The organism is Pseudomonas paraglycinae (assembly GCF_021601625.1).
Lineage (GTDB): Bacteria > Pseudomonadota > Gammaproteobacteria > Pseudomonadales > Pseudomonadaceae > Aquipseudomonas > Aquipseudomonas paraglycinae.
This window is the reverse complement of record NZ_BQHR01000010.1, coordinates 1-56938: the sequence shown is the minus strand read 5'-3', so window position 1 is coordinate 56938 and position 56938 is coordinate 1. Positions and strand designations below refer to the sequence as shown.

General features: G+C 60.6%; 53 protein-coding genes (1 of these 53 cut by a window edge). 38 read left to right on the top strand and 15 right to left on the bottom strand.

The window, feature by feature from the left end; translation table 11 throughout:
• A protein-coding gene (gene aspA, locus L6D82_RS16295; RefSeq protein WP_003229645.1) for an aspartate ammonia-lyase crosses the window boundary here: on the bottom strand, positions 1 to 665 show its beginning. 760 nt of this gene lie to the left of the window's left edge; the window shows 665 of its 1425 coding nt (coding positions 1-665); its start codon is at positions 663 to 665; its stop codon lies off the left edge, out of view.
• 180 nt (positions 666 to 845) lie between these two features.
• Here aspA and L6D82_RS16290 point away from each other — a divergent pair, with 180 nt between their 5' ends.
• On the top strand, positions 846 to 1757 hold the full coding sequence (locus L6D82_RS16290; RefSeq protein ID WP_085747952.1) for a LysR substrate-binding domain-containing protein: 912 nt from the start codon (positions 846 to 848) through the stop codon (positions 1755 to 1757).
• A gap of 57 nt (positions 1758 to 1814) precedes the next feature.
• Here the strand turns inward: L6D82_RS16290 and L6D82_RS16285 are convergent, their stop codons facing one another.
• Both L6D82_RS16285 and L6D82_RS16280 read right to left on the bottom strand, forming a co-directional pair.
• Positions 1815 to 2402, bottom strand: coding sequence for a zinc metalloprotease (locus L6D82_RS16285; protein ID WP_085747951.1), 588 nt, complete (start codon positions 2400 to 2402; stop codon positions 1815 to 1817).
• 34 nt (positions 2403 to 2436) lie between these two features.
• Entirely contained in the window at positions 2437 to 3042 is a 606-nt protein-coding gene (locus L6D82_RS16280) for a zinc metalloprotease (RefSeq protein ID WP_236190464.1), read from the bottom strand.
• Between the two features lie 493 nt (positions 3043 to 3535).
• Here L6D82_RS16280 and purE point away from each other — a divergent pair, with 493 nt between their 5' ends.
• The 4 genes from purE to L6D82_RS16260 all read left to right on the top strand — a co-directional run bounded on the left by purE (position 3536) and on the right by L6D82_RS16260 (position 6119).
• Positions 3536 to 4027: a 5-(carboxyamino)imidazole ribonucleotide mutase gene (gene purE / locus L6D82_RS16275; protein ID WP_007954291.1), complete on the top strand. Its 492-nt coding sequence runs from the start codon at positions 3536 to 3538 to the stop codon at positions 4025 to 4027.
• 10 nt (positions 4028 to 4037) lie between these two features.
• Entirely contained in the window at positions 4038 to 5120 is a 1083-nt protein-coding gene (locus L6D82_RS16270) for a 5-(carboxyamino)imidazole ribonucleotide synthase (protein ID WP_085747949.1), read from the top strand.
• A gap of 113 nt (positions 5121 to 5233) precedes the next feature.
• On the top strand, positions 5234 to 5479 hold the full coding sequence (locus L6D82_RS16265; protein ID WP_003229635.1) for a GlsB/YeaQ/YmgE family stress response membrane protein: 246 nt from the start codon (positions 5234 to 5236) through the stop codon (positions 5477 to 5479).
• Positions 5480 to 5582: 103 nt separating this feature from the next.
• Positions 5583 to 6119: a DUF3299 domain-containing protein gene (locus L6D82_RS16260; protein WP_236190462.1), complete on the top strand. Its 537-nt coding sequence runs from the start codon at positions 5583 to 5585 to the stop codon at positions 6117 to 6119.
• 48 nt (positions 6120 to 6167) lie between these two features.
• Here the strand turns inward: L6D82_RS16260 and L6D82_RS16255 are convergent, their stop codons facing one another.
• Complete coding sequence (locus L6D82_RS16255) at positions 6168 to 7067, bottom strand: D-hexose-6-phosphate mutarotase (RefSeq protein ID WP_236190460.1); 900 nt, start codon at positions 7065 to 7067, stop codon at positions 6168 to 6170.
• Between the two features lie 57 nt (positions 7068 to 7124).
• A complete protein-coding gene (locus L6D82_RS16250) occupies positions 7125 to 7529 on the bottom strand; it encodes an acyl-CoA thioesterase (protein WP_003229628.1) in 405 nt (134 codons plus the stop codon).
• 378 nt (positions 7530 to 7907) lie between these two features.
• On the opposite strand from L6D82_RS16250, the gene L6D82_RS16245 reads away from it, so the two are divergent.
• The 8 genes from L6D82_RS16245 (at position 7908) to L6D82_RS16210 (ending at position 18582) form a co-directional block, all read left to right on the top strand.
• Complete coding sequence (locus L6D82_RS16245) at positions 7908 to 9206, top strand: MFS transporter (RefSeq protein ID WP_102688434.1); 1299 nt, start codon at positions 7908 to 7910, stop codon at positions 9204 to 9206.
• 238 nt (positions 9207 to 9444) lie between these two features.
• A complete protein-coding gene (locus L6D82_RS16240) occupies positions 9445 to 10446 on the top strand; it encodes a phosphate ABC transporter substrate-binding protein PstS (protein ID WP_007954316.1) in 1002 nt (333 codons plus the stop codon).
• Between the two features lie 424 nt (positions 10447 to 10870).
• On the top strand, positions 10871 to 12904 hold the full coding sequence (locus tag L6D82_RS16235) for an ABC transporter permease subunit (protein WP_170844920.1): 2034 nt from the start codon (positions 10871 to 10873) through the stop codon (positions 12902 to 12904).
• A 16-nt stretch (positions 12905 to 12920) separates the two neighbouring features.
• Positions 12921 to 14591, top strand: a complete 1671-nt coding sequence (gene pstA / locus L6D82_RS16230) for a phosphate ABC transporter permease PstA (protein WP_085747944.1) — start codon at positions 12921 to 12923, stop codon at positions 14589 to 14591.
• A 100-nt stretch (positions 14592 to 14691) separates the two neighbouring features.
• Positions 14692 to 15525, top strand: a complete 834-nt coding sequence (gene pstB / locus L6D82_RS16225; protein WP_007954333.1) for a phosphate ABC transporter ATP-binding protein PstB — start codon at positions 14692 to 14694, stop codon at positions 15523 to 15525.
• Positions 15526 to 15649: 124 nt separating this feature from the next.
• A complete protein-coding gene (phoU, locus tag L6D82_RS16220) occupies positions 15650 to 16411 on the top strand; it encodes a phosphate signaling complex protein PhoU (protein ID WP_007954334.1) in 762 nt (253 codons plus the stop codon).
• Positions 16412 to 16588: 177 nt separating this feature from the next.
• The gene (locus L6D82_RS16215; protein WP_064379783.1) at positions 16589 to 17545 is read left to right on the top strand and encodes a response regulator; all 957 of its coding nucleotides are present in this window, start codon (positions 16589 to 16591) and stop codon (positions 17543 to 17545) included.
• A gap of 140 nt (positions 17546 to 17685) precedes the next feature.
• Positions 17686 to 18582, top strand: coding sequence for a peptidoglycan DD-metalloendopeptidase family protein (locus L6D82_RS16210; RefSeq protein WP_085747943.1), 897 nt, complete (start codon positions 17686 to 17688; stop codon positions 18580 to 18582).
• Between the two features lie 6 nt (positions 18583 to 18588).
• On the opposite strand, the gene L6D82_RS16205 is transcribed toward L6D82_RS16210, so the two are convergent.
• The 3 genes from L6D82_RS16205 to phoB form a co-directional block, all read right to left on the bottom strand.
• Positions 18589 to 19929, bottom strand: coding sequence for a hemolysin family protein (locus L6D82_RS16205; RefSeq protein ID WP_007954342.1), 1341 nt, complete (start codon positions 19927 to 19929; stop codon positions 18589 to 18591).
• Positions 19930 to 20040: 111 nt separating this feature from the next.
• Positions 20041 to 21327: a phosphate regulon sensor histidine kinase PhoR gene (gene phoR, locus L6D82_RS16200; protein WP_236190588.1), complete on the bottom strand. Its 1287-nt coding sequence runs from the start codon at positions 21325 to 21327 to the stop codon at positions 20041 to 20043.
• Positions 21328 to 21401: 74 nt separating this feature from the next.
• The gene (gene phoB / locus L6D82_RS16195) at positions 21402 to 22091 is read right to left on the bottom strand and encodes a phosphate regulon transcriptional regulator PhoB (protein WP_007896474.1); all 690 of its coding nucleotides are present in this window, start codon (positions 22089 to 22091) and stop codon (positions 21402 to 21404) included.
• Positions 22092 to 22242: 151 nt separating this feature from the next.
• Here phoB and L6D82_RS16190 point away from each other — a divergent pair, with 151 nt between their 5' ends.
• Positions 22243 to 22626, top strand: coding sequence for a COG4315 family predicted lipoprotein (locus L6D82_RS16190; protein ID WP_134021377.1), 384 nt, complete (start codon positions 22243 to 22245; stop codon positions 22624 to 22626).
• A gap of 51 nt (positions 22627 to 22677) precedes the next feature.
• On the opposite strand, the gene ubiA is transcribed toward L6D82_RS16190, so the two are convergent.
• Both ubiA and L6D82_RS16180 read right to left on the bottom strand, forming a co-directional pair.
• Positions 22678 to 23568, bottom strand: a complete 891-nt coding sequence (gene ubiA / locus L6D82_RS16185; protein ID WP_236190450.1) for a 4-hydroxybenzoate octaprenyltransferase — start codon at positions 23566 to 23568, stop codon at positions 22678 to 22680.
• Positions 23568 to 24119, bottom strand: a complete 552-nt coding sequence (locus L6D82_RS16180) for a chorismate--pyruvate lyase family protein (protein WP_085747941.1) — start codon at positions 24117 to 24119, stop codon at positions 23568 to 23570. Before L6D82_RS16180 ends, ubiA begins: the two co-directional genes overlap by 1 nt.
• Positions 24120 to 24318: 199 nt before the next feature.
• On the opposite strand from L6D82_RS16180, the gene L6D82_RS16175 reads away from it, so the two are divergent.
• From L6D82_RS16175 to L6D82_RS16165, 3 genes are all read left to right on the top strand, one after another.
• Entirely contained in the window at positions 24319 to 24486 is a 168-nt protein-coding gene (locus L6D82_RS16175; RefSeq protein ID WP_007954349.1) for a rubredoxin, read from the top strand.
• A 21-nt stretch (positions 24487 to 24507) separates the two neighbouring features.
• Positions 24508 to 25656, top strand: coding sequence for an NAD(P)/FAD-dependent oxidoreductase (locus L6D82_RS16170; RefSeq protein ID WP_102688430.1), 1149 nt, complete (start codon positions 24508 to 24510; stop codon positions 25654 to 25656).
• A 190-nt stretch (positions 25657 to 25846) separates the two neighbouring features.
• Positions 25847 to 26122 carry an HU family DNA-binding protein gene (locus L6D82_RS16165; RefSeq protein ID WP_003213368.1) on the top strand — a complete coding sequence of 92 codons (276 nt, stop codon included), beginning with the start codon at positions 25847 to 25849 and terminating at the stop codon, positions 26120 to 26122.
• Positions 26123 to 26221: 99 nt separating this feature from the next.
• Here L6D82_RS16165 and L6D82_RS16160 read toward each other — a convergent pair whose 3' ends face one another.
• The 5 genes from L6D82_RS16160 to tssI (L6D82_RS16140) all read right to left on the bottom strand — a co-directional run bounded on the left by L6D82_RS16160 (position 26222) and on the right by tssI (L6D82_RS16140) (position 32487).
• Positions 26222 to 27166 (bottom strand): phosphatidate cytidylyltransferase, encoded by a 945-nt coding sequence (locus tag L6D82_RS16160; RefSeq protein WP_085747939.1) that lies wholly within the window; start codon positions 27164 to 27166, stop codon positions 26222 to 26224.
• Positions 27163 to 27762: a lysophospholipid acyltransferase family protein gene (locus L6D82_RS16155; protein ID WP_085747938.1), complete on the bottom strand. Its 600-nt coding sequence runs from the start codon at positions 27760 to 27762 to the stop codon at positions 27163 to 27165. Before L6D82_RS16155 ends, L6D82_RS16160 begins: the two co-directional genes overlap by 4 nt.
• Entirely contained in the window at positions 27749 to 28381 is a 633-nt protein-coding gene (locus tag L6D82_RS16150) for a CDP-alcohol phosphatidyltransferase family protein (protein WP_085747937.1), read from the bottom strand. The genes L6D82_RS16155 and L6D82_RS16150 overlap by 14 nt, the downstream gene beginning before the upstream one ends.
• Before the next feature lie 82 nt (positions 28382 to 28463).
• Positions 28464 to 29135 (bottom strand): DUF2931 family protein, encoded by a 672-nt coding sequence (locus L6D82_RS16145; protein WP_236190448.1) that lies wholly within the window; start codon positions 29133 to 29135, stop codon positions 28464 to 28466.
• A gap of 10 nt (positions 29136 to 29145) precedes the next feature.
• A complete protein-coding gene (gene tssI / locus L6D82_RS16140) occupies positions 29146 to 32487 on the bottom strand; it encodes a type VI secretion system tip protein TssI/VgrG (protein ID WP_236190445.1) in 3342 nt (1113 codons plus the stop codon).
• Between the two features lie 715 nt (positions 32488 to 33202).
• Between tssI (L6D82_RS16140) and tssA the strand changes: the two genes are divergently transcribed.
• From tssA to tssI (L6D82_RS16035), 21 genes are all read left to right on the top strand, one after another.
• A complete protein-coding gene (tssA, locus tag L6D82_RS16135; RefSeq protein WP_102688427.1) occupies positions 33203 to 34765 on the top strand; it encodes a type VI secretion system protein TssA in 1563 nt (520 codons plus the stop codon).
• 32 nt (positions 34766 to 34797) lie between these two features.
• On the top strand, positions 34798 to 35301 hold the full coding sequence (gene tssB, locus L6D82_RS16130; protein WP_003229587.1) for a type VI secretion system contractile sheath small subunit: 504 nt from the start codon (positions 34798 to 34800) through the stop codon (positions 35299 to 35301).
• A 28-nt stretch (positions 35302 to 35329) separates the two neighbouring features.
• A complete protein-coding gene (gene tssC, locus L6D82_RS16125) occupies positions 35330 to 36805 on the top strand; it encodes a type VI secretion system contractile sheath large subunit (RefSeq protein WP_011336600.1) in 1476 nt (491 codons plus the stop codon).
• 9 nt (positions 36806 to 36814) lie between these two features.
• The gene (tssE, locus tag L6D82_RS16120; protein WP_064379801.1) at positions 36815 to 37222 is read left to right on the top strand and encodes a type VI secretion system baseplate subunit TssE; all 408 of its coding nucleotides are present in this window, start codon (positions 36815 to 36817) and stop codon (positions 37220 to 37222) included.
• 11 nt (positions 37223 to 37233) lie between these two features.
• Positions 37234 to 37758, top strand: a complete 525-nt coding sequence (locus L6D82_RS16115; protein ID WP_102718398.1) for a PAAR domain-containing protein — start codon at positions 37234 to 37236, stop codon at positions 37756 to 37758.
• Between the two features lie 11 nt (positions 37759 to 37769).
• Positions 37770 to 38756 carry a DUF6402 family protein gene (locus L6D82_RS16110; protein ID WP_085747933.1) on the top strand — a complete coding sequence of 329 codons (987 nt, stop codon included), beginning with the start codon at positions 37770 to 37772 and terminating at the stop codon, positions 38754 to 38756.
• Positions 38753 to 39139, top strand: coding sequence for a hypothetical protein (locus L6D82_RS16105; RefSeq protein ID WP_134021359.1), 387 nt, complete (start codon positions 38753 to 38755; stop codon positions 39137 to 39139). Before L6D82_RS16110 ends, L6D82_RS16105 begins: the two co-directional genes overlap by 4 nt.
• 264 nt (positions 39140 to 39403) lie before the next feature.
• On the top strand, positions 39404 to 39826 hold the full coding sequence (locus L6D82_RS16100; RefSeq protein ID WP_102688424.1) for a hypothetical protein: 423 nt from the start codon (positions 39404 to 39406) through the stop codon (positions 39824 to 39826).
• A 69-nt stretch (positions 39827 to 39895) separates the two neighbouring features.
• The gene (tssF, locus tag L6D82_RS16095) at positions 39896 to 41683 is read left to right on the top strand and encodes a type VI secretion system baseplate subunit TssF (RefSeq protein WP_011336593.1); all 1788 of its coding nucleotides are present in this window, start codon (positions 39896 to 39898) and stop codon (positions 41681 to 41683) included.
• Entirely contained in the window at positions 41647 to 42654 is a 1008-nt protein-coding gene (tssG, locus tag L6D82_RS16090) for a type VI secretion system baseplate subunit TssG (RefSeq protein ID WP_039765146.1), read from the top strand. The genes tssF and tssG overlap by 37 nt, the downstream gene beginning before the upstream one ends.
• Positions 42655 to 42665: 11 nt before the next feature.
• On the top strand, positions 42666 to 45323 hold the full coding sequence (tssH, locus tag L6D82_RS16085; protein WP_236190442.1) for a type VI secretion system ATPase TssH: 2658 nt from the start codon (positions 42666 to 42668) through the stop codon (positions 45321 to 45323).
• A gap of 10 nt (positions 45324 to 45333) precedes the next feature.
• The gene (locus L6D82_RS16080; RefSeq protein WP_102718401.1) at positions 45334 to 46860 is read left to right on the top strand and encodes a sigma-54 interaction domain-containing protein; all 1527 of its coding nucleotides are present in this window, start codon (positions 45334 to 45336) and stop codon (positions 46858 to 46860) included.
• Positions 46861 to 46953: 93 nt separating this feature from the next.
• The gene (locus tag L6D82_RS16075) at positions 46954 to 47094 is read left to right on the top strand and encodes a hypothetical protein (protein WP_003229566.1); all 141 of its coding nucleotides are present in this window, start codon (positions 46954 to 46956) and stop codon (positions 47092 to 47094) included.
• Positions 47095 to 47112: 18 nt separating this feature from the next.
• Positions 47113 to 48306, top strand: coding sequence for a type VI secretion system-associated FHA domain protein TagH (gene tagH, locus L6D82_RS16070; protein WP_236190439.1), 1194 nt, complete (start codon positions 47113 to 47115; stop codon positions 48304 to 48306).
• Between the two features lie 5 nt (positions 48307 to 48311).
• On the top strand, positions 48312 to 48812 hold the full coding sequence (gene tssJ, locus L6D82_RS16065; protein WP_011336587.1) for a type VI secretion system lipoprotein TssJ: 501 nt from the start codon (positions 48312 to 48314) through the stop codon (positions 48810 to 48812).
• Positions 48813 to 48814: 2 nt separating this feature from the next.
• Positions 48815 to 50146, top strand: coding sequence for a type VI secretion system baseplate subunit TssK (gene tssK, locus L6D82_RS16060; protein WP_039765155.1), 1332 nt, complete (start codon positions 48815 to 48817; stop codon positions 50144 to 50146).
• 5 nt (positions 50147 to 50151) lie between these two features.
• Positions 50152 to 51027: a type IVB secretion system protein IcmH/DotU gene (gene icmH, locus L6D82_RS16055; RefSeq protein WP_011336585.1), complete on the top strand. Its 876-nt coding sequence runs from the start codon at positions 50152 to 50154 to the stop codon at positions 51025 to 51027.
• A gap of 13 nt (positions 51028 to 51040) precedes the next feature.
• Entirely contained in the window at positions 51041 to 54580 is a 3540-nt protein-coding gene (gene tssM / locus L6D82_RS16050; protein WP_236190437.1) for a type VI secretion system membrane subunit TssM, read from the top strand.
• The gene (locus L6D82_RS16045) at positions 54580 to 55308 is read left to right on the top strand and encodes a PP2C family protein-serine/threonine phosphatase (protein WP_039765158.1); all 729 of its coding nucleotides are present in this window, start codon (positions 54580 to 54582) and stop codon (positions 55306 to 55308) included. The genes tssM and L6D82_RS16045 overlap by 1 nt, the downstream gene beginning before the upstream one ends.
• The gene (locus L6D82_RS16040; protein WP_236190434.1) at positions 55305 to 56306 is read left to right on the top strand and encodes a serine/threonine-protein kinase; all 1002 of its coding nucleotides are present in this window, start codon (positions 55305 to 55307) and stop codon (positions 56304 to 56306) included. The genes L6D82_RS16045 and L6D82_RS16040 overlap by 4 nt, the downstream gene beginning before the upstream one ends.
• Positions 56307 to 56334: 28 nt before the next feature.
• Positions 56335 to 56938, top strand: a 604-nt coding sequence (gene tssI / locus L6D82_RS16035; protein WP_236190416.1) for a type VI secretion system tip protein TssI/VgrG, incomplete at its 3' end; no start/stop codon positions are given.

Below are 56938 nucleotides of genomic sequence, written 5' to 3'. Positions count from 1 at the left end.
AGCGTCTTCAGACGGGCGAGGTCTTCACCCATGGTGGTGGCGAAAGCACGGAATTCCTGACCCAGGGTCATTGGTACGGCGTCTTGCAGCTGGGTACGACCCATCTTCAGGACGTGGTTGAATTCTTCACCCTTGGCTGCGAAAGCCTGAATCAGGCTGTCGAGGCTGGCCAGCAGCGCGTCGTGACCCAGCAGCAGACCCAGGCGGATCGCGGTCGGGTAGGCGTCGTTGGTCGACTGCGCCATGTTCACGTCGTCGTTCGGGTGCAGGTACTGGTATTCGCCTTTCTGGTGACCCATCGCTTCCAGCGCGATGTTGGCGATCACTTCGTTGGCGTTCATGTTGGTGGAGGTACCGGCGCCACCTTGAATCATGTCGACCACGAACTCTTCGTGGAAATCACCGCGGATCAGACGTGCACAGGCTTCGCTGATGGCAGCGTGCTTGGCTTCGCTCAGGTGACCCAGCTCACGGTTGGCGTCAGCAGCGGCCTGTTTGACCATCGCCAGACCGACAACCAGCTTCGGGTAGTGCGAAATCGGAACGCCCGAGAGGCGGAAGTTGTTCACCGCTCGCAGGGTCTGGATGCCGTAATACGCTTGAGCAGGGACTTCGAGGGCGCCAAGCAGGTCGTTTTCTGTGCGGAATGATGCAGCGGAGGACATGATAGAAATCATCTCGATATGGACCCGGTCTGTGCCGGAACGCTGCGAATGCTAGGCTTGTGGGAATTTTTGGGCCAATGCTGTTAAACACTGCCCTATGCACATTCGGCATAATGCCCGTGTGACGCCGCGTGCGCGGCAGACGTGTGACCTGTTTTGGTGCGTGTCCGGGAGGACGTGATGAATCTGGAAAGCAAATGGCTCGAGGACTTCAGTGCTCTGGCTGCCACCCGCAGCTTCTCGCAGGCGGCCGAACGGCGCTTCGTGACCCAGCCGGCTTTCAGTCGGCGGATCCGCAGCCTGGAAGCGGCGCTGGGCCTGACGCTGGTCAACCGCTCGCGCACGCCAATCGAGCTGACGGCGGCGGGGCAACTGTTCCTGGTGACCGCGCGCACCGTGGTCGAACAGCTCGGTGAAGTGCTGCGCCATCTTCATCATCTGGAAGGCGGGCAGGGCGAAGTGATCCAGGTCGCGGCGGCGCACTCGCTGGCGCTCGGTTTCTTTCCGCGCTGGATCGCGCAATTGCGCAACGAAGGCCTGAACATCGCTACCCGGCTGGTGGCGACCAACGTTGGCGACGCGGTGCACGCGCTGCGTGAAGGTGGCTGCGATCTGATGCTGGCGTTCTACGACCCGGACGCGGCGATGCAGATGGACCCGGAGATCTTCCCGTCGCTGCACCTGGGCCAGACCGAAATGCTTCCGGTATGTGCGGCGGATGCCAATGGCAAGCCGCTGTTCGATCTGGAAGGCGAGGGCAGTGTGCCGTTACTGGCGTACAGCGCCGGGGCGTTTCTCGGACGCTCCGTGAACGGCTTGCTGCGTCAGCGTCAGCTGCGCTTCACCACGATCTATGAAACCGCCATGGCCGACAGCCTGAAAAGCATGGCGCTGGAAGGCCTCGGCATTGCCTGGGTACCGCAGCTGAGCGTGCGGGCCGAGCTGGCGCGGGGCGAACTGGTGGTCTGCGGCGGCGCGCAGTGGCATGTGCCGCTGGAGATTCGTCTGTACAGATGCGCGCTGGTGCGCAAGGCCAATGTGCGGTTGTTGTGGCGCAAGTTGGAGGGCGGCGCGGCGAGTGGCAATAGCTGAGTGATGGAAGCAGAGGCGAACTTTGTTTTCGCCTCTGCCGAGTCTCCAGGCGAACGGTCAGCCTTTGCTGGCCAAATGATTTTGTATGTTTTCCCGGTTTTTCTGGCTGAAACTGTAACAAATGGATCTGAGTGGATGGGGTTGTGGGGTCATGTACGTTTCACACCACCAGCCGTTGTATTGAATTTCCGAATCTTCATGTCGGGCGCCCAGCAAGTGACCGACTTCATGACCCACAGTGATCCGGCTGCCGAGAGAAGAGATTGCAAAGTTTCCGGTATTGAGTGGAGGCCATAGCAGTGCAGCCCCCCCAGTCCTCTCATTCAGGTTTTCTTTAGTCAGCAGAACGACCTGATCCAGCGGGCCAGTCTCGAAGCCTTCGGCCTTGGCCAGCTCCAGGTATTGGCGGCCCAGTATTTCCCAACTTTTCAAGGTCCGTAGCGGGTCATCACCTTTGTAGTTGAACTGGCTGTAGGGTGCGCCCCTGCCAAAGACAACATTGAATTTTCGATCGATAAAGCTTTCCAGCTCTTTCACAAAAGGCTGGAAGTGCTCGGCGTAAATACTCGTGGTTGTCGTCGCCGGAATATCGTCGTGAACGACGGCGAAGATATTGATGTCTCGTTTCTTGTTAACAATGGTCATCTGTAATTCCTTTTTAAGTTCGGCATGCCTTGCCTCAGTCCCAGTCTTCCTCGGGACGCAGGGTCGATTGCACTGGGCCTGTTACAACTTTTGTGCTCAGGTACTTACGAATGTTTTCTCGATTTTTATCACTGAAACGGTCGGCGTTGCTTCGCAGTGGAGAGAACTCATCACTCGACATGACCGTTTCGCTCCACCATCCGTTGTAGAGAATTTCGGCGTCTTCATGTGTTGCACCGAACATGTGCCCTACTTCGTGAGCGGCCGTGCTGACTTTTTCTGTCGAGGCGATACCCACGTAACCTGGGAGTTCGGCAATTCCCCGTGTACGGCTGTTTATAGAGTTGCGCGTCAGTAACAGAAACTTGATCAAGCGCAGGTCAAGATTAGTGTTTCGATACTTGTCGACCTTGGTTTTCCAAGCGCTCAGCGAGGCACGTTCGTTCAAGTTTTGATACGGATGACTGCTCAGGTCCCTTGCTTCTGATGGTTCGATCAGGCGAATCAGCATTTTGCGGCCGGTAATGTACTCAATCTCCGCTGCAAGCCAGGAGAAGTGCCTTTTGTATAGATCTTCCTTAGTGTAGTCCGACAGGTCTTCGTGGATGAAAACTTGTAGTGCTATTGGTTCCTTTAGCATGTTTAAATCCTTTTAATGTTTGAGTTATTGCGGGTTTTAGCAATGCGCCCAGCTTGCGATGTATTGCAAGAGGTATAACGGTAGTGGGTATTTCTGGTTGATATTGATATTGCCGGTTGTGGTGATTGGCTGCGTCAGTAAGTTGTGGGTGATTGTTTATATACCATGCGCGATGAGTTATGACGCTCAGGAGTGTTTTGAATTTTATTACATGGATGCCGCAGTGAGTTAAGTGCGTTCCCGATATAACTTGATCGCTATGTATTTCGTTTGAACGGCAGAGGCGCTGTTCTTGATTTTCGAGTCAGTAAAATGAGTGGTTCGGTGCAGATGACAGATGGTCGCCACGGGGGCTGTTTATTGCTTTCTTTGCGGTATACTGCGCGGCCTTCGGCCGGTTCGTCCGGCCATTTTTCCTACAACAAGCCACGCATCCTGCGTGGCTTGTTGTTTTTGACGCGCCTGCGGGCGCCCAGAGAGAAGAGGCGCGACGATGAGTGCACTGGTTGGCGTGATCATGGGCTCCAAGTCCGATTGGTCCACCCTTAGCCACACCGCCGATATGCTGGAAAAGCTCGGCATCCCTTACGAGGTCAAGGTGGTTTCCGCCCACCGCACCCCGGATCTGCTGTTCCAGTACGCCGAAGAGGCTGAAGGCCGCGGCATCGAGGTGATCATCGCCGGTGCCGGTGGCGCAGCCCACCTGCCAGGCATGTGTGCGGCCAAGACCCACCTGCCGGTGCTGGGCGTTCCGGTCCAGTCGGCGATGCTCTCGGGCGTCGACTCGCTGCTGTCGATCGTGCAGATGCCGGCCGGTATTCCGGTTGCCACCCTGGCCATCGGCAAGGCCGGTGCGATCAACGCAGCCCTGCTGTCGGCGAGCATCCTGGGCGCCAAGCATCCACAATTCCACGCGGTACTGAAAACCTTCCGTGCCGAGCAGACAGACAGCGTCCTGGACAATCCAGACCCACGTATTGCCTGAGGTTGTTGAGATGAAGATCGGTGTAATCGGTGGCGGCCAGTTGGGTCGCATGTTGGCCCTGGCGGGCACCCCGCTGGGCATGAACTTCGCTTTCCTCGACCCTGCGCCGGACGCTTGCGCCGCCGCGTTGGGCGAACACCTGCGGGCCGATTACGGCGATCAGGATCACCTGCGCCAGTTGGCCGATGAAGTCGATCTGGTGACCTTCGAGTTCGAAAGCGTCCCGGCGGAAACCGTGGCGTTCCTTTCGCAATTCGTGCCGGTCTACCCGAGTGCCGAAGCCCTGCGCATCGCTCGCGACCGCTGGTTCGAAAAGAGCATGTTCAAGGACCTGGGGATTCCGACCCCGGCGTTCGCCGACATCCAGTCGCAAGCCGACCTGGACGCCGCCGTCGCTTCGATCGGCCTGCCTGCTGTGCTGAAAACCCGCACCCTGGGTTACGACGGCAAGGGTCAGAAAGTCCTGCGCAAGCCGGAAGACGTGGTCGGTACGTTCGCCGAGCTGGGCAGCGTGCCTTGCCTGCTGGAAGGCTTCGTGCCATTCACCGGCGAAGTGTCGCTGATCGCCGTGCGCGCCCGCGATGGCGAGACGAAGTTCTATCCACTGGTGCACAACACCCATGACAGCGGCATTCTCAAGCTGTCGGTTGCCAGTTCCGATCACCCGCTGCAGGCCCTGGCTGAAGACTACTCCAGCCGCGTCCTCAAGCAGTTGAACTACGTCGGCGTGATGGCGTTCGAGTTCTTTGAAGTCGACGGTGGCCTCAAGGCCAACGAAATTGCCCCGCGCGTGCACAACTCCGGGCACTGGACCACCGAAGGCGCCGAGTGCAGCCAGTTCGAAAACCACCTGCGGGCCGTTGCCGGTCTGCCGCTGGGTTCGACCGCCAAGGTCGGCGAGAGCGCGATGCTCAACTTCATCGGCGTTGTTCCGCCGGTCGAGAAGGTCATCGCCATCGACGATTGCCACCTGCATCACTACGGCAAGGCCTTCAAGGCCGGGCGCAAGGTCGGTCACGCCAACCTGCGCTGCAAGGACAAGGCGACCCTCGAGCAGCAGATCCTCAAGGTCGAAGCGCTGATCGCCGAGTAACGACAGTTTCATCCGGCAGCGGCGGAACCATTGCGGGGCCGCCGTTCTCTGATGGCAGGATGCGAAAGTCTGGCTAGGCTTCATCGCATATCTACCATTCAGAGGGAAATGCCATGGGAATTATCGGAACCATCTTTATCGGCCTCATCGTCGGCCTGCTGGCGCGGTTTCTGAAACCGGGCGATGACAGCATGGGCTGGATCATGACCATCCTGCTCGGTATCGGCGGTTCGCTGGCAGCCACTTACGGCGGCCAGGCCCTGGGCATCTATCAGGCGGGTCAGGGCGCCGGCTTCATCGGCGCGCTGGTTGGCGCGATCGTGCTGCTGGTGATCTACGGCCTGATCAAAAAGAACTGATTCAAAGCGACAAAGTCCTCTCCGCCAATCCGGCGGGGAGGGCTAAAATGCTCGGCGATTCAGCGTCCCCTCCCTTTTCGAGCATCCTTTACCGAGCACCTTCATGCGCCGTCTTCTGTTGACTCTCCTTTTGCTGGGCAGCGGTCTGGCCCACGCCGGCGAACTGCCGGAAACCGACTGGCTGGAACTGATGCCCAAGTCGGACCAGAAAGCCCTCGAGGCCATGCCTGAAATCGACCACAACTCCCCGGAAGCCACCGGCACCTTCACCCAGAAAGGCGGGATGAAGCAGGCCAGAGGTTTGCCGGCGGTGATGTATTCGACCAAGACCGTGGCGTCGATGAACGACAAGCACATCCGCATCGGCGGTTATCCGGTGCCGCTGGAATCCGACGCCAAGGGCCGCAGCACGCTGTTCTTCCTCGTGCCCTACCCGGGCGCGTGCATCCACGTACCACCACCGCCACCGAATCAACTGGTGCTGGTGCGTTATCCAAAAGGCTTGAAGCTGGATGACATCTATACGCCGCTGTGGGTGACCGGCACGCTGAAGATCGAGAAGGTCAGCAATGACCTGGCCGATGCGGCGTATGCGCTCGAGGCGGACAAGGTGCGGGTGGTGCAGGAATCGGATCTGTAATTCAGAGCGGCAAAAAAAATCGCAGCCTCAGGGCTGCGATTTTTGTTTTCAGAGTGGCTCGCTGCCAATACTGACACCCATTGTGTGACCGGCATCCGGCGCCAGAGTCATCACATCACTCATCACGTTCGCCGTCTCGATGCACAGCATGCGCTGCCAGCCGTCGTTATCCATATCGCTGAGCGCGGCGGCGCGGTCGATCCACGGGTTCCAGATCACCGCCGTGCGTGAACCGGTAGCGGTCAGCACGATGCGCCGTTCCCAGGCCGGATCGACAATGCTCAGTTGCGGCGGAACGTCGAGGTAGATACGGTCGGTTTCCCCGGCAAAACGCAGGTCACCTTGTTGGGTGTGGGTTTTCCAGTCATCCAGAGTCTCGATGTAATCGAGGCCATCCACACCTTCGACGCGAACGTTGCGCACATCGCTGACGGCGAAATAGCTGTGCAACGCCTGGCTGATGCTGACGCTGTCTGTACAACGGTTGTGGCTGGTCAGGCTGATGTGCAGTTGATCGTCGAGGCGCAGGGTCAGGGTCAGATCGACCTGATGCGGCCAGCCCGGAAAACCGCCTTCGGGGTAGGGCAGCTTGAACTCCACCTTCAGGCTTTCACCTTCGGTTTCGATACCGCCCAGTTCCCAATCCATCGCCCGGACAAACCCGTGGGCGGCGGCCGGTTCTTCGCTGACACGCATCACCTGCACGCTCTGCGGGTTGCGTTCGAACTTGCCGAACCACGGCCAGCACACCGGCACGCCGGCGCGGATGCTCTGGCCGGTCTTGAACATGGCCTTGTCGTTCAGCCAGATGATCGGCGGCTGGCCGTCCACCTGATAACTGAGGATGTGCGCGCCTTGCTGGGCCACCAGCACTTCGGCCTGACCGTGGCGGATGCGCCAGCAGTTCAGTTCATCCAGTTTCACGGCTTCAACGTTGGGCGTGTTCATGGGACAACTCTCGATCAGCAACTTGGACGACTATCGACCGTGAAACGGTCGCGAGGTTTAACGTGCGCGTGGCGGAACCGAACGGGTGCGGCCGCTGCCATCGATGGCAACGAACACAAACACCGCTTCGGTCACTTTACGCCACTCGCTGGACAGCGGGTCGTCGCTCCACACCTCGACCATCATCTGGATCGAGCTGCGGCCGATTTCCAGGGTCTGGGTATAAAAGGACAATTGCGCGCCGACAGCCACCGGCACCAGAAACGCCATGCGATCGATGGCGACGGTCGCAACACGGCCGCCGGCAACACGACTGGCCATGGCAGTGCCGGCCAGGTCCATCTGCGCCACCAGCCAGCCGCCGAAAATATCGCCGAAGCCGTTGGTTTCGCGGGGAAGCGCGGTGATTTGCAGGGCCAGGTCGCCTTGCGGGATCGGATCTTCTTGTTCGAGCTCTATCATGCCGGGGGTGCCTCTGACCCGTGACTCTTCGTTGGGTATTGCTGGTGGTAGCCGTCTTCGGGAAAAACGATTCAGCACCGAACATACTACGTTCGTCACGTTTTCCATCAGGCGCCTAAGGAGAAACTCTGCGAAACCGGCTAATCCCGAGCAAGGGTCGGGCCAACGACGTTTTCGCACAGCAACCCCTTACAAACCGGAGCAAGGTTGCGAGTATATCGGTCGGTAGACTCCGCGACGACCGTCCGGTTCTGATTTCGACCGGCAAATACGCGCCTCTATGTGCTTTTTCGAACAATTTGCTATGGTGCCGAACCTGCCCGAGCCACAGCCAGCGTTGTTGTGGCGGCAGATCCGACTATAAGAGAAGACCTTGCCATGACCACAGCGCCCTCGAGCCTCGCGCAGCCCGACCAACCCGCACGACCGTTGACCCGCAATGACTACAAGACTCTGTCGCTTTCGGCCCTGGGGGGCGCGCTGGAGTTCTACGATTTCATCATCTTCGTGTTCTTCGCCACCGTGGTCGGCAAATTGTTCTTCCCGGCCGACATGCCCGAGTGGCTGCGCCTGATGCAGACCTTCGGCATCTTCGCCGCCGGCTACCTCGCGCGGCCGCTGGGCGGGATCGTGATGGCGCACTTCGGCGACCTGCTGGGGCGCAAGAAGATGTTCACCCTGAGCATTTTCATGATGGCCGTGCCGACCCTGATCATGGGCCTGCTGCCGACCTACGCCCAGATCGGCATGTGGGCGCCGATTCTGCTGCTGTTGATGCGCGTCATTCAGGGCGCGGCGATTGGCGGCGAAGTGCCGGGGGCGTGGGTCTTCGTTTCCGAACACGTACCCGGCAAGCACATCGGCTACGCCTGCGGCACCCTGACCAGCGGCCTGACGGCGGGCATCCTCCTCGGTTCGCTGGTCGCCACCGCGATCAACAGCATTTATACGCCAACGGAAGTTTCGGATTACGCCTGGCGAATCCCGTTCCTGCTGGGTGGCGTTTTCGGTCTGTTCTCGGTCTACCTGCGCCGCTGGCTCCACGAAACTCCGGTGTTCGCCGAACTGCAACAGCGCAAGGCGCTGGCCGAAGAGGTGCCGTTGCGCGCCGTGCTGCGTGACCATCGCGGTGCAATCGCGGTGTCGATGCTGCTGACCTGGCTGCTGTCCGCCGGTATCGTTGTGGTGATCCTGATGACGCCGACCGTGTTGCAAACGGTCTATCACTTCTCGCCGACCACCGCGCTGCAATCCAACAGCCTGGCGATCGTGTTCCTGAGCCTGGGCTGCATCATTTCCGGTGCGCTGGCCGATCGCTTCGGTGCCGGTCGGGTGTTCGTGTTCGGTTGCCTGGGTTTGCTGGCCAGTTCCTGGACCTTCTATCACAGCCTCGCCGATCATCCGAACTGGCTGTTCCCGCTGTATGCGCTGACCGGTTTTCTGGTCGGCACCATCGGCGCGGTGCCTTATGTCATGGTGAAAGCGTTCCCGCCGGTGGTGCGCTTCAGCGGTCTGTCCTTCTCTTATAACGTCGCTTACGCGATCTTCGGTGGCCTGACGCCGATGGTGGTCAGCCTGCTGCTGAAAGAAAGCGCGATGGGGCCTGCCTACTATGTGGCGGTGCTGTGCGGGATGGGGATCCTGGTCGGCGCGTGGTTGTGGAGCAAAGGTCGCTAAGCCACCTCACACTGATCGTTCCCACGCTCCCGCGTGGGAATGCATCCTGTGACGCTCCGCGTCACGTCTTGAAGCGGACGCGGAGCGTCCATGGCGGCGTTCCCACGCAGAGCGTGGGAACGATCTGTCACGACATGCTGGCCTTTCATCCAATTGTCATATTTCAGCCATAGAGTGTTCACACGGCCTGCTGATACTTGGCCCCGACTTAACACACCCTATCTGCTAGGAGTAAGGCATGAAACTGAAGCGTTTGATGGCGGCAATGACTTTTGTCGCTGCTGGCGTTGCGACTGCCAACGCGGTTGCCGCTGTTGACCCTGCTATCCCGAGCTACACCAAGACCACTGGTGTGTCGGGCAACCTGTCCAGCGTCGGTTCCGATACCCTGGCCAACCTCATGACCCTCTGGGCTGAGAACTACAAAAAAGAATACCCGAACGTAAACATCCAGATTCAGGCCGCTGGCTCCGCCACCGCGCCACCTGCGCTGACTGAAGGCACCTCCAACCTGGGCCCGATGAGCCGCAAGATGAAGGACACCGAACTGGCTGCCTTCGAACAGAAATACGGCTACAAGCCAACCGCTATCCCGGTTGCCGTGGACGCCCTGGCTGTTTTCGTTCACAAGGACAACCCGATCCAGCACCTGACCATGGAACAGGTTGACGCGATCTTCTCGTCCACCCGTCTGTGCGGCGCCAAGACCGACGTGAAAACCTGGGGTGACCTGGGCGTGACCGGCGACCTGGCCAACAAGCCGGTTCAACTGTTCGGTCGCAACTCGGTATCCGGCACCTACGGCTACTTCAAAGAAGAAGCCCTGTGCAAAGGCGACTACAAGCCTAACGTCAACGAACAACCAGGCTCGGCTTCGGTCGTGCAGTCGATCAGCTCCTCGCTGAACGGCATCGGTTACTCGGGCATCGGCTACAAGACCGCCAGCGTGAAAACCGTTGCTCTGTCGAAGAAGGGCAGCACTGACTTCATCGAAGACACCGAAGAAAACGCCCTGAACGGCAAGTACCCGCTGTCGCGTTTCCTGTACGTGTACGTCAACAAAGCCCCGAACAAGCCTCTGGCCCCGCTGGAAGCCGAGTTCGTGAAACTGGTTCTGTCGAAACAGGGCCAGGAAGTGGTCGTGAAAGACGGCTACATCCCGCTGCCAGCCAAGGTCGCTGCAAAAGCACTGGCTGACCTGGGTCTGCAGGAAGGCGGCGCTGAAGTCGCAAAAAAGTAACAGACTGAGTCAGGGGTGAACCCCGCCTGACTCACGTGTGGGGCCCGGCCCGCAAGCGGCCCGGCCCCCACACTCCCCGAATTCTTCTATCCACTGCCAGTGCCCTGCTGGCGGCGGATTTGGTGCGTCACTGCATTGTCATCTTTCTGTCATACAGGATCGCTAGGGTGTGCGCATGAATGATCTGGCCAATTCCAAAATGACTACGAACCCTCCCAAGCGCATTGACTTCAATACGCCTGAGTTGCAACGCAAGCGCCGCATTCGCGCGCTCAAGGATCGCTTCACTCGCTGGTACGTCCTCGTCGGCGGTCTGGCGGTGCTGGCAGCCATCACCCTGATCTTCTTCTTCCTCGCCTACGTGGTCGCGCCGCTGTTCAAAGGTGCTGACCTGACTGCGAAAGATGCAATCACCCCGGCCTGGATGCAGGACGCCGGCAAGCCGCTGATGATTTCGCTCGAAGAGCAAAATCAGGTGGCCATGCGCGTTTCCGACAAGGGCCAGGCGCTGTTCTTCGACATCGACAGTGGCGCTGAATTGAAGCGCGTCGATCTGCCCTTGCCGGCAGGCGCCAGTGTGACCTCCATCGGCGAAGACCAGCCGGGCCATCCGCTGGTGGCCGTGGGCCTGTCCAACGGTCAGGCGCTGGTGTTCCGTCACACTTATAAAGTCAGCTACCCGGATGGCAAGAAGACCATCACTCCGGCCATCGAGTACCCGTACGGCGAGACACCGATCGCACTCAACGAAAGCGGCGGTGCGCTGGAGCATGTCAGCCTCAATGCCACCGATTCGACCCTGATGCTGGTCGGCTCCACCGGTTCGCAACTCAATGTGCTGTCGCTGACCAGCGAAGAAAACATGATGACCGGCGAAGTCACCAACGAGCAGAAGCGTATCGATCTGCCGCAGATGACTGAACCTGTGAAAAACATCTTCGTCGACCCGCGCCAGCAGTGGCTGTACGTGGTCAACGGGCGTGCGCAGGCCGACGTGTTCAGCCTGCGCGACAAGAGCCTCAACGGTCGCTACAAACTGCTGGAAAACGCTGACGCTGAAGTCACTGCGACCACGCAACTGGTCGGTGGTATCTCGCTGATCGTCGGTGACTCCAAGGGTGGCCTGGCCCAGTGGTTCATGGCCCGCGACACCGACGGCGAGCTGCGCCTGAAGCAGATCCGCACCTTCCAGATGGGCACCACGCCGATCGTTGAAATTTCCGCCGAAGAACGTCGCAAGGGCTTCCTGGCCCTGGATGCCAGCGGCAAGCTCGGCGTGTTCCACAGCACCGCGCACCGCACCTTGCTGGTCGATCAAGTGGTCGAAGGCCAGGGCCTGTTCGGCCTGTCGCCGCGCGCCAACCGCGTGATCGTCGAAGCCGGCGGCAAGCTGCAACCGCTGCTGCTCGACAACCCGCACCCGGAAGTTTCGTGGAGCGCGCTGTGGAGCAAGGTCTGGTACGAGAACTACGACGAGCCTAAATACGTCTGGCAATCGACTGCGGCCAACACCGATTTCGAACCGAAACTGAGCCTGTCGCCACTGACCTTCGGCACCCTGAAAGCCGCGTTCTACGCGATGCTGCTGGCTGCACCGCTGGCCGTCGCCGCGGCGATCTACACCGCGTACTTCATGGCCCCGGGCATGCGCCGCAAGGTCAAACCGGTGATCGAGCTGATGGAAGCGATGCCGACGGTGATCCTCGGCTTCTTCGCCGGCCTGTTCCTCGCACCGTATGTGGAAGGGCATCTGCCGGGCATCTTCAGCCTGCTGATGCTGCTGCCGATCGGCATCCTGATCGCCGGTTTCACCTTCAGCCGCCTGCCTGAGTCGATCCGCCTGAAAGTCCCGGACGGTTGGGAAAGTGCGCTGCTGATCCCGGTGATTCTGTTTGTGGGCTGGCTGTCGCTGTACATGAGCCCGTTCATGGAGAACTGGTTCTTCGGCGGTGACATGCGCATGTGGATCTCCCACGACCTGGGCATCACCTACGACCAGCGCAACGCCCTGGTGGTCGGTCTGGCCATGGGCTTTGCGGTGATTCCGAACATCTACTCGATCGCCGAAGACGCCGTGTTCAGCGTGCCGCGCGGCCTGACCCTGGGCTCGCTGGCCCTCGGTGCCACGCCGTGGCAGACCATGACTCGTGTAGTGATCCTGACCGCCAGCCCGGGCATCTTCTCGGCGCTGATGATCGGCATGGGCCGTGCGGTCGGCGAAACCATGATCGTGCTGATGGCCACCGGCAACACTCCGGTCATGGAAATGAATCTGTTCGAAGGCCTGCGCACCCTGGCCGCCAACGTCGCGGTGGAAATGCCGGAGTCGGAAGTCGGCGGCAGCCACTACCGCGTGCTGTTCCTCTCGGCGCTGGTGCTGCTGTTGTTCACCTTCGTCATGAACACCCTCGCGGAACTGATTCGTCAGCGTCTGCGCAAGAAATACTCGTCGCTTTAAGCAAAGGTAGAAGTCTGTGAAACAGAACTCCCTGAAAGGATGGTTCAAGAGCGGCGCCCCCGGCGTCTGGATCAGCGGCGGCGCGGTGTCCATCGCGGTCATCATGACCATTGGCCTGCTGGCGGTGATCGCCGTGCGCGGTCTGGGTCACTTCTGGCCGGCGGATCTGATCCACGCCAGCTATGACGTACCGGGCCAGGGCCAGCATCTGGTCGTGGGCGAGGTGGTGCAGAAAGAAGAAGTGCCGCGCGCCCGTCTGAAGAGCGCCGGCCTGCCGGTGCCGGACGAAGGTCCGGAATTCATGACTCGCGAGCTGATCAAGGTCGGCAACCGTGACCTGAACGGCAACGACTTCACCTGGATCGTCGGCGAGTGGCTGACCAACCAGACCACGCCGGTGGAACTGATGGCGCTGGAGCGTCGTGAGTGGGGCAACTTCTACGGCTACCTGGTCAACGTCAAACAGGACGGCAAGGTGATCGCCGAAGGCGAAGCCGCCTGGCCTGAACTGCAAGCGCGGATCGATCGCGTGAACAAACTTGCCGCCCAGCTCAAGACTCTGGAAAAAGTCGATATCGGCGCGATCAACGCCGGCCTCGAGCGCATCCGTCTGCACGGTCGCAAGCTGGAGCTGGAAGGCAAGCTCGACGCCACCGCGCAAGCGGACATGGAGTCCGAGCGCGCCGAGCTGAACGCCCGCTATCAGGACATCGAAGCCCGTCTGGCCGATCTGCACGCGCAGTTCAACCGTGACGCCTTGACCGCTCGTGATGCGAACGGCAAGGAAATCGAAATCGGCCTGGGCAAAGTGGTTCACGCCTACCAGCCGAACGCGATGGGTACGTTCACCAAGATCGGTTTCTACTTCAGCAAGGTCTGGGAATTCCTGTCCGACGACCCGCGTGAAGCGAACACCGAAGGCGGGATTTTCCCGGCGATCTTCGGCACCGTGATGATGACCCTGATCATGGCGATGATCGTGACCCCGTTCGGCGTGCTGGCGGCGGTGTACCTGCGTGAATACGCCAAGCAGAACACCCTGACCCGGGTGATCCGGATCGCGGTGAACAACCTGGCGGGTGTTCCGGCCATTGTTTACGGCGTATTTGGTCTGGGCTTCTTCGTCTACGTGCTGGGTGGTTCGCTCGACCGTCTGTTCTTCCCGGAAGCGCTGCCGGCACCGACCTTCGGTACGCCGGGTCTGCTCTGGGCTTCGTTGACTCTGGCGCTGCTGGCGGTGCCGGTGGTGATCGTGGCCACCGAAGAAGGTCTGGCGCGGATTCCTCGCACCGTGCGTGAGGGCTCGCTGGCTCTGGGCGCGACCAAGGCTGAAACCCTGTGGAAGATCGTTCTGCCGATGGCCAGCCCGGCCATGATGACCGGCATGATCCTCGCCGTGGCTCGCGCCGCCGGTGAAGTGGCGCCGCTGATGCTGGTGGGTGTGGTGAAACTGGCGCCGTCGCTGCCGGTGGACGGCAACTACCCGTACCTGCACCTGGATCAGAAGATCATGCACCTGGGCTTCCACATCTACGACGTCGGCTTCCAGAGCCCGAACGTCGAGGCTGCGCGGCCGCTGGTATATGCCACGGCGCTGTTGCTGGTACTGGTGATCGCCACCCTGAACCTGTCGGCGGTGTACATCCGTAACCACCTGCGCGAGAAGTACAAAGCTCTAGACAGCTAAAGCCATTAGCCACAAGCGGCAAGCTACAAGCTACAAGCCGCTTTTGCTCAAACTTGCAGCTTGCAGCTAGAAGCTTGCAGCTACGAACGGAGTGAGACCCATGCAGCACGAAACACATACCCACGGCATCAACATGTCTGCCCTGGGCCGCGACAAGCAGAGCCTGAACCTCGAGCAGGAAACCGTGGCCATCGAAGTGCCGGGCCTGAGCCTTTACTACGGCGAGAAACAGGCGCTGTTCGATGTCAGCATGAACATTCCGAAACAGCGTGTGACCGCCTTCATCGGCCCGTCCGGCTGCGGCAAGTCCACGCTGCTGCGCACCTTCAACCGCATGAACGACTTGGTGGACGGCTGCCGCGTCGAAGGCGCGATCAACCTGTATGGCAACAATATCTACCGCAAGGGCGAAGACGTGGCCGAGCTGCGTCGCCGGGTCGGCATGGTGTTCCAGAAGCCTAACCCGTTCCCGAAGACCATCTACGAGAACGTGGTCTACGGCCTGCGCATCCAGGGCATCAACAAGAAACGCATCCTCGACGAAGCCGTCGAGTGGGCACTGAAAGGCGCGGCACTTTGGGACGAAGTCAAAGACCGTCTGCATGACTCGGCCCTCGGACTGTCCGGCGGTCAGCAACAGCGTCTGGTGATCGCCCGGACCATCGCCGTGGAACCGGAAGTGCTGCTGCTCGACGAACCGTGCTCGGCCCTCGACCCGATCTCGACCCTGAAAGTCGAAGAGCTGATCTACGAACTCAAATCCAAGTTCACCATCGTCATCGTGACCCACAACATGCAGCAGGCGGCGCGGGTGTCCGACTACACGGCGTTCATGTACATGGGCAAACTGGTGGAATTCGGCGACACCGATACCCTGTTCACCAATCCGGCCAAGAAGCAGACCGAAGACTACATCACAGGGCGATACGGCTAGCCGTACAGCTGCAAGCGGCAAGCTTCAAGCGGCAAGTTAGAAGCGATGCGGCAGGGAACACCACATAACAGCTTGCAGCTCGTAGCTTGCAGCTCTTGGTTAAACGCTTTTTCGGAGCGAACGCATGATTTCCAAAGAAGGCCTCACTCATCACATTTCCGCGCAGTTCAACGCCGAACTGGAAGAAGTGCGCAGCCACCTGCTGGCCATGGGCGGGCTGGTCGAGAAGCAGGTCAACGACGCGGTCACCGCGCTGATCGAGGCCGACTCGGGCCTGGCCCAGCAAGTGCGCGAGATCGACGACCAGATCAACCAGATGGAACGCAACATCGACGAAGAATGCCTGCGCATTCTGGCCCGTCGTCAGCCGGCGGCCTCCGACCTGCGTCTGATCATCAGCATCTCCAAGTCGGTGATCGACCTTGAGCGCATCGGCGACGAAGCGACCAAGATCGCCCGTCGTGCGATCCAGTTGTGCGAAGAAGGCGAAGCGCCGCGCGGTTACGTCGAAGTGCGTCACATCGGCGACCAGGTGCGCAACATGGTGCGTGATGCGCTGGACGCCTTTGCCCGTTTCGACGCCGATCTGGCGTTGTCGGTGGCGCAGTACGACAAGATCATCGACCGCGAATACAAGACCGCCCTGCGCGAGCTGGCGACCTACATGATGGAAGACCCGCGCTCTATCTCGCGGGTCTTGAGCATTATCTGGGTGCTGCGTTCGCTGGAGCGGATCGGCGACCACGCGCGCAACATCTCGGAGCTTGTGATTTACCTGGTGCGCGGCACCGATGTGCGCCACATGGGCCTCAAGCGCATGAAGGAAGAAGTTGAAGGGACAAGTGGCGAAACCGCTAATGTTCCGGGCGATGCTGACGATAAGTAAGATTGCCTGAGAAAAGCGCCCGGCCCTTTGGCCGGGCGTTTTTGTTTCTGCTTTTCATGGGCAGAACCGAATTAAAAAGCAGCACCCGCGAACGAAAAGTCCCGGCGTGACTGAAGAGTTTTGGCAATGTGCCATCAGCCAGCGTTATGCTTGCCGGGATTTTAATAGGGGTGTTGGATGAGCAAGATCAGTGTGTTGGTCGTGGACGATGCATCGTTCATTCGTGACCTGGTGAAAAAGTGCCTGCGTAATTACTTCCCGGGGATCCGCACCGAGGACGCCATCAACGGCAAGAAGGCCCAGGCCATGCTGGCCAAGGAAGCGTTCGACCTGGTGCTGTGCGACTGGGAAATGCCGGAAATGTCCGGCCTCGAACTGCTGACCTGGTGCCGTGAGCAGGACAACCTCAAGACCATGCCATTCATCATGGTCACCAGCCGGGGCGACAAGGAAAACGTCGTGCAGGCGATCCAGGCCGGTGTTACCGGTTACGTCAGCAAGCCGTTCACCAACGAGCAACTGCTGACCAAGGTCAAGCAGGCCCTGAACAAGGTCGGCAAGCTCGACACCCTGATGAACAGCGCCCCGACCAAGATGAACTCGGCGTTCGGCAACGACTCTCTGAGCGCGTTGACCGGCGGCAAGGCTGCCGTGGTTGGTTCCGCACCGACGGCTGCGGCAGTGAATCCGTTTGCCAAGCCTGCCGCTGCGGCCCCGGCACCTGCCGCCGCGCCACAGCGTGGCCTACTCAACAGCCCGCCCGTGAAAGCCCCGGCAGCCTCCAGCGCTCCGGCCGGCGGTCGCGGTCAGGGTCAACTGCGCCTGCCAAGCGGCACCCAGCAATGCGTGATCAAGGCCCTGAGCATCAAGGAAGCGCTGCTGGTGGTGAAACGCACCGACACCCTGCCGCAGATCCTCGATAGCGCCGTGCTCGATCTGGAGCAGGGCGACAACGCCGAAATCGCCCGCCTCAACGGCTACCTGCACGCCGTCGTCGCCCACGAGCCGAAACCCGACAGCGACTGGCTGCAACTGACCTTCCGCTTCGTCGACCAGGACGCGCAGAAGCTCGACTACATCTCCCGCCTGATTGCTCGCGGTACGGCGCAGAAGCACTTCGTTCCGGGCGCATAATCTTCGTCGCCTGACATTGATCGTTCCCACGCAAAGCGTGGGGACGATCATTCACGCCATTTTGAAACATCTGTCGACTAGCCTGGTCTGCTTCAGCTGCTAGGCTCATTCCCAGGCCTTACTCGACAGAACTTTTGCCCATGCCCCTGCGCCTGCTGTTTTTCTGTGGTCTGTTCATGGCCTCCACCTCGACTGTGGCCATGACGATCTACAAATCCACCGATGCCAACGGAGTGGTTTCGTACAGCGACCGTCCGAGCAAAGGCTCCCAGGTGTTCGTGTTTCAGGACCGGATGGTCGAGCGCCTCGAGCGCCAGGTCTATCTCGACATCAAGAAGCAGAAGGGCGCGGACGTGGTGTTCGTGCGCAACGACCTGTACGCGCCAGTCGAGGTTGCACTGGCGTTTACCGGGATGAGCAACGTGCGTGGCGCACCGGCGCAAACGATCCGCCGGGTACTGCCGGCGCGCAGCAATACGCGGCTGGCGTTGCTGACGGCGGTGTCCGGTGGCAAGCCGCTGGTGTATACGCCGATGTTCCAGTATTCCCTCGGTGACCCTGCTGGCGCGGCTCAGGGCTATCGCTATCCGTTTCCGTGGCGAGGCGGTCCGTTCCGTCTCAGCCAGGGCGCCAATGGCGATTACAGCCACTTCGGGCCGAAGAACAAATACGCGATGGACATCGCCATGCCGGTCGGTACGCCGATCATTGCGGCGCGCGCCGGAGTGGTGGTGAAGACCGAAAATTCCCAGAACGGGCGCGGCACCGATCCGTCCGGCAATTTCGTGCGGATCCTGCACGACGACGGCACGATGGGCGTGTACCTGCATCTCAAGCAAGGGTCGGTGAGTGTGCGTGAGGGGCAGCGGGTGACGGTGGGCAGTCCGCTGGCGCTGTCCGGCAACACCGGCAACAGCAGCGGCCCGCACCTGCACTTTGTGGTGCAGCGCAATACCGGGATGGGGCTGGTGTCGATTCCGTATCAGTTCAACCAGCCGCTGGGGGCGTTGCCCAACTTTGCGTTGGGCAAGCAGTAAACCCCGTCAGTCGAGCATCAGCACCTTGGCCAGAATGATCTTCGGACCTTTCATCTTCTTGATGATGATCCGCAGGCCTTCGACTTCAAGCACTTCTTCCTCTTCCGGCACCCGTTTCAGGGTTTCGTAGATCAGCCCGGCGAGGGTTTCGGCTTCGATGTGATCGAGGTCGATCCCTAGCAGGCGCTCGACCTTGAACAACGGCGTATCGCCCCGTACCAACAGTTTGCCCGGCTGGTAGGCGAGGATGCCGCGCTCGGCCTTGCGGTGTTCGTCCTGGATATCGCCGACCAGCACTTCCAGCACGTCTTCCATGGTCAGGTAGCCGATGATGTTGCCGTCGGCTTCTTCAACCACAGCGAAGTGCGAGCCGCCCTTGCGGAACTGCTCCAGCAGCTGCGACAGCGGCATGTGCCGGGAAACGCGCTCCAGCGGGCGGGTCAGTTCGGCGAGGTTGAACGACTCGGGAATGTGATCCAGCGCCGCCAGTTCCAGCAGCAGGTCTTTGATATGCAGCAGGCCGACGAATTCTTTGCGCTCGCTGTCGTACACCGGATAACGGCTGAACTTGTGGCGACGGAACATCGCCAGGATCTCTTTCAGCGGGGCGTTGAATTCGAGGGTGATCAGGTCTTCCCGGGAGTTGGCCCAGTCGACTACTTCCAGCTCGCCCATTTCCACCGCCGAGGCCAGCACGCGCATGCCCTGGTCGCTCGGGTCCTGACCACGGCTGGAGTGCAGGATCAGTTTCAGTTCTTCACGGCTGTAATGGTGCTCGTGATGCGGACCGGGTTCACCTTGACCTGCGATGCGCAGGATGGTGTTGGCGCTGGCGTTGAGCAGGTAGATCGCCGGGTACATGGCCCAGTAGAACAGGTACAGCGGCACCGCCGTCCACAGCGACAGCAGCTCGGGTTTGCGGATCGCCCAGGATTTGGGTGCGAGCTCGCCGACCACGATGTGCAGGTACGAAATGATGAAGAACGCAGTGAAGAACGAGATGCCTTTGACGACTTCGGCCGATTGCACGCCAACCGCGCTCAGCAGCGGTTCGAGAATATGCGCGAACGCCGGCTCGCCGACCCAGCCCAGGCCCAGGGAGGCGAGGGTGATACCGAGCTGGCACGCCGAGAGGTACGCATCGAGCTGACTGTGTACCGTGCGCAGGATGTGCCCGCGCCAGCCGTGCTGCTCAGCGATGGCTTCGACCCGGGTCGAGCGCAGTTTGACCATGGCGAATTCCGCCGCAACGAAGAAGCCGTTGAGCAAAACCAGGATCAGAGCGAAAAGAATCATGCCGAAATCGGCGAATATGGTTGCGAGGGACAAGCCAGGGGAAGGGTCCATGATGGAGTTTTGCGGGTTCCGTGTGATTCGAAAGAAAGAAAAATCCGCACCTGAAAGGCAGGCGCAAGTCAGCCAATGTAGCGGCTGACCTGGCGATTGCCTAGTCCGGCATTACTCAGCGGCGCTGATGACCCGTGCCTGGGCGACCTGGGCCGGGGCGAAATGGCAGGTGAAGGTGCTGCCATGACCGGGCACGCTGCTGATCTCCATACGTGCGCGATGGCGCAGCAGTACGTGTTTGACGATGGCCAGACCCAGGCCCGTGCCGCCGGTGTTGGAGTTGCGGCTGGAGTCGACGCGGTAGAAACGTTCGGTCAGGCGCGGCAGGTGTTTGCTGTCGATGCCGATCCCGGAATCCTGCACGCTGAGGTGCGCGCCTTGATCGTCGCCCCACCAGCGGATGCGGATGTTGCCCTCGGCAGGGGTGTATTTGACGGCGTTGAACACCAGGTTGGAAAACGCACTGCGCAGTTCCGCCTCGCTGCCCTTGAGCAGAATGCTGGTGTCGGCTTCCAGGGTGATGAGCTGATTCTTTGAGCCGGACAACTGCTGCGCGTCGCTCTTGATCGACTGCAACAGTGTGTCGATGTGCACCGGCTGGTTGTCCGACGGGTAATCGGTGGCTTCCAGCTTGGCCAGCAACAGCAAGTCGTTGAGCAGGGTCTGCATGCGTCCGCCCTGTTGCTGCATCTGCTGCAGGGCACGGCTCCAGCGCGGGTTCACTTCCTCGACGTTGTCGAGCAGGGTTTCCAGGTAGCCGCAGATCACCGTCAGCGGGGTGCGCAGCTCATGGGAGACGTTGGCGATGAAGTCTTTGCGCATCTGTTCCAGCTGATGGATACGCGTGACGTCGCGCACCAGCATCAGGTGTTCGTTGTTGCCGTAGCGCGTGAGGTACAGCTGGATGCGTACGCGATCGTTGGTCGGCGAGGGGATTTCCAGCGGTTCGGCGTAGCTTTCCTGCTCGAAGTATTCCTTGAAGCGCGGATGACGGACCAGGTTGGTTACCGGTTGGCCGCTGTCCTGTGGCGTCTTGAGGCCGAGCAGGGTTTCGGCGGCGCGGTTCCACCATTCCAGGTTGCCGTCGCTGTCGAGCATGATCACCGCGTCTTTCAGCGCGGCGGTGGACTCCTGAACGCGGTCGATCACCGCTTGCAGGCGTCCGCGTACCCGTTGGTCGCGGCGTTGCAGGTGGTAGATGCTGTCGAACACCTCGCCCCACAGGCCATAGCCGTCGGGCGGTGCTTCATCGGGTTGGTGCAGGCGCAGCCATTCGTGCAGACGCAGCAGTTGCTTGAGCGTCCAGGCCAGGTACAGGCCCAGGCCCGCCGCCAGACTCCAGCCGTAGTAGCCGGTGATCAGGCCGATCACCAGGCAGCCGGTGACCAGCAACAGCATGTGGCGAATCAGGGTGCCATGCCAGTTTTGGTTCACGGAAAATGCGGTCCTTGTCTACGGGGCTGGCGCTCGGCTCAGGCTTTGGTGGAGAACCGGTAGCCGGTGCCGCGCACGGTTTGTACCAGATTTTCGTAGGCGTCGCCGAGGGCCTTGCGCAGGCGCCGGATGTGCACGTCGACGGTGCGCTCTTCAACATAGACGTTGCCGCCCCAGACCTGGTCCAGCAACTGGCCACGGGTGTAGGCGCGCTCCTGGTGGGTCATGAAGAATTGCAGCAGACGGTATTCGGTCGGGCCCATCTCGGCAGGTTTGCCGTCGATGGTCACGCGGTGGCTGATCGGGTCGAGCAGCAGGCCGCCGACTTCGATCGGCGCTTCGCCATCGGTCGGGCCGGCGCGACGCAGCACAGCCTTGAGGCGTGCCACCAGTTCGCGTGGGGAAAACGGTTTGGTGATGTAGTCGTCGGCGCCGACTTCCAGGCCCTGGATCTTGTTGTCCTCTTCGCCCTTGGCGGTGAGCATGATGATCGGAATGTCCCCGGTCAGCTCGTCACGCTTGAGGCGGCGGGCCAGCTCGATGCCGGAGGTGCCGGGCAGCATCCAGTCGAGCAGGATCAGGTCCGGTTTGCGGTCGACGATGATGGCGTGGGCCTGCTGCGAGTTCTCTGCCTCGAGGCAGTCATAGCCGGCCATTTCCAACGCAACGGCGATCATTTCGCGAATGGGCGCTTCGTCGTCGACGATCAGAATGCTCCTGCCAACCATGCCTTAATCCTCTTGTCATTTAACTGTCTTGCGCCGCATTAGATAACGGAATTATTGCAGTCGTGTGACAGTATTTTAGTCCGGCGGCGATTGTGCAAATCCTGAACTAAGCTCTAAGTCCGAATCCTGACAACCACAAGAGAAGGTTTCCATGACTCAAATGACTGCTTCCTTTAAGGCTTTGCTGATGGCTGCCGCCCTGACTCTGCCTGGACTGGCGATGGCGGCCGAGCCGGCCATGATGAAAGACGGAATGATGGTCGACCACAAGGGCATGACGCTTTACACGTTCGACAAGGACAGTGGCGGCAAGTCGATGTGCAACGGCGATTGCGCCAAGAACTGGCCGCCGTTGATGGCGCCGGCGGATGCCAAGGCTGAAGGTAAATGGACGGTCATCAAACGTGATGACGGCATGATGCAGTACGCCTACGACGGCAAACCGCTGTACACGTTCATGAAGGATGAGAAGCCGGGAGAAATGAAGGGCGATGGCATGAAGGACGTGTGGCACGTGGTTCACGAGCACAAATAAACGCAAATGCCCTGTGGGAGCGAGCAAACTCGCTCCCACAGGTTCTGTGGATCAACGCAACGCGTAATCCAGCACGATCCCGACAAAAATCGCCAGCCCGGCCCAGTGGTTGTGCAAAAACGCCTTGAAGCAGCGCATCCGGTCCCGGTCGCGGGTGTACCAGAATTCCCAGGCATAGCACCCGGCCGCCACCAGCAGGCCGAGGTGGAACCAGATCCCCAGCTCGAATTTCGACCCCGCCAGCAGCAGACAGCACAGCGACAGTACCTGCAAGGTCAGGATGATCACCCGGTCGGCATCGCCGAACAGGATCGCCGTGGATTTCACGCCGATCTTCAGGTCATCGTCGCGGTCGGTCATCGCGTAATAAGTGTCGTAACCCACAGTCCACAACAGGTTGGCGATCCACAGCAGCCAGGCCGTTGCCGGCAACTCACCGGTTTCGGCGGTGAACGCCATCGGCATCCCCCAAGAGAACGCCGCGCCTAATACCACTTGCGGATAGTAGGTGTAGCGCTTCATGAACGGATAGGTGAACGCCAGCGCCAGACCGCCGAGCGACAGCCAGATCGTCGCCGCGTTGGTGCACAGCACCAGCAGGAAACTCATGCCCATCAGCAGCGCGAAAAACACCAGCGCCTCTTTCGAGCTGATCTTGCCGGCAGCAATAGGTCGCTGCGCAGTGCGTTTGACGTGGCCGTCGACCTTGCGGTCGGCCCAGTCGTTGATCACGCAGCCGCCGGCACGGGTCAGCACCACGCCGAGGACGAAAATCACGATATTGGCCAGCGATGGCGAGCCTTTACCGGCAATCCACAGGGCCCAGAGCGTTGGCCACAGCAGCAGGTAAATGCCGATCGGCTTGTCCATCCGGGTCAGCTGGATGAAGTCCCAGGCGCGCGGGTTCAAGCGATTCAGGGATTTGAGCAGGCTTTGGTACATCAGCAGTTCTCCGGACGGGCGCGGACGGCTTCCCACATCGTAGGCAGGAAAATCTCCGCCACCAGTACGCTCAATGCGCCACGGTCGAAACGCGAACGCCGTCCCCACAGGCCGGCAGCCCGGGAACCTTCGGGCAACCAGTGTTCCGGGTAATGGCAGACTTCGATGGCGCGGCGCTGGAAGGCGTGATCGCAGAACAGCAGTTCGCCCAGCGAGCGGCTGCCCAGTTCATCCATGTGCAAGCCGTCGCCCTGCAAGGCACTGCGCGACGCCACGCTGCGGGCGAACACCCAGGCCTGGCCATGCCCGCGCAGATACACCTCGCGCACCCAGCCCTCGCTGCCTTCGGCCAGATCCAGCGCGGCGCATTCGTCGTCGCGCAGGGTCTGCCAGCCTTCGAACAGCGGCGTCACGCTGAAGCCGTCATCGGACAGGCGCGTCAGCCGGCGGGTCAGGGAGCCTTCGTCGAACAGCCAGTCGAGCGTGGATGTGTCGGGGAGGGGTGTCAGTTCGCTTTGCGGGCGCCACAGCGGAGCGTTTGTGTGTTGCACAATGAGTCATTATTGGCAGCAAATGAGGCGGCGAGCTTACCATGCTGCACCGCGAGTTTGATTGATCCGGGTCGCCGCTGCGCCGAACAGGCTTGCATCTGCCCGGCACGATCAGTACAAAACGCCCTGAGCCGGACGGCAGCGCTGCACCATCGACCGTCCGCGCCGGCTAAAGCCTGAACCCTGAGGAAGTACCTGAATGAAAAAGTGGCAATGTGTGGTCTGCGGCCTGATCTACAACGAAGCCGACGGCTGGCCGGATGACGGCATTGCGCCGGGCACCCTGTGGCAGGACGTGCCGGAAGACTGGCTGTGCCCGGACTGCGGCGTCGGCAAGATGGACTTCGAAATGATCGAAATCAACTGAGAAAACACTGAGGAGTAGGGCATGAGCGCACCTGTCGTAATCGTTGGCACCGGGCTTGCGGGTTACAACCTGGCCCGCGAGTTTCGCAAACTCGATGGCGAAACCCCGTTGCTGCTGATTACCGCCGATGACGGTCGCTCCTACTCCAAGCCGATGCTGTCCACCGGCTTCGGCAAGAACAAGGACGCCGACGGCCTGAGCATGGCCGAACCGGGTGCCATGGCCGAGCAGTTGAAGGCCGAAATCCGCACCCACACCCGCATCAGCGGCATCGATCCCGGCCACAAGCGTTTGTGGATCGGCGAGGAAGCAGTGAGCTATCGTGACCTGATCCTCGCCTGGGGCGCCGAAACCGTACGCGTGCCGATCGAAGGCGATGGCGGGGACCTGGTGTTCCCGATCAACGATCTCGAAGACTACGCACGCTTTCGCGCAGCAGCGGCCGGCAAGCGTCGGGTGTTGCTGCTCGGCGCCGGGCTGATCGGCTGCGAGTTCGCCAATGACCTGATTCTCGGTGGCTACGAGGTGCAACTGGTTGCACCGTGCGAACAGGTGATGCCGACCCTGCTGCATCCCGCGGCGGCGACTGCGGTGCAGGCCGGGCTGGAAAGCCTCGGTGCACGTTTCCACCTCGGCCCGGTGCTGACCCGTCTGCAAAAAGTCGCTGATGGGCTGGAAGCGCACCTGTCCGATGGCCAGGTTGTCCCGTGCGATGTGGTGGTCTCGGCCATCGGCCTGCGCCCGCGGATCGATCTGGCAGCGGCAGCCGGCATCCAGACCAATCGCGGCGTGGTTGTCGACCGTCACCTGCAAACCTCGCACGCCAACATTTACGCCCTGGGCGACTGCGCCGAGGTCGACGGGCTGAATCTTCTGTACGTCATGCCCCTCATGAGTTGTGCGCGAGCGCTGGCACAAACCCTGGCCGGCAACCCGACCGTGGTGAACTACGGACCGATGCCGATCACCGTGAAAACCCCGGTCTGCCCACTGGTGGTTTCCCCGCCGCCCCGGGGCCGCGAGGGCATCTGGACGGTCGAAGGGCAGGGCGCCGACGTCAAGGTGCTGTGCCACGATGCAGAAGGGCAATTGCTCGGTTACGCCCTGACCGGCGCGGCGGTGATGGAAAAACTCGCACTGAACAAACAGCTTCCGGCCTTGCTGGCGTAAATACCGGTCGTTCTGTCGGAATCACCCCGCTTTTGCCCCCACAAACGTCGCGGGGAGACTGGCGCCGCCCTTAACCGCGTGCCATCCTCACTCCCGTCTGCCGCAGAGTAGAGCCTGCGGCGCCTTGGGCGCTGTTCCAACGAGAACAGCACGGACATAACAACAAAAAACCGTCAAAGGGGCTTCACTAATGCGTAAACCAGAACTCGCCGCTGCAATCGCTGAAAAAGCGGATCTGACCAAAGAGCAGGCCAACCGCGTTCTCAACGCCGTTCTCGAAGAAATCACCGGCGCCCTGCACCGCAAGGACAGCGTCACGCTGGTGGGCTTCGGCACCTTCCTGCAACGCCACCGCGGTGCCCGCACCGGCAAAAACCCGCAAACCGGTGAACCGGTGAAGATCAAGGCCAGCAACACCGTTGCGTTCAAGCCAGGCAAATCGTTGAAAGACAGCGTCAATCCATAATCGCGGTAAACGCCCGGTCAGCCGGGCGCGCTGCATGAAAAATGGGCATACCGATTGCGGTCGGATGCCCATTTTTTGTGCTCGATGATTGGGGCCGGATCAGGCCGAGAAGAAGTACCGGGTCAGGTGAAAGAAGATCGGCGCGGCGAAACAGATCGAGTCCATGCGGTCGAGCATCCCGCCGTGGCCCTTGATCATCGTGCCCCAGTCCTTCGCGCTCAGGCTGCGTTTGATCGCCGACATGACCAGCCCGCCAAGGAAACCCATCACCACGATGACCAGCGACATCAGCAGCGACTGCCAGAAGCTGAACGGTGTCATCCAGAACATGCAGCCACCGATGAGCGTGGCCGACAGGCCGCCACCGACCAGCCCTTCGACGGTTTTCGACGGGCTCACCAGCGGTGCGACCTTGCGTTTGCCGAACAGCTTGCCGAACACGTACTGCAGCACATCGCTCATCTGCACCACGAATACCAGGTAGAACAGCAGCAGGGCGTTCTGACCCTGGAAACCCTTCAGGTCCAGCAACAGCAGCGCCGGCGCATGGCTGATGCAGTAGATGCAGATCATCACGCCCCACTGAATCTTCGCCGTGCGCTCCAGAAAGCCTTCGGTGTCCTGGCTCAACACGGCAATCGCCGGCAGCAGCAGGAATGCATACACCGGCACCAGCAGGGTGAACATCGAATACCAATGGGTGCCGATCAGCAGATATTGCAGCGGGATCAGGATGAAAAACGCCGAAAACAGCGCGTTATGGTCACCGCGTGCGGTCGGCGTGAGTGTTATGAACTCGCGCAGCGCAAACAGCGAAATGAAGCCGAACAGCACCACCGTCGCGTTGGGGCCGAGCAGCCAGGACACAAAGAAAATAATGACCATCCCCCACCAGGCATTCACGCGCTGGATGAGGTTTTCGATGGTCGCGATCGAGCTTTCGCTCTTCGCCCGCCGTGCCAGTACGCCGCCAATCAGCGAAGCCACCGCCAGCAACCCGGCGATTGCCGCGAAGAACCACAGGAACTTGGTTTCCAGACTCATTTCGACAACCTCACGATGGCGTCACGCGCCCGTTCCAGAAACGCCTGTTTCTCCTCGCCGGCGATTCGTTGCAGCGGGTCGCCGATGCGGATCGTACAGATGATCGGCAGCGGCACATGTTTGCCCTTGGGCATCGAGCGATGCAGGTTTTCCAGGTAGATCGGCACCAGATCGACGTCCGGAAAGGTTTCGGCAAGGCGGAAGATCCCGGACTTGAACTCCCCCGGCAGCGGCTGAGTGGAGCGCGTCCCTTCAGGAAAAATGATGATCGAATGACCGGCCCGCACCACATCGAAGATCGGCTCGAGCACGTTGGTACCCGGCGCAGGATTGCGCTCGATCAACACCGCATTCAGGCCTTTCTGCGAGATGTATGACAGAAAGCGGTTCTTGCCCCAGTAGTCGGCGGCCGCCACCGGTTTCACGTTCAACCGGGCTTCCGGCGGCAGTGCGGCGATGATCGCCAGGGTGTCCATGTGGCTGGTGTGGTTGGCGTAGTAGATGCGCTGGCGCGTGAGGTCCGGCGGGCTTTCCCAGCGGGCGGTCACGCCGATCAAGAAGCGCAGCACCGAAATCAGCGCATTACTGATCCACATGGGCCTTCCCCTTCAGTTGTCTGGCGATGGCCAGGGTGCGCGTCACGCAGGTCGCGACGGAGCCAAGGGCGATGATCACCAGCGCGATCAGCAAAGCGTAGTGGGTCGCGTAGTAAAGGGTTTCGAACACGTTCAACAGCAGCGCCACGGTCATCACCGCCATCCGGTGCTGCTTTGCCATCGGCCCCATGAAGCTCTGCGTGAGCCCTAGAGCGCCGCCGAACACACGAACATACGCTGTCAGCGCAGCGGCCAATGCTGCGAACCAGCCAAGATCGGACTGGCCGATGGCAAAACCCAAGCCGACGATCAGCAGGCTGTCCGCCACCCGATCCGGAAACTCGTTGTACAGGCTGCCAATGGCCGACTGCTTGCCGCCTTTGATCGCCACCATCCCGTCGAACAGATTGCACAGCAGCCGCAGTTGAATGCCGACGATACACAGGATCGAACCGGCCACGCCGTTATCGATGTACAGCGTCACCGCGCCGAACAGCGCGAAGAGCATGCTGATGACGGAGATCTGGTTGGGGGAAATGTCCCGCTTGACCAGTTCATCCGTGAAGCGTCTCGCCCAGCCCGCCGAGCGGGTCTTGATGGGCCGTCTGTTTTCATCCATTTGCCAATGTCCGTATCAGTGAGGAATTGCAGTGAGTTGTATTGTGGTCGCTGGCGGTAGACGGTGCCCGACAATCGAGTGGTCACCAGGAGTCGTAGGGGATGCCGTATTTTTCGATGTAGGCCTTGGATTCTTCATAGAGCTGCCTGTGTCTTCCGTTGGTCTTGCCACCGTAGGGACCTTTGGGATCGATCTTGCCCTGGACCCGCATGACTTCGGTCGACAAAAGACACTGGCCGCCCAGCCAGACCTTGGCGATGCCGCCTGGCGCGAGGCCGATGACCATCATATTTCGGTAATCCGTGATCCACTTGCCGTCTGCCCGACAGAAAACCCTCTCGCCCTTGAGCATGATCTGGCGAACTGAGTCCGGAATTTTTATGAAGGCTTTGTAAGTCTGTGGTTCGGCCATGGAATACCAGCGGACGAAGACCAGATAGGGCAGCGCGGCCCCCGTGACACGTCGACCTTTGCCTACCGGATGTTCCGGCCATCCTGGTGCCTGCCCACGGAAAGTGGCGGGTACGCCTTTACTGTACGGTCGCGGATAGGCAAATGCTGGAACTCCACCGGCTGTGTCCAGAAATACGCGTTTGTTGACGTCCACGACGTCGGCATTTTCGATCCAGGCCTCCATGTAGTCGGGTGTGAAAAACCTGAGCATCCAGCCGTCATAAGGCAGCAATCTTGTACCACCGGAAGTGCAGCCGCCCAGCAACACAATGAATATCAATGCAAAGCCAATCTTGAGCATGTACGAGTTCTCACGCATTAGGGTGCACCACACGAACAGACTGATCGGCGGGGCGGTTGATAAACAGGATGCTCAGCCCGGTTTCGTTGAGTCCCTTCGCAGCATTCCAGTTGGATGACAGATGAATGTAGCGTTGAGCGAGTAGCGCATGCTCGTTCAGGCTCAAATCGAGACTGCGGGATTCACCCAGCGCAAACATCATCAATTTTCGGGCGATACCCTTGAGCTCTCCCGGTAGCGCGTAACTCTGAGATTCTTGGTTAATCGTTTCGAACTCTACCCCGTGCCGGTTCGCCAGCTCCCGCATGATTCGCAGGTAAATCAGGGACAGGTCATTGCGCACAACTCGTTCGCTGTAGACCGCTGCGTAGACATTTTTTGATTTGCGCCGATCGCCCTTGACGTTGCTGGCCGTTTCCACCGCCCAGGTTTTGACTTGAAGCGTCAGCCCATAGAAATGCAGTTGGTCCTGAAGCCTGCCGAGTTCTTGCTCGGCCAACCGATAAGCGTTGGTCGACGACGAAGGGGTATTAAAGTCCACGTCGCGACTGCAGCGCGGCTTGCTCAGCAGTACCCGTTCGACAAGATTCGGTAAGTACCCGCCGCCCAAGTCGGAGTGGACGCCCGGCAACACAATGTCGGCGTTTCCGGCGCTGTTGAGCGAAAAGTTGTGGCGGCGTTCGTCCCGGGCAACCAGGTGCACAACTTTCTTTGCAATGTCCGGCGCCAGATACAGATTGACGCCGGGGTTGTTGGCGTCATGGACGCTGAAATCGCCGTCAGCCATGCTGCCTATGGCGGCAGCGGTGTCGAAGATGCCGATGAAGTTAATGCTGACATCGATGTTGGCCCGCCAGGAGAAGCTCTCAAGGAACAGTGACGAGTCCGCGGGAAGTAATTGCGCCAGCGGGCTTTGCTCGCCTTTCATCACTTCATTGGCGAAGTGTCTCGCAGCAGCGGCGCCGCGGCTGAAGCCGAAGATGTCGAACTGAACGGATTCCACCTTCAGGGTCGGGTTCGCCGACTCAAAAAGGCGAATCCCAGGAATGATGCTGGTCGGGCTTTGCTTGACTCTCGCCAGTACACCTTGTGCACCCGTGCCAGTCATTTGCGAAAAAACCGAGTCGTCCTTATCGGCACTCGTACCTATGCCCTCAAGATAGACCGGTATGTACGCGATGGTTTCCTCTTTCGCCAGTTGCCGCCCTTGGTCATCGCGATATAACTCATACAGCCTCGCCACATTGCTCGCATCATTCCCATAACTGTTATCCGGCACATTGCCCTGTCCGTCATACCCATGCATCTGGCAGAACTGTCGAATGTCCTCGGCTTCCTCCTCAAGATTCACATCCCGCGCATAGCAGCCCTTCACCTGTTCGCTGTTGAACAGATTGTTCCCCGTCCCATCGAAAAACACGCCGATCCGCAAGGTGATGCCAGCAGGTAACTCGTCTTCCAGTTCGACCTCTTCCTCCTCTTCTTCGAGTTCTCCTTCCTCCGCTGCTTGAGTGGAAGCAGTTGCTGGTCCTGCGGCCAAGGTACCCGCCATTGCGGCTTCTGGATGATCAGCGGCTCCGCTGGCGGACGTCTTTCCTCCCGCCACCATCTCGGTACTGCTGAAGATCCCGCCGCTGTCGATCACGATGTGGTGACCGCCCGCCTTCAGCGTGATGCTGGCGCCGGCATCCAGCACCACGCTGGCGCCGGCCTTGATCTGCACCTGCTGGCCCGCCTCGACGGTAATGATTTTCCCGGCCGTCGTCTGGCTGCTGCCCTGGATGCTTTCCCAACGATCGCGCCCGACCGCCAGCCGGCTGTCATGGAGAACCTGCCGCTCCATGTCGCGCTGGGCACGCAGGTAGACCAGTTCCAGTCCGGCGCGGTCTTCAATCGTAAATTCGCTGTAGCCGCCGGTGTCAGGCGAGCTGCGACTGCGCAGCACGGTTCGGGTCTTGTGCTCGGGCAGTTTGTAAGGCGCGGGCGTGACCTTGTTGATCACGCAGCCGGTAATCAGCGGCTTGTCGGGATCACCTTCCACGAAGGTCACCACCACTTCCGTCCCGATGCGGGGGAGGGTGACGACACCGAAACCGTTCCCGGCCCAGCTCGACGAGACCCGCACCCAGCAACTGCTGCGCTCACTGTTTAATTCGGTCCGGTCCCAGTGGAATTCGACTTTTACGCGACCGAACTCATCGCAGTAGATCTCTTCGCCTTTGGGGCCGGTCACCCGGGCGGTCTGGCTGACCAGTGGTAGCCTGCGTGCGGGAAGCGGCGGACGGAAAACTACCTCGGCCGGAATGGCGTGGAAGGTGTTGCGATAGCCTTGGGTAAAACCGTCCGCCGATTGAGTTTCGCTGCTAACCGACTCTTCGAGCACTTGCGGCTGCCGCCCGGTGTGGCTGATCCCGAGCAGCAGCCACAGATCGTTGCATTTCTGGCGAGGGTGTTCGGTCAGTTCAAGCAGATGGCCGCAGCGCAAGGTAGGTTGGTTGCTTTGACCCTCTGCCATTTCATAGTCTGCGCGATGGCGCTCCAGGGCCTGACGGGCCAGTTGCTTGCCACGCTTTTCGTTGGCCAGCGGCAACGGGTATTGGTAGTCCTCAAGCGTCGGGGTGAATTCGGCGCTGAAGCGGCTTTCGATTAAAAGCGTCGGTCGCCTCAGGTCATAGTCGCGTCGCGTGACCCGGCTTGTCCGGGTGGCGGCGCGCAAGGAAAACCTGCTGACTACTGGATATTCCGGGACCATCCCGCTATCCCGGCGATAGGGTGTGGCGCGCAATGTCGGGAGGAACACCGAGTCATCGGTGAACACCAGCAAATGGCCTTGCGCGGAGTGCTGGTGATGCCAGGCGATTCCGTCCTCGGCACACAAGCGCTGAATGAACTCGAAATCGCTTTCGTCGTATTGGGTGCAGTAATCCCGTGCTGCTAGGGGCTGGACATGGAAGGTGAACGCATCGGCGAGGATGCCGTGTCGCTTGAGTGTTTGCGTGATGATCTGCGGGACAGTCTGCCCCTGGTAAATCCGTTGATCGTGACTGAACTGCAAATAGTGGAGGCTCGGCACCAGTATCAGGCGATAGTGGGTCAGGCGTTTTCCCGACTCACCCGCCAACACATCGTCGATGCGTCCATGAATGCCTTCACCGTTCAGGCCGAACTGCAGGAAGGCAGGCTGACCGAGCAGGCCTTCCATATCGAAGTCGGGGTCTTCACTGACCAGTTCGACGTGGATGGCATAAAGGGTGCTGATGGTCTCGGTGCCTTCGAAGGCCAGCACCTTGAAGTCGTTGCGAACAGCGGGAATCTGCAGCGTAAAGCGCGCAGAACTGACAGCTCCAGACATACGCTTGTCCTTAAGCAGAGAGGGGAAGACGGCGTGATGTCGAAACCCTCCCTGGTCAGCGCACGCGAACATTGGCCGGCACGCTAACAAGGCGTTAAACAGATTTATGTAAGAAGGATCGCTTGTTTAAGTCGGAGCTTTCCGGGTTGTAAAACAACGTGGAAATTGTGGGAAATGGCTGTGAGAAACTGACGGCGAATGATTGGAATCCTGCGTAATAGTCTTATGCAGGCAAGGATCCAGGACTATTAAACATATAAATGCCATCAAATTGATGGCACTTTTAATGTTGTCTGTTGTCGCCAGTCATTTGTTAATAAATGGCGGTGTATTTTCGGAAGCGTCCTACTTCAAATTTTTTCGGGGTTTGTCATGCTTTCGCCGCTTACTTGTGGAACGAGCGTGCAGATGTTCTCGATGCCGCGCGCCGGCCGCTCTGGCCCAATGCTTTCGGAAGGGATAGGCTTAAAAGTGAAATATAAAGGGACATCAGGGAATCCCCTGTCACATATAGGGCGATCTCCTACAGCGCCCAATGAACAGTTCGTCTTGTTGTTTAATCGGATGCTTGCTAGTGGCCATCATAGTGATTACGATGCGCGCACTTGAAAGAGCAAACACTCAATTGGATGAGTCTTCCGACTGCTCTTCGATACTGTCCCGCGCCGCTGCAACTCCAATAGGCGCACGACCGTAATCCTAATAAAGGCCATGGATGTCCTACTCAAGCAAACTTTCCGCCCATTACCTCGAACTCGCTAAAGTCTCTGTTTCCAAAGAGAATTTTGCGGGCGAAGACGTTCGTTTCTCGAGCGAATTCGAGGCCCTGGAAAGCGAGCTGGCCAAAGCCTCGTCGATGCACGAAAGCGGGCAGATCGACTGGCTGAAAATTCGCGAAAACAGCGAAAACCTCCTGCGTACCCAATCCAAGGATTTGCGTGTCGGCGCCTGGCTGACCTGGTCGCTGTACCAGCGTGAATCCTTCCCCGGCCTGCTGGCCGGCCTCGGTTTTCTGCACCATTTGTCGGAAAACCACTGGGCCGAGATTCACCCGCTCAAACCCCGCACCCGGGCCGCCGCCATCGGCTGGCTGGTGCCGCGTCTTGAGCAGGTGATCACCGAGAACATCGCGATCAAGGAACAGCTGCCGATGTTCCGGCAGTTGTCCGAGCATCTGTCCGGTCTCGACGCCGCCTGCACCGAGCACCTGGGCGATGATGCGCCGCTGCTGCTGCCGCTTTCTCGCCGCCTGAAAACCATGATCCAGCGTGCCGCTGACAATCAGCCGGCACCCGGCGTGGTGGGTGCGGCGGTGGCGCAGGTCAAGCAGGCCGCCAGCCAGTTACTGGCTCCCGGTGCGCCGATTGACAACGAAAAAGAAGCCCACAAAGCCCTGCGCGCCCAGCAGGAAAGCGCCCGCCCGCTGTGCGCCTGGTGGCTCAAGCAGAAAGCCACCGACCTGCGCGCGCTGCGCCTCAACCGCACCTTGCTGTGGATGACGATCGATGCGGTGCCCGAGCGCAACGCCGAGCAGATTACCGTGCTGCGCGGGTTGCCGGTCGACAAGCTCAAGCAGTATCAGGACCGCTTCGATCAGGGCAAATATGCCGACCTGCTGGTGGAACTGGAGGCGAGCCTGGCGAAGGCGCCGTTCTGGTTCGATGGCCAGAGGATGGTCTGGGAATGTCTCCAGAACCTCAACGCCGAGCTGGCCATGCGCGAAGTGGAAATCCACTTCGCGCTTTTGATTCAGCGCCTGCCCGGCATCATCGAGCTGCGTTTCCATGACGGCGCGCCGTTCGCCGATCCGTCCACCCGGGCGTGGATCGCCGGCAACGTCATGCCGCACCTGCAAAGCGCCAGCGCGCCGCGCAAGGTCGAGACCGAGAACGTCGAAACCCAGCCAGCCTGGGAAAAGGCCTTGGAGGAAGTCCAGCCGATCCTGCGCAAGGAAGGCCTCAAGCCTGCCGTGCAGATCCTCAAGCAGGGTCTGCAATCGGCGCACGGCGGGCGCGAACGCTTCTTCTGGCAGTTCGCCCTCGCGCGGCTGTGCTTCCTGGCCAAGAAATACGAACTCGCCAAGAACCAGCTCGAAACCCTCGATCAGACATTACAGGACTCAGGCCTGCACGCCTGGGAGCCCGATCTTGCATTGGAAGTGCTGCACCTGCTGCACAGTTGCTGCGAGTTGTTACCGCAGAACCATGCCGTACGTGAACGCAAGGAAGAGATTTATCGCAGGCTGTGCCACCTCGACCTCGAAGTGGTACTCGAATAGGCCCCAGGGCCACAACCGCAAGGAGAAAAGCCATGGCCAAAGAAGGCTCGGTAGCCCCCAAGGAACGCATCAACGTCACCTTCAAACCCGCCACCGGCGGTGCTCAGGAAGAGATTGAACTGCCGCTGAAGCTGCTGGCAATCGGTGACTACACCCACCGCAAGGACGATCGCAAGATCGAGGATCGCAAGCCGATCAGCATCGACAAGATGACCTTCGACGAAGTGCTGGCCAAGCAAGAGCTGGGTCTGACGCTGAGCGTGCCGAACCGTCTGCAGGAAGATGGCGAGGCCGACGAGCTGGCTGTGCAACTGCGCGTCAACTCCATGAAGGACTTCAACCCGGCCAGCCTGGTCGAGCAAGTGCCTGAGCTGAAAAAACTGATGGAACTGCGCGACGCGCTGGTGGCCCTCAAAGGCCCGCTGGGTAACGCACCTGCGTTCCGTAAAGCCATCGAAGGCGTGCTCGCCGACGATGAATCCCGCGGTCGCGTACTCGGTGAGCTGGGCCTGAACGCCGCAGCTCCGGACGCTTGAGACTCCAGCAGCCAAGGAAGCCAACACAATGAGCACTAGCGCAGCACAACAGAACGCCGCAGAAAACGGCGAGTACAGCATTCTCGACAGCATCATCGCCGAAACCCGCCTGACGCCGGACGACGAAGCCTACGACATCGCCAAGCGCGGTGTGTCGGCGTTCATCGAAGAGCTGCTCAAGCCGCAGAACAACGGTGAGCCGGTCAAGAAAGCCATGGTTGACCGCATGATCGCCGAGATCGATGCCAAGCTCAGCCGTCAGATGGACGAAATCCTGCACCACCCGGACTTCCAGGCCCTGGAATCGTCGTGGCGTGGCCTGCAACTGCTGGTCGACCGCACCAACTTCCGCGAAAACATCAAGATCGAAATCCTCAACGTCTCCAAAGAAGACCTGCTGGACGATTTCGAAGACTCGCCGGAAGTCATGCAGTCCGGCCTGTACAAGCACATCTACACCGCTGAATACGGCCAGTTCGGTGGTCAGCCGGTTGGCGCGATCATTGCCAACTACTACATGTCCCCAAGCTCGCCGGACGTGAAGCTGATGCAGTACGTGTCCAGCGTAGCCTGCATGTCCCACGCACCGTTCATCGCCGCCGCCGGCCCGAAATTCTTCGGTCTGGAAAGCTTCACCGGTCTGCCGGACCTGAAGGATCTGAAAGATCACTTCGAAGGCCCGCAATTCGCCAAATGGCAGAGCTTCCGTACCTCCGAAGACTCCCGCTATGTCGGCCTGACCGTTCCGCGTTTCCTGCTGCGTAACCCGTACGACCCGGAAGAAAACCCGGTCAAGTCGTTCGTGTACAAGGAAAACGTTGCCAACAGCCACGAGCACTACCTGTGGGGCAACACCGCTTACGCGTTCGGCACCAAGCTGACCGACAGCTTCGCCAAGTTCCGCTGGTGCCCGAACATCATCGGCCCACAGAGCGGCGGCGCGGTTGAAGACCTGCCTCTGCACCACTTCGAAAGCATGGGCGAAATCGAAACCAAGATTCCTACCGAGGTTCTGGTTTCCGACCGTCGTGAATACGAACTGGCCGAGGAAGGCTTCATCTCCCTGACCATGCGCAAAGGCTCCGACAACGCGGCGTTCTTCTCCGCAAGCTCGGTGCAGAAGCCGAAGTTCTTCGGCATCAGCGCAGAAGGCAAGGCTGCAGAGCTGAACTACAAGCTCGGCACCCAACTGCCGTACATGATGATCGTCAACCGCCTGGCTCACTACCTGAAAGTGCTGCAGCGCGAGCAACTCGGTTCGTGGAAAGAGCGTACCGACCTCGAGCTGGAGCTGAACAAGTGGATCCGCCAGTACGTGGCCGACCAGGAAAACCCGAGCGCCGAAGTGCGTGGCCGTCGTCCGCTGCGCGCTGCGCAAGTGATCGTCAGCGACGTTGAAGGCGAGCCGGGCTGGTACCGCGTCAGCCTGAACGTGCGTCCGCACTTCAAGTACATGGGTGCCGATTTCACCCTGTCGCTGGTTGGCAAGCTGGACAAAGAGTAAGAGCGACTCATGGACGGATACGGCAGCCTTTTCGAGCGCCTCAACGGCGACGCGGAACAGCGCAAGGGCAAGAGCCTCGAGGCTTCGGCCATGGCGTCGGTGGCTGCCCATCTGGCCAAAATGCTCAGCACCCGGGCCGGCAGCGTGCAAACGCTGTCCGACTACGGGTTGCCCGATCTCAATGACATGCGCCTGAGCCTGCACGACTCCCTGAGTCAGGCCCGCCTGGCCATCGAAAGCTTCATCGAAGCCTACGAACCGCGCCTGAGCAACGTGCGTGTCATTTCCCTGCCGCGTGACCACGATCAGCTTCGCCTGGCCTTCAGCATCGAAGGCCTGCTGGAAGTCGAGGGTTTCAAGCGTCAGGTCAGTTTCGCCGCGCGCCTGGATGGCAGCGGTCAAGTGAAGGTCAACTAAGGAGAACCCCGATGTCTGGCAAACCTGCAGCACGCGTATCCGACCCCACCGCTTGCCCGCTCCCCGGCCACGGCACCAACCCGATTGCCGCCGGTTCCGGCGACGTGTTCTTCGACGGCCTCCCGGCCGCCCGCGAAGGCGATGCCTCCGCGTGTGGTGGTGCGATGGTCGGCGATCTGGCGACGACGGTTCTGATCAACGGCAAACCGGCCGCCACGGTCGGTTCGGTTGGATCTCATGGCAATAAAGTCACGGCTGGATCCGGGACGGTGATTATCGGCAATTCGCATTCGCCGGCGCCGTTTGTGCCGCCGTTGCCGGTGGAGATTCAGTGGCCGTTTAGTCAGCACTTTGTGGTTCGTAATCCTAGAACCGGCGCACCGGTTGCTGACCGGCCGTACACCTTGCGTACAGCCTCCGGTAAAGAGGTCAGGGGCGTTACTGATGCACAAGGTCGAACGAGGCCTATTGCTTCCCACCTCGCTGAAAGTGTCACGCTTATCGTCGAAGAACAGACTTCGCTCGTGATTGCTTAAGGGACTATCACATGCCGGCACCCACTCCTGTAACAGCTCAACTCACCCCTTCCTCTGACAAGAAGCCAGCGGAAGCGGCCGTCGATCATTTCCAGATCACAGATATTCCAGGTGTGATGAGAAAAATGGGCTGGAAGGAAAGCGCTCGAATCATGCAGCGTTGGTTCGACGGTGCGCCTTTCGTGATGTCCTCAAGTGAGAAGCGGGGACGTCTTGCCGTTGACAAGATCACCCAAGAAAAACTGTTTGATGATTTGGATTTTGAATGGCTTACCTCCTCCTCGCCCCACACAGGTGAAACCATCAAAGAGCTTATTGCGAAGGCCGCAAGCCCCAGTCAATACAATGAGCTTATTGGCCGTCAAAAGGGACTGACGCAATTAGCACCGGGGCTTTTGCAATTTATGACTTGCATGAGAACGCTTGGAGTTCTTGATGAGGCTAACCAGGACCTTGCTAGGGGTGCTCATGACTACAGTGCCCTGAGTGCAAGAATGCTGGAGTCTGCTACGCAATATAATTTTCGATCTATCGGGATTACCACTTCGGAAAAGAAGAATAACCCATTGGATGATGTGTACGGCACATTGGGTGGATTTGTTATTAAATTTGCAGTCACAAAATTCAGCACTACACCCAAGACGAAAAAAATGGCTGCTACATTAACGATTGAAGAAATTGGTTGTTATGTACGTGATACATATGAGTTTCTGAATGAAGATGGCAGCGACCAACTGCTTGGGTATTGGAATCACGACGGCGTTGTCAGGCCGAGCATTTTTGCATATTTAACTTCGCCAGAAACATATGAATCTGAGGGGAAGGTTTACTTCAAAGTGACCAACGATAGTTACAATAATTACCGCAGCAAGCTTGGCAAGGGTGGTGATTTGTTTGTGTACTCTACGGTCAAGAAAATTCCTGTATCCATTCATCATCGTTTTACCTCTGCAGATTTTGCAGAGTTTTCGCAACGATCAGCTAAGGCAATGCCATGAAAGCATCCCTTAGAAAGAGCTTTTTACTTTTTTCGTTGTGCGTGCTTGTGCCAGTTTTGGTTCTTTTGGGCTTGAAGGTGCTTAGCTCAAAGGCCGCGGAGCCTCTTTTCATTGACTGGAATGACTCAGGAAGCTGCTATATCGCAACGTATTCACCGAATTACAATTTTTTGGGTGTAGTGGCTGGTCGTGCGTTTAAGTACTTTAGCAGCCCGTATTTTTATCGCGTTTATACAAAAAATAACGATCTACTAAAAACATCAGAATGGTATCTCTGGCGGGATGAGGGGAGTCCCGGCATTGCACCCGAGTTTCGCGGAGAGATGATTGTTTATCCAGGCTCTGAAGGCTGGGAAAGTTGGATAGTTTCAGAGTGTCGTTGATGCCTGATTTAAAGGCGGCCTCGCTACCTGAGAAAGTTGGAGAGCGTTATTCATGCACGCAATGAGTTTGCAGGGGTATCTGGCCAGTGTTGCTGACAGTGATCTGTTTGGCTGCCTGGCCTTGTTGAGCTTTGTATTGCTCCTGACTGCCTCACATCGGGCGGCTCGAAATTCACGCCTTCACCGCGCACTAACGCTCTCGGTTTTGGCTGCTGTTGTAGCTATCCATGGCCTTGGATCGTGGTACGGAAATCTGAGACCAGCATGAGCAACTACTACCGTATCGCCATGTGCCTGTTTGTCCATGCCTTCGGATGTGTGGCCTACGTGTTTTTGAATAATGCAGTAGTACATGCCTACAAGCATCTGAACGGCGGGTTCACCACGCGTGGGGTCGCCATCGGTATTGCCAGCTACGCGATGTTTTACATTTTTCTCGGTGTCAATTTTATTGCTGCGCTGATTCCAAGCCTCGTTGCCAAACTGGTGATTCTGAGCCTTATGGTGGGCTTCATCCTGCTTTGGATGCTCCCCGACAACCCATTGAGAGCCTTGTTTTATGGCGTCGCTCAAGGTTGCGTCACCTTGCTGGCAATCCTCGCTTCTCAAGTCATCGAGTTGCGCTGGGTATTAAGAAACATCGCTGGACGCATCCAGCCGAACCAGCCTGAGAGTGCCATCCAATGATCAGGTCAGGTATCGAGCGTAATCCACAGGACAGTTATTCCATGAGTTCCACTACCAGGCAGGTAACCCGTGTCCTTTAACCACTACTACCAAAGCGAACTCACCGCACTGCGCCAGCTGGGTCGCCGTTTCGCCGAGCGTAGTCCGGCGTTGGCGCCGTTCCTGGGGCAGGCCGGGCGGGATCCGGATGTGGAGCGGTTGCTGGAAGGCTTTGCGTTTCTGACCGGGCGGCTGCGCCAGAAGCTCGATGACGAGTTGCCGGAGCTCAGCCATTCCCTGATGCAGTTGTTGTGGCCGAACTACATGCGGCCGCTGCCGGCGTTCAGCATTCTGCAGTTCGACCCGCTCAAGCGTTCCGGGCCGGCGCTGAAGGTCGAGCGTGACACGCCGATCGAAAGCGTGCCGATCGAAGACGTGCGTTGCCGCTTCCGCACCTGCTACCCGACCGAAGTCATGGCGCTGGATCTGGCCGCGCTGAACTACTCGGTGAAGGGCGATGGTTCGCTGCTCAGCCTGCGCCTGGAGATGAGTGCCGATGGCCACCTCGGCGAGCTGGAGCTGAGCAAGCTGCGCCTGCACTTTGCCGGCGAGCGCTACATCAGCCAGATGCTCTACCTGAGCCTGCTGCGCAACCTCGACGGCATCGAACTGATCCCGCTCGACGGCGCCGGCAAGCCGATCGATGGCGTGAGCGGCAAGCCGATGGCGTTCAAGATCCCGGGTGACCGGGTCAAGCCAGTGGGCTTCGCCGAAGAAGAAGCGTTGATCCCGTATCCGCTGAACACCTTCCGCGGGTATCGCTACCTGCAGGAATACTTCGCCTTCCAGGACAAGTTCCTGTTCGTCGATGTCCACGGTCTGGACATCCTCAAGGCGCTGCCGGAAGACACCCTCAAGCAGATGCGTGGCCTGGAATTGCGCTTCGACATCCGCAAGAGCGGCATCATGCGCATGCGTCCGACCCTGGATAACGTGAAGCTGTTCTGCACGCCGATCGTCAACCTGTTCAAGCACGACGCACTGCCGATCCGCCTCGACGGCAAACAGGACGAATACCTGCTGCTGCCGGCCGAATACGATCTGGAAAACTGCGGCGTGTTCTCGGTGGAGACCGTGACCGGCTGGAAACCCGGCGGCCTCGGTTATCAGGAATACGTGCCGTTCGAATCCTTCGAGCACGACCCAAGTTTCGACGTGCCCAACAGCCGTCCGCATTACAGCATCCGTCAGCGCTCGTCGCTGTTGCACGACGGCCTCGACACCTACCTGAGCTTCGGCATCCGCCACACCGAAGCCCATGAAACCCTGTCGATCGAGCTGGTCTGCACCAACCAGAACCTGCCGCGCAAACTCAAGCTCGGGCAGATCTGCATGGCCTGCGAAGAGACCCCGGAGTTCCTGAGTTTCCGCAACATCACCCCGGCCACTTCCAGTTTCGCGCCGCCGCTGAACCGTGACTTCCTGTGGAAGCTGATCAGCAACATGTCGCTTAACTATCTGTCGCTGGCCGACGTCAATGCACTGAAGGTGATTCTGGAAACCTACGACCTGCCGCGCTACTACGACCAGCACGCGGAGAAGGTCAGCAAACGCCTGCTCGGCGGCCTCAAGCACATCAAGCATCACCACGTGGACCGCTTGCACCGTGGTCTGCCGGTACGCGGTTTGCGCACCGAACTGACCATCGACCCGGAAGGGTATATCGGTGAGGGCGATCTGTTCGTCTTCGCCTCGGTTCTCAACGAGTTTTTCGCGCTTTACGCCAGTCTCAATTCATTCCATGAGCTGCGGGTAAAAAGCACACAGGGAGAGGTGTACCAATGGACACCACGTATGGGCCTGCAGCCCCTGCTTTAAGCGGGCTGACGAAGGTAATACGCGAGTACTCGCTGTTTCAGGCCGTGCTGCTGGTGATCGACCGGCTGCGCGATGCGCACCCGTACCTGAGCGAAGACGATTTGTACGACCAGCTGGAATTCCAGGCCAACCCGAGCCTCGGATTTCCGCGCAGCGACGTCGATCGCGTGGAGTTTTTCGAAGAGCACGGGCAGATGCGCGCGCGCCTGCGGTTCAACCTGATCGGTCTGGTCGGTTCCGGCTCGCCGCTGCCGGCGTTCTACGGCGAGCAAGCTTTGGGCGACAGCGAAGACGGCAACCCGACGCGCAATTTCCTCGACTTGTTCCACCATCGCCTGCAACGGCTGATGCTGCCGATCTGGCGCAAGTACCGCTATCGCGCGAGCTTCCAGAGCGGTGCGGTCGACCCGTTCTCGTCGCAGCTGTTCGCCCTGATCGGCCTCGGCGGCGACGAGATCCGCAAGGCCAAGGAACTGAACTGGAAACGCCTGTTGCCGTACCTCGGCCTGCTCAGCTTGCGGGCGCACTCGGCGGCGTTGATCGAAGCGGTGCTGCGTTACTACTTCAAGCACGAAGACCTGGTCATCGAGCAATGCATCGAGCGCCGCGTGGAAATCCTCGAAGAACAGCGCAACCGCCTCGGCTTCGCCAACAGCGTGCTGGGTGAAGACCTGGTGCTGGGCGAACGCGTGCGCGATCGCAGCGGCAAATTCCGCATTCACATCACCGAACTCGACTGGGAACGCTTCCACGAATTCCTGCCCATCGGTTTCGGTTACCAGCCGCTCTGCGCGCTGGTGCGGTTCACCTTGCGTGACCCGCTCGATTACGACATTCGCCTGGTGCTGCGTCCGGAAGAAATCCGCGAACTGCGCATTGGCGAGAAGAACGACTGTCGCCTGGGGTGGACCAGTTGGCTGGGCTGCGAGAAAGCAGACGGCGTGGTGACCCTGGGCAGCAAAATTCATTAAGGACGTGAGCCATGATCAACGTAGACCTGCAACAACTCATCCAGGCGCTGGACGCCGAAACCCGTCGCGATCTGGAGCGTTCGGCCGAGCGCTGCGTGGCCCGTGGCGGCAGCAAGATTCTGGTCGAAGACTTGCTGCTCGGCCTGCTGGAGCGCCCGAACGGTCTGCTCTCCCGCGCGCTGCAGGATGCCGATGTTGATGCCGGCGAGCTGAGCGCCGCCCTGCAATCGCGGGTCGAGCACAGCGCTTCGCGCAACCCGGTGTTCGCCCCGGAACTGGTGCAGTGGCTGCAGGACGCGCTGCTGGTGGCCAACCTTGAACTGGGCCAGACCTCGGTCGAAGACGCGGCGCTGATCCTCGCGCTGCTGCGCAACCCGATGCGCTACGCCGGCAGCCGCTACCAGCCGTTGCTGGCCAAACTGAACATCGATCGCCTGAAGGAATTTGCCCTGTCGCAACAGCCTCAGGCAGCGGCCAACGGCAAGCCGGCCGCCCCGGGCGAATCGCTGCTGGAGCGCTTCACCCACAACCTGACCCAACAGGCCCGCGACGGCAAACTCGACCCGGTGCTGTGCCGCGATGGCGCGATCCGCCAGATGGTCGACATCCTCGCCCGTCGCCGCAAGAACAACCCGATCGTGGTCGGTGAAGCCGGTGTCGGTAAAACCGCCATCGTCGAAGGCCTGGCCTCGCGCATCGCTGCCGGTGAAGTGCCGCAGGTGCTCAAGGGCGTCGAGCTGCTGTCGCTGGACATGGGCCTGTTGCAGGCCGGCGCCAGCGTCAAAGGTGAATTCGAACGTCGTCTGAAAGGCGTGATCGACGAGGTCAAAGCCTCGCCGAAGCCGATCATCCTGTTCATCGACGAAGCCCACACCCTGATCGGCGCGGGCGGCAACGCCGGCGGTTCCGACGCGGCCAACCTGCTGAAACCGGCACTGGCTCGGGGCGAACTGCGCACCATCGCCGCGACCACCTGGGCCGAGTACAAGAAATACTTCGAGAAAGACCCGGCGCTGGCCCGTCGTTTCCAGCCGGTTCAGCTGCACGAACCGACCGTGAGCGAAGCGGTGACCATCCTGCGTGGCCTGGCGCAGGTCTACGAGAAGAGCCACGGCATCTACCTGCGCGATGACGCGGTGGTTTCTGCAGCGGAACTGTCCGCCCGTTACCTCGCCGGACGCCAACTGCCGGACAAGGCTGTCGACGTGCTCGACACCGCCTGCGCCCGTGTTCGCATCAGCCTCGCTGCCGCCCCGGAAAGCCTGGAGCGCCTGCGTGGCGAACTGGCTGAAGGTGGCCGTCAGCGTCAGGCCCTGCGCCGCGATGCCGAAGCCGGTCTGCTGATCGACCACGAAGCGCTGGAGGCACTGGAAGCGCGTCTGGACGAAGCCGAAGCCGAAATGGTCGCACTGGAAACCCAGTGGACCGAGCAGAAACAACTGGCCGAGCGCCTGCTGGAACTGCGTCAGCAACTGGCCAAGGCCCGTGAAGCCGCTGCGGTCGAGCCGACAGTGACTGTTGAAGAAGACGCCGAAGGCACGGTGATCGAAACCGTTGCTGCCGAGGTTGAAGAAGGCCAAAGCGTCGAAGCGCTGGAAGCGCAACTCAACGAAACCCACAGCGCCCTGACCGCCGCTCAGGTCAAGGAGCGTCTGGTCAGCTTCGAAGTCTGCCCGCGTCTGGTGGCCGAAGTGATCAGCGCCTGGACCGGCGTGCCGCTGGCGCAACTGGCCCGCGAGCACAACGCCAAGGTCGCCAGCTTCGCCACCGACCTGCGCACCCGCATTCGGGGTCAGGAACAAGCCGTGCACGCCCTGGATCGCTCGATGCGCGCCACCGCTGCCGGCCTGAACAAGCCTGACGCACCGGTCGGCGTGTTCCTGCTGGTCGGCCCGAGCGGCGTCGGCAAGACCGAAACCGCACTGGCACTCTCCGACCTGCTGTACGGCGGCGACCGTTTCATCACCACCATCAACATGTCCGAGTTCCAGGAGAAACACACCGTTTCCCGCCTGATCGGTGCACCGCCAGGCTACGTCGGTTACGGCGAGGGCGGCATGCTCACCGAAGCCGTGCGCCAGAAGCCGTACTCGGTGGTGCTGCTCGATGAAGTCGAGAAGGCCGATCCGGACGTGCTCAATCTGTTCTACCAAATCTTCGACAAAGGCGTGGCCAACGACGGCGAAGGGCGCGAGATCGACTTCCGCAATACGTTGATCCTGATGACCTCGAACCTGGGCAGCGACAAGATCAGCGACCTCTGCGAAGACGGTGCGCGTCCGACCGCCGAAGTGCTGGAAGAAACCATTCGCCCGGTGCTCAGCAAACACTTCAAGCCGGCGCTGCTGGCGCGGATGAAAGTGGTGCCGTACTACCCGGTCGGCGGTCCGGTACTGCGCGAACTGATCGAAATCAAACTCGGTCGTCTGGGCGAGCGCCTGAACCGTCGCCAGCTGGACTTCACCTGGTGCCAGAACCTCGTCGATCACCTGTCCGAGCGTTGCACGCAAAGCGAAAGCGGTGCACGCCTGATCGACCACTTGCTCGACCAGCACGTACTGCCGCTGGTGGCCGACCGCTTGCTCGACGCCATGGCCACCGGTGAAAGCCTCAAGCGCGTGCATGCGACGCTTGACGGTGAAGCCAGCGTGACCTGCGAGTTCGCCTGAGGTGAGTGTGATGTTCACTCAAGTGCCGCAACCACTGCTCTATGCCGAAGCCTTGCTGGCGCAGTTCGCCAGCCTGTCGCGCGCGGCGGACGGTGCTGCGCTGCTGGGTGACTTCGTGCGCGGTCTGGCCGGGCTGAGCGGTTGCGAACTGACGCAGCTGTACTTGCTGGACGCCACGCACACGTCGCTGGGGATGAACGCCGAATGCCTCGACGGCGTGCTGCAACCGCGCAGCGCGGCGAGCCTGCCAGCGGATTACAACGGCGAGCAATTGTTGCAGTTCGCCCTGTGCCAGAACCGCGTGGTGAGCTTCGATGACCTGGGCGGCAGCCTGCACGAAACCAGCTTTCTGCCGGCATCGTCCACGCCGTGGCAGTCGCTGTTGTGCGTGCCGCTGGTCAATCAGCAGAAGGCTGTCGAAGGCCTGTTGCTGTGCGCCAGCCGTCGACATATCAACCTGCAAGGCTTCGCCGATTCTCTCGGCCAGCTCGGCTCGTTCGTGCTTGGCCAGCTGCATCTGCTGCAGCGTCTGCGCCAGCCAGTGGATGCGGCCGCGCCGGTCGTGCGCAGCCTGCCGAGTGCCAGTGGCTATGGCCTGATCGGCAAGAGCGCGGCGATGCGTCAGACCTATTCGCTGATCAGCAAAGTCCTGCACAGCCCGTACACCGTGCTGTTGCGTGGCGAGACCGGCACCGGCAAGGAAGTGGTCGCGCGGGCGATCCACGATTGCGGCCCGCGCCGGTCCCAGGCGTTCATCGTGCAGAACTGCGCGGCGTTCCCGGAAAACTTGCTGGAGAGCGAGCTGTTCGGCTATCGCAAAGGTGCGTTCACCGGTGCCGATCGCGACCGCGCCGGGCTGTTCGACGCGGCCAACGGCGGCACTCTGTTGCTCGATGAAATCGGCGATATGCCGCTGTCGCTGCAAGCCAAGTTGTTGCGCGTGTTGCAGGAAGGCGAGATCCGCCCGCTGGGTTCCAACGACACCCACAAGATCGACGTGCGCATCATCGCCGCGACGCACCGCGATCTGTCGGTGCTGGTCAGCGAAGGCAAATTCCGCGAAGACCTGTACTACCGTCTCGCGCAATTTCCGATCGAGTTGCCGGCCCTGCGTCAGCGCGAAGGCGACATCCTCGACCTGGCCAAACACTTCGCCGACAAGGCCTGCACCTTCCTGCAACGTGATCCGGTGCGCTGGTCGGACGCGGCGCTTGAACACCTGTCCGGCTACACCTTTCCCGGCAACGTGCGCGAACTCAAAGGCCTGGTCGAACGCGCAGTGTTGTTGTGCGAGGGCGGCGAGTTGCTGGCCGAGCATTTCTCGCTGCGCCTGGAATCGGCGCCGGCGTCGGAAGACCACTGCGGCCTCAATTTGCGCGAACGACTGGAAGCGGTCGAACGCAATCTGCTGCTCGATTGCCTGCGCAAGAACGACGGCAACCAGACGCTCGCCGCCCGGGAACTGGGCTTGCCGCGACGCACGCTGCTGTACCGGCTCGGTCGCTTGAACATCAATCTGGGTGATTTCGATGGGTAGGCGAAAGTCCGTCGGATTCACCTCGAAAACCTTTTTCAGCGCCGCCCGCAAGGGTCGGCGCTTTGTGCTTTGTCTACACCTGGAGACCCTCTGATGTCTGTTCGTCACTGGCACGCTGTCCTGCTGACCCTCGTCGTTCTATGCGGCCTCGGCGGTTGCAGCGGCAATTACAAATTCAACGATAACGATTACCGCCCGTTGGGTGATCCGCAGGCGGTCAATCGCGGCAAGTGACCGCAAGGAGCATCAAACATGGAATTGGTTTTCGAAATGCTGAACACCAAGCAGTTCGTGCCCACCGAGCTGTGCCAGCGGACCTTCAAACAGGCCGGTGGCGTGATCGGGCGGGGCGAGGACTGCGACTGGATCATCCCTGACCGCAAGCGTCACTTGTCCAATCACCACGCGATTGTCAGCTATCGCGAGGGCACGTTTTTCCTGACCGACACCAGCAGCAACGGTGTTCAGGACGGCGACAGCGGCGCACGCCTGCACAAGGGCGAACCGGTGCGCATCGAGCACGGCAGCACCTACGTGCTGGGCGACTTCGAGATTCGCGCGCGCCTGGTGCGCGACCCGGCGACGTTCGACGGTGAAGTCGGCCTGCCACGCGCCGCCGGCACCATCATTCCGGACGACGCGTTCCTCGACCTCGACCCGCTGAAGTCGCTGGAGCAGCAAGAGCGCGTGTACTCGGAATTCGAGGAAATGCTCGCGCCGGTTACCGATCCTGAAGACTCCCGTCAGCGCGCCGACTATGCGCGTATCGACATGGAAAGCCTGATGGTGCCGGAGCTGATCGTCGAGCCCAAGCCTGAGCCTGCACCGGCCCCGAAAGCGGTCGAGCGCCAGAGCGAAACCTTCTGGGACAAATTCGGCGCGGCCCTCGGCGTGAACGTGAAGAACCTCAGCCACGACGAGCGTGAAGCCCTCGCGCTGAACGCTGCACGTCTGCTGCGCCAGAGCATCGGCGGTCTGCAACAGAGCCTGCGCACCCGTTCCGAGCTGAAGAACGAACTGCGTCTGGCCCAGACCACCGTGCAAGGCACCAACAAGAATCCGCTGAAATTCGCCGTCGATCCGAGCGAAGCGCTGGACATCCTGTTGCAACCGCACAAGCCGGGCCATTTGCCGGCCGAGCAGGCGATCTCCCGGGCGTTCCGCGATTTGCAGGCGCATCAGGTGGCGCTGCTGACCGCCAGCCGCGCGGCGGTGCGCGGCACTCTGGAGCACTTCTCGCCGGAGCAGTTGACCCTGCGTTTCGAGCGCGACAACAAGCCGTTGCTCGCCACCGCTGGCGGGCGCTGGAGAGCGTTCAACCGTTACCACCATGCGCTGCGTCAGGACGACGACTGGAGCGAGCGCCTGCTGGCCCGCGATTTCGCCCAGGCCTACGAAGAACAGATCCGCCTGATCTCCACCCTCCACACCGACCACCAAGGATGATGCGCATGTCTCGCCGCTCGACCGCTTTTTTCAAGACGCTGACCGCGCTCACCCTGTTGGTGCTGCTCGCCGGTTGCTCGTCGCTGTCGCCGTATTCGAAAGTGACCAAAATCAACCTGAAGCTGACCGGCAGCGATCAGTTGAACCCGGACCTCAACGGTCGTCCGTCGCCGATCGTGGTGCGCCTGTTCGAACTCAAGCACCCGGTGACCTTCGAGAACGCCGATTTCTTCAGCCTCTACGAGCGCGCCAAGGAATCCCTCAACCCGGATCTGGTGGCCAGCGAAGAACTCGAACTGCGCCCGGGTGAAACCGTGGAGCTGAAACTCAGCGTGGAGGAGGGCAGCCGCTTCATCGGCATCCTCGCCGCGTACCGCGACCTGCCGGAAACCAAATGGCGCCACACGTTCCCGATCACGCCGCTGGAAGTCACCGAAGCCGATCTGACCCTGGATCAGGCCGGTATCCGCAAGACCAACGAAGTGCTCGCCAAGGCGGATGACTGATCATGAATACCCATAAAGTCATCTGGCAGGAAGGCATGCTGCTGCGTCCGCAGCACTTCCAGCACAACGACCGCTACTACGATCACCAGATGAAGACCCGCACCCGGTTGCTGGGCGGCTACACCTGGGGGTTCCTGAATCTGGAGATCGACCTGCAGTTCCTCAACATGGGCAAACTGGTAATCAGTGAAGCCTCGGGGATCCTGCCGGACGGCAGCCTGTTCGAACTCGGCGGCAACACCGAACCGCTGGCCCTGGACGTGCCGCCGAACACCGGCAACACGCCGATCTACCTGGCGCTGCCATTGGTCACCGGTAACCACATCGAGGCCCGTCGCCCGGAGCAGTCCGACGTTCTTGCGCGGTACACCGCGTATGACGCCGAAGTCGCCGACTCCAACGCCGGCGATGATTCCGCCAGCCAGGTCAGCTGCGGCCGTCCGGATTTCAAGCTGTTGCTCGGCGAGCAGCAGAGCGACCAGGCCTACGTGAAGCTGAAAATCTGCGACGTGCTCGACACCACACCGGACGGCGTGATCAGCCTCGATCCGGATTTCGTGCCGACCTACATTCAGGCCCACGCCTCCAGCTACCTGCTGTCGTGCCTGAAAGAAGTGATCAGCATGCTCGGTCACCGGGGCGACACCATTGCCGAGCGCATTCGTTCGAACGGCAAGGTCGGCGGCGCGGAAATCGGCGACTTCATGATGCTGCAACTGATCAACCGCACCGAACTGCTGCTGCGCCACTACCTCGGCCTGGAGCAGGTTCACCCGGAAGAGTTGTACCGCACGCTGCTGACGATGCTCGGCGATCTGGCGACCTTCTCCAGCGACAGCAAACGCCCGCGTCTGGACAGCCGTTACTCCCACGCCGACCAGGGCGCGAGCTTCCGCAAACTGATGGAGTCGATCCGTCAGGTACTGTCGATGGTGCTGGAACAGCACGCCATCGAACTGATCCTGCAAGCGCGTCAGTACGGGATCATCGTGTCGCCGCTGCACGACCACAAACTGCTGGGCTCGGCGTCGTTCGTGCTGGCAGCCAGTGCCAACTGCGACTCCGAAGAACTGCGCAATCGCTTGCCTGCGCACCTCAAGGTCGGCCCGGTGGAGCGTATCCGCCAACTGGTCAACCTGCACCTGCCGGGGATCAAGGTCAAACCGTTGCCGGTGGCCCCGCGGCAGATCGCGTTCCACTCCAACAAAACCTATTTCATCCTCGAACTCAGTTCCGAAGACCTGGCACAACTCGAGCGCTCCGGCGGCTTCGCGTTCCACGTGTCCGGCGAATTCGCCGAGCTTGAACTGAAATTCTGGGCCATCAGGAACTGACCGACATGATCAAGGACATGGAACACAACCAGGACGACAAAACCGTCCTGCTCGACCGTCAGGGCCATGGCCCGGCGGCGAGTCCGCTGACCGACTTCGCCGCGCCACCGCGCTTCGAACAACTGGAAGAACGGATGATCTACGCCGCGCGCCTGCGCCCGGCGGAAGCCTTCAACATCAGCCTCAATTCGCTGGTGGCGGCCTCGTCCGAACTACTGTCGGAAGTGGTGCGCCTCAAGCACAGTGAAACCCGCGAAGACCTCTACGCGCTCAACGAGCGCCTGACCGCCGGGCTCAAGCTGTTTGAAGTGCGCGCCCTGCACAACGGCGCCGAAAGCAGCCAGGTGATGGCCGCTCGTTACGTGCTCTGCACCGTGGTCGACGAAGCCGTCGTGACCACGCCGTGGGGCAACGAAAGCGAGTGGTCGCAGATGAGCCTGCTCAGCAGCTTCCACAACGAAACCTTCGGTGGCGAGAAGTTCTTCCAGCTGCTCGATCGGCTGTCGAAAAACCCGGTCAAGCACCTGCCGATGCTGGAACTGATGTACCTGTGCCTGTCCCTCGGTTTCGAGGGCAAGTACCGCGTGCAGGCGCGCGGCATGCTGGAACTCGAAGGCATCCGTGACGCCCTGTACCGGCAGATCCGTCAGTTGCGTGGCGACGTGCCGCGCGAATTGTCGCCGCAGTGGGAAGGCCTCAACGATCAGCGCCGCAACCTGGTGCGCATCGTGCCGGCGTGGATGGTGGTGCTGTTCACCTTCGTCTGCCTGGTGATGATGTATTCGGGCTTCGCCTGGGTCTTGGGCGAGCAGCGCGACACCGTTCTGCAACCATATCAGCCGCTTGATCCGGCCGCGGCCCAGCCGCAGTCGCAGCCGTAAACAGGGACGTGTGATGAAAAAGTTTTTCAAGAAAGTCGGCGCCTTCCTGCGCCAGACCTGGGTCTGGACCCTGCTGCTGGTGCTGTTCGTGGCGCTGCTGGTGTGGTTCGTCGGCCCGCTGTTGGCAGTGGATGACTACAAGTTCTGGGAAAGCGCGACTTCGCGTCTGCTGACCATCAGCGTGCTGTTCCTGATCTGGGGCCTGACCATGGTCTTCGTCAGCTGGCGCGCCGGTATCCGCAAGAAAGCCGTCGAAGAAACCGAAGACGGCCAGGACCGTATCCGCCGCGAAGAGTTGATCGACGAAGAGCAGAAAGAGTTGAAAGAGCGTTTCAAGGACGCCCTGAAAACCCTCAAGACTTCGAGCCTGTACCGCGGCCGCAGCGAGCGCTGGCGCAATGACTTGCCGTGGTACTTGCTGATCGGCCCGCAGGCCAGCGGCAAGACCAGCCTGCTGGACTTCTCCGGGCTGGAATTCCCGATCAACAAGATCGACCGCAAGCTGACCCGCGACACCCACGGCACCCGTCATTGCGACTGGTACTTCGCCGACCACGGTGTGTTGATCGACACCGCCGGCCGCTATCTGACCCAGCCGGATGCGGAAGTTGACGGCAGCGCCTGGACCACCTTGCTGGAGCTGCTGCGCAAGCGTCGTCGCGGTCGTCCGCTGAACGGCGTGCTGGTGACCATTCCGGTGGAAACCCTGACCGGTGGCAGCGAACAGGACATCGAAACCCTGGCCCGCCAGGTACGTGCGCGTCTGCAAGACGTCTATCAGAAGATGCACGTCGATGTTCCGGTGTATCTGGTGCTGAGCAAGGCCGACAAGCTGCTGGGCTTTGACGAGTTCTTCGACCAACTGACCCGCGAAGAAAGCGATCAGGTGCTGGGCACCAGTTTCCGCAAGGATCAGGTCGGCACCGACGTGACGGTGCTGCGCAACGAGTTCGAAGAGCTGCTGCGTCGCCTCAACAGCCAGGTGATCATGCGCATGCACTCCGAGCGCGACACCCAGCGCCGTGGCCGCATCCTCGACTTCCCGCACCAGATGGGCCAGATCGGCGAGCGTCTGTGCCTGCTGGTCGACATGGCGTTCACCGGCAACCGCTACCAGCGTGCGACGCAACTGCGTGGTTTCTACCTGACCAGCGCACCGCACCTGACTCAGGAAATGGATTCGACCACCGCCGGCATCGGCGCGAGCCTGGGCATGAGCGCCGGCGTGTTGCCGACATTGCGCAGCGGTCGTTCGCGTTTCATCCATCACTTGCTCAGCCGGGTGATTTTCCCCGAGGCCGATCTGGCCGGTCTGGACAAGCGCGAGCGCAGCCGCATCCACTGGGGGCAGCGTGCGTTGTACGTCGGCGCACTGGGTGCGCTGGTCCTGTTCGGCATGCTCTGGGCCGGTGGTTTCTCGGCCAACTACGAGCGTCTGGAAAACCTGCGCAATCTGGCGCAGAACTGGACGCAGCAACGCACGGCACTGTCGCCGCGCGATGACGCCATGGGTGCACTGAAAACCCTCGACACCAGCTACGCTGCCACCCAGGTGTTCCCGAAAAAAGGCGACGCGGCGTACCACGAACGGATGGGTCTGTATCAGGGCCAGGACGTCAATCCGGTGGTCAAGGAGGCTTACGAGCACGAGCTCGAAAAGCAACTGCTGCCGCGCGTTGCAACGATGCTTGAAGGCCAGATCCGCGCCAACATGAAGGACCGCGAAAAGCTGATCAACAGCCTGCGCGCGTACCTGATGCTGAACATGAAGGATCGTCGTGACGCGGCATGGCTCAAGGACTGGATCGCGGCGGACTGGTCGCAGCGCTACACCGGCAACACCGCGGTGCAGAACGGTCTGAACACGCACCTCGAGCGTCTGTTGCAGCAGCCGTTTATCTATCCGCTCAACGAGCAACTGGTGGCCCAGGCGCGTCAGATCCTGCGCAGCGAGTCGCTGGCGACCGTGGTTTACCGCATGCTCCGCGAGCAGGCGCGCAACCTGCCGGATTACCGTTTCAGCCAGCACCTCGGGCCGCAGGGCTCGCTGTTCATTGGCACTGAATACGTGATTCCGGGCTTCTACACCCAGACAGGCTATCAGCAGTATTTCTCGGTCCAAGGCGCATCGCTGGTGACCGACATCCTGCGCGACAACTGGGTGCTGGGCGAAGGCGCGGGCATCAGCGACATGGACTTGCGTCGCCTGATGGTCGAGCTGGAGCAACTGTACTTCCGCGACTATGCCAACTACTGGAGCGAGGCCGTTGGCCAGGTGGCGCTGCCGCCGATCAGCGATGCCGGTGAAGGCGCAGAGCAACTGGCGGGCCTGACCTCGGCCAACTCGCCGGTGCTGGCGCTGCTGACCGAAGTGCGTGAGAACACCCGCTTTCCGGCAGCTCCTGAACCGGTGGATGAAGCAGGTGACGCTGCCGATGCGCTGGCGGGGCAGAAGGGCAAACTGGGCAAGGTCGGCAAACTCGCTTCGGCGTTGACGGACAAGGCTGCGGCCATGAACGTGGCGAAGAACCTGCCGGACACCGCCAAGAAGTCCCTGCAACGTCGCTTCGAACCGCTGCACAAGTTGCTCGACGACAACAACGGTCCGGCCGCTGACCTGACCCCGGCCTTTACCGCGCTCAACGACCTGCAACTGCAACTGGCGGGCCTTGCCCGTTCCAGCACACCGGAGCAAGCCGCGTTCGAACTGGCCAAGACCCGCATGAGCGGCCAGCGTGATGCGCTGACCAATCTGCGCAATGCGTCCGGTCGTCTGCCGCGTCCGCTGAGCGTGTGGTTCAACGTGCTGGCCGAAGACTCGTGGCGCCTGGTGCTCAACGATGCCTACCAATACCTGAACGGCCGTTATCAGAACGAGCTGTACAGCGTGTATGGCAAAACCATCAGCAAGCGCTATCCGTTCAGCGCGTCGAGCACCAGCGACGTGGCGATCAGCGATTTCCGCGAGTTCTTCCGGGCTCAAGGCACCATCGACCGCTTCTTCGACAGCTACATGCGTCCGTTCGTCAGCGGTGATCCGGGCAACTACCGGATGCGCAGCATCGACGGTCGCAGCCTGCCGGTGTCCAAGGTCTTCCTCGACCAGATGGCGGCGGCCCTGAACATTCGCCAGAGCTTCTTCTCGATCAACCCGGCCGAGCCGACCGTGCAGTTCAAGCTTGAGCCGTACACCCTCGATCCGGCGGTCAGCCGTTCCGAGTTCAAGTTCGGTGACAAGACCATGGAATACCGCCACGGTCCGATCCTGCCCATGACCTTCAAGTGGCCGACCGATGCTGAAGACGGTCGCACCAGCCTGGTCATGGACAAGATGGCCGGGCGCCCGATCGGCATCGAGAAGAACTCCGGCCCGTGGTCGCTGTTCCGTCTGTTCGACCTGATGCAGACGGAGTACCTGACCGGTCGCGACGTGCTGGTGCTGAAAGCCGACGTGGGTGGCCTGCGCGCCAACTACCTGCTGACCAGCCAGCGCACGCCGAACCCGTTCGACATGGGCGTAATGCGTACCTTCCGTATGCCGGTGCAGCTCTGATGCTGGTGGCCAGTCCCTGGCGCAGCGCGGCGCGAACCGACCCGGGCAAGGTGCGGTCGCGCAACGAAGATGCCTTCCTCGACACCCCGCAGCATGGGCTGTGGGTGGTCGCGGACGGCATGGGCGGTCATCAGGGCGGCGACATCGCCAGCCAGTTGATCGTCGCCAGCCTGGCTGAACTGCCTCAGCACGAAGACTTCGACGAACGCCTCAAAGCCATCCGCCAGTGCCTGCACTGGCTGAACCGTCGCCTGGGGCAAGAGTTGACCGTCACCGCCGGGCGCCACGACAGCATCATGGGCAGCACCGTCGTGGCGCTGCTGGTGGAAGGCAATCGCGCGGCCTGCATCTGGGCCGGCGACAGCCGTTGCTACATGTGGCGCGGGCAGCGGTTGTATCAGCTGTCGAAGGATCACTCACTGCAACAGCAACTGATCGATGAGCAGCAGATGAGTGTCGAACAGGCGGCGGCGCACCCGGCAGCCCAGGCGTTGACCCGGGCGGTCGGCGCGGCGGAACAGTTGACCCTGGATGTGCTGGAACTCGAGGTCTATCCCGGTGATGTGTTCCTGCTGTGCAGCGATGGTTTGTATCAAGGCCTGAGCAGCGATGCCCTCGGCAACGCCCTCAGCCTGGCGGCGCCGCATGTGGCGCTGGAACGTCTGTTCGACGGCGCCCTGCGTGGCGCCGCCCGCGACAATCTGACGGCCGTGGTGATCCGCCAATGACTGAAATCGAATCCTCAGTCGATGACTTGCTGATGAGCGAGGAGCAGGCCAACAACCTGACCTATTTCGCTTTTGCAAAGCAGCACAACGCCGAACCCGCGCTGGCGCCAACCAAGGCCAGCGTCGGCGCACTGCCGGATGTTCTGGCAGGCCGCTACCACCTCGAGCGCCTGCTCGGGGCCGGTGGCATGGGAGCGGTTTACCGGGCCCGGGATCTGCTGCACGAACAGTTCGGCGATCCCGATCCTTACATTGCGCTGAAAATCCTCAGCGAAGAATTTGCCGAGTCGCCGGACGCCAGTGCCTTGCTCTACAGCGAGTTCGCCCTGACCCGACGCCTGCGCCACGACAACGTGCTGCGACCGCACACGTTCGAAGTGGACACCGATTGCCAGCGGGCCTTCATCACCATGGAACTCATGCGTGGCCTGACCCTGGACAAACTGCTCTGCGAGCGGCCGCTGGGCCTGCCGTGGAAAGAACTGCGCGACATCGCGCTGCCGCTGCTCGACGCGCTGGCTTACGCCCACCGTCGCGGCGTGCTGCACGGTGACATGAAACCGAGCAACGTCATGCTCAGCGAAGACGGCGTGCGCCTCTTTGACTTCGGTCTAGGACAAGCCGAGGAGGGCATCCTGCCCGGCCTGCCGCACCTGAGCCGCGAGCGTTTCAACGCCTGGACCCCGGGCTACGCCGCCCCCGAACTGCTTGAGGGCCAACCGCTGTCGGCCAGCGCGGACGTGTACGGCGTGGCCTGCGTGATCTATGAACTGGCGGGCGGCAAACACCCGTTCCGCCGCTTGCCCTCGACCCAGGCCCGTGACGAACACCTGGATCGCGAACTGCAAGCCCCGGCAAATCTGCCGACACACTGCTGGCCCGCGCTGCGCACCGCGCTGGCCTTTGACGCGGCAGAGCGCACCATCACTGCCGACCAATTGCGTGACGCCTTGGGCGCCACTTCGTCCTGGCTGCAGCGTTTGCGACTGCGGGCGTAACGGATGACATTCGAACAGGGAGCACTTTATGTTCAACCCAGCTAACGAAACGCACTTCAGCCTGACGGTCGAAGACTACGTGGGCGACCTGCAAGTCCTGTCGTTCACCGGCATCGAAGGCATCAGCCAGCCGTTCCGTTTCGACCTGGAACTGGTCAGCGAGAACCCGGATCTGGACCTGGAAAAACTCCTGCACAAACAGGCGTTCCTCGCCCTCGATCCGCAGGGCTCCGGCATCCACGGCCAGATCTACCGCGTGGCCCAGGGCGATGCCGGCAAGCGCCTGACCCGCTACAAGGTCTCGCTGGTGCCGCAGCTGCAATACCTGCATCACCGCACCAACCAGCGCATCTACCAGCAGATGTCGGCGCCGAAAATCATCGCGCTGATCCTCGACGAGCACGGCATCAAGGGCAACGCCTACAGCTTCCAGCTGAGCCAGACGTGCCCGGACCGCGACTACTGCGTGCAGTACGACGAAACCGATCTGCACTTCGTCCAGCGTCTGTGCGAAGAAGAAGGCATTCACTACCACTTCCAGCACAGCCAGAAAGGTCATCTGCTGGTGTTCGGCGATGACCAGACCGTGTTCCCGAATCTCGGCCAGCCGACGGCGTATGTGCAGGGCAGCG

Excerpts from the sequence above, each read along its gene's own strand:
- L6D82_RS16290 (WP_085747952.1), top strand. The coding sequence starts at position 846 with ATGAATCTGGAAAGCAAATGGCTCGAGGACTTCAGTGCTCTGGCTGCC.
- L6D82_RS16285 (WP_085747951.1), bottom strand. The coding sequence starts at position 2,402 with ATGACCATTGTTAACAAGAAACGAGACATCAATATCTTCGCCGTCGTT.
- L6D82_RS16280 (WP_236190464.1), bottom strand. The coding sequence starts at position 3,042 with ATGCTAAAGGAACCAATAGCACTACAAGTTTTCATCCACGAAGACCTG.
- purE (WP_007954291.1), top strand. The coding sequence starts at position 3,536 with ATGAGTGCACTGGTTGGCGTGATCATGGGCTCCAAGTCCGATTGGTCC.
- L6D82_RS16270 (WP_085747949.1), top strand. The coding sequence starts at position 4,038 with ATGAAGATCGGTGTAATCGGTGGCGGCCAGTTGGGTCGCATGTTGGCC.
- L6D82_RS16265 (WP_003229635.1), top strand. The coding sequence starts at position 5,234 with ATGGGAATTATCGGAACCATCTTTATCGGCCTCATCGTCGGCCTGCTG.
- L6D82_RS16260 (WP_236190462.1), top strand. The coding sequence starts at position 5,583 with ATGCGCCGTCTTCTGTTGACTCTCCTTTTGCTGGGCAGCGGTCTGGCC.
- L6D82_RS16255 (WP_236190460.1), bottom strand. The coding sequence starts at position 7,067 with ATGAACACGCCCAACGTTGAAGCCGTGAAACTGGATGAACTGAACTGC.
- L6D82_RS16250 (WP_003229628.1), bottom strand. The coding sequence starts at position 7,529 with ATGATAGAGCTCGAACAAGAAGATCCGATCCCGCAAGGCGACCTGGCC.
- L6D82_RS16245 (WP_102688434.1), top strand. The coding sequence starts at position 7,908 with ATGACCACAGCGCCCTCGAGCCTCGCGCAGCCCGACCAACCCGCACGA.
- L6D82_RS16240 (WP_007954316.1), top strand. The coding sequence starts at position 9,445 with ATGAAACTGAAGCGTTTGATGGCGGCAATGACTTTTGTCGCTGCTGGC.
- L6D82_RS16235 (WP_170844920.1), top strand. The coding sequence starts at position 10,871 with ATGCAGGACGCCGGCAAGCCGCTGATGATTTCGCTCGAAGAGCAAAAT.
- pstB (WP_007954333.1), top strand. The coding sequence starts at position 14,692 with ATGCAGCACGAAACACATACCCACGGCATCAACATGTCTGCCCTGGGC.
- phoU (WP_007954334.1), top strand. The coding sequence starts at position 15,650 with ATGATTTCCAAAGAAGGCCTCACTCATCACATTTCCGCGCAGTTCAAC.
- L6D82_RS16215 (WP_064379783.1), top strand. The coding sequence starts at position 16,589 with ATGAGCAAGATCAGTGTGTTGGTCGTGGACGATGCATCGTTCATTCGT.
- L6D82_RS16210 (WP_085747943.1), top strand. The coding sequence starts at position 17,686 with ATGCCCCTGCGCCTGCTGTTTTTCTGTGGTCTGTTCATGGCCTCCACC.
- L6D82_RS16205 (WP_007954342.1), bottom strand. The coding sequence starts at position 19,929 with ATGGACCCTTCCCCTGGCTTGTCCCTCGCAACCATATTCGCCGATTTC.
- phoR (WP_236190588.1), bottom strand. The coding sequence starts at position 21,327 with ATGCTGTTGCTGGTCACCGGCTGCCTGGTGATCGGCCTGATCACCGGC.
- phoB (WP_007896474.1), bottom strand. The coding sequence starts at position 22,091 with ATGGTTGGCAGGAGCATTCTGATCGTCGACGACGAAGCGCCCATTCGC.
- L6D82_RS16190 (WP_134021377.1), top strand. The coding sequence starts at position 22,243 with ATGACTCAAATGACTGCTTCCTTTAAGGCTTTGCTGATGGCTGCCGCC.
- ubiA (WP_236190450.1), bottom strand. The coding sequence starts at position 23,568 with ATGTACCAAAGCCTGCTCAAATCCCTGAATCGCTTGAACCCGCGCGCC.
- L6D82_RS16175 (WP_007954349.1), top strand. The coding sequence starts at position 24,319 with ATGAAAAAGTGGCAATGTGTGGTCTGCGGCCTGATCTACAACGAAGCC.
- L6D82_RS16170 (WP_102688430.1), top strand. The coding sequence starts at position 24,508 with ATGAGCGCACCTGTCGTAATCGTTGGCACCGGGCTTGCGGGTTACAAC.
- L6D82_RS16165 (WP_003213368.1), top strand. The coding sequence starts at position 25,847 with ATGCGTAAACCAGAACTCGCCGCTGCAATCGCTGAAAAAGCGGATCTG.
- L6D82_RS16160 (WP_085747939.1), bottom strand. The coding sequence starts at position 27,166 with ATGAGTCTGGAAACCAAGTTCCTGTGGTTCTTCGCGGCAATCGCCGGG.
- L6D82_RS16155 (WP_085747938.1), bottom strand. The coding sequence starts at position 27,762 with ATGTGGATCAGTAATGCGCTGATTTCGGTGCTGCGCTTCTTGATCGGC.
- L6D82_RS16150 (WP_085747937.1), bottom strand. The coding sequence starts at position 28,381 with ATGGATGAAAACAGACGGCCCATCAAGACCCGCTCGGCGGGCTGGGCG.
- L6D82_RS16145 (WP_236190448.1), bottom strand. The coding sequence starts at position 29,135 with ATGCTCAAGATTGGCTTTGCATTGATATTCATTGTGTTGCTGGGCGGC.
- tssI (WP_236190445.1), bottom strand. The coding sequence starts at position 32,487 with ATGTCTGGAGCTGTCAGTTCTGCGCGCTTTACGCTGCAGATTCCCGCT.
- tssA (WP_102688427.1), top strand. The coding sequence starts at position 33,203 with ATGTCCTACTCAAGCAAACTTTCCGCCCATTACCTCGAACTCGCTAAA.
- tssB (WP_003229587.1), top strand. The coding sequence starts at position 34,798 with ATGGCCAAAGAAGGCTCGGTAGCCCCCAAGGAACGCATCAACGTCACC.
- tssC (WP_011336600.1), top strand. The coding sequence starts at position 35,330 with ATGAGCACTAGCGCAGCACAACAGAACGCCGCAGAAAACGGCGAGTAC.
- tssE (WP_064379801.1), top strand. The coding sequence starts at position 36,815 with ATGGACGGATACGGCAGCCTTTTCGAGCGCCTCAACGGCGACGCGGAA.
- L6D82_RS16115 (WP_102718398.1), top strand. The coding sequence starts at position 37,234 with ATGTCTGGCAAACCTGCAGCACGCGTATCCGACCCCACCGCTTGCCCG.
- L6D82_RS16110 (WP_085747933.1), top strand. The coding sequence starts at position 37,770 with ATGCCGGCACCCACTCCTGTAACAGCTCAACTCACCCCTTCCTCTGAC.
- L6D82_RS16105 (WP_134021359.1), top strand. The coding sequence starts at position 38,753 with ATGAAAGCATCCCTTAGAAAGAGCTTTTTACTTTTTTCGTTGTGCGTG.
- L6D82_RS16100 (WP_102688424.1), top strand. The coding sequence starts at position 39,404 with ATGAGCAACTACTACCGTATCGCCATGTGCCTGTTTGTCCATGCCTTC.
- tssG (WP_039765146.1), top strand. The coding sequence starts at position 41,647 with ATGGACACCACGTATGGGCCTGCAGCCCCTGCTTTAAGCGGGCTGACG.
- tssH (WP_236190442.1), top strand. The coding sequence starts at position 42,666 with ATGATCAACGTAGACCTGCAACAACTCATCCAGGCGCTGGACGCCGAA.
- L6D82_RS16080 (WP_102718401.1), top strand. The coding sequence starts at position 45,334 with ATGTTCACTCAAGTGCCGCAACCACTGCTCTATGCCGAAGCCTTGCTG.
- L6D82_RS16075 (WP_003229566.1), top strand. The coding sequence starts at position 46,954 with ATGTCTGTTCGTCACTGGCACGCTGTCCTGCTGACCCTCGTCGTTCTA.
- tagH (WP_236190439.1), top strand. The coding sequence starts at position 47,113 with ATGGAATTGGTTTTCGAAATGCTGAACACCAAGCAGTTCGTGCCCACC.
- tssJ (WP_011336587.1), top strand. The coding sequence starts at position 48,312 with ATGTCTCGCCGCTCGACCGCTTTTTTCAAGACGCTGACCGCGCTCACC.
- tssK (WP_039765155.1), top strand. The coding sequence starts at position 48,815 with ATGAATACCCATAAAGTCATCTGGCAGGAAGGCATGCTGCTGCGTCCG.
- icmH (WP_011336585.1), top strand. The coding sequence starts at position 50,152 with ATGATCAAGGACATGGAACACAACCAGGACGACAAAACCGTCCTGCTC.
- tssM (WP_236190437.1), top strand. The coding sequence starts at position 51,041 with ATGAAAAAGTTTTTCAAGAAAGTCGGCGCCTTCCTGCGCCAGACCTGG.
- L6D82_RS16045 (WP_039765158.1), top strand. The coding sequence starts at position 54,580 with ATGCTGGTGGCCAGTCCCTGGCGCAGCGCGGCGCGAACCGACCCGGGC.
- L6D82_RS16040 (WP_236190434.1), top strand. The coding sequence starts at position 55,305 with ATGACTGAAATCGAATCCTCAGTCGATGACTTGCTGATGAGCGAGGAG.